This is a genomic window from aff. Roholtiella sp. LEGE 12411, from assembly GCF_015206995.1.
GTDB lineage: Bacteria > Cyanobacteriota > Cyanobacteriia > Cyanobacteriales > Nostocaceae > Komarekiella.
Genome location: NZ_JADEXR010000031.1, coordinates 1 through 52181, shown reverse-complemented (window position 1 = coordinate 52181; position 52181 = coordinate 1). Strand labels below are relative to the sequence as shown.

The window sequence follows — 52181 nt, the reverse complement described above, 5'->3', positions numbered from 1 at the left end:
GGACTGGGGACTGGGGACTGGGTATTGGGAAGAATTCAATCCCCAGTTCCCAATGCCTAATCTCTCTAAATGGGGGCGTGAGTTTTACACGATCTTTGGCGGTGAGTGGTTTTCCTAGATTAATTTGGACAGATGTGGGGCTGCGATTGTTGTCAGTGCTACTACTGATTGCGATAAATGCCTTTTTTGTGACAGCAGAGTTTTCGATGGTCAGTGTGCGGAGGTCGCGTATTCACCAGCTAGTTGAAGCTGGTGATATTCCAGCGATCGCTGTTGAAACACTGCAACGTAGTATCGATAGACTATTATCTACAACCCAATTAGGCATTACCCTCTCTAGTTTGGCGTTGGGATGGATTGGAGAAAGTACAATTGTGATGCTGGTGGATGCATGGCTAAAATCCTTGCCTTTACCCAGTAGAATGAATATCTTCATAGCTCATTCTTTATCAATTCCGATCGCCTTTTTTCTAATTGCCTATTTGCAAATTGTGTTAGGGGAACTGTGTCCCAAATCATTAGCTATGCTGTACTCGGAACAGCTGGCTCGGTTTTTAGGGCCTTCGGTAAAAGCGATCGTACGTTTTTTCAGACCCTTCATTTGGATTCTCAACCAATCAACCCGCTGTCTATTACGAATCTTTGGCATCCAATACACAGGTCAAAGCTGGAGGCCACCTGTTACTCCAGAGGAATTGCAACTGATTATCTCTACAGAACGCGAATCCACTGGTTTAGAGCTTTCAGAACGAGAACTGCTCAATAATGTCTTTGAGTTTAGCGATGTAACGGCGCAAGCTGTGATGATTCCACGCACCAGCATTGTAGCACTGCCAAAAGATGCTACTTTCCAGACATTACTCACGGAAATGGCTTCTACTGGCCACTCCCGCTATCCTGTGATTGGTGAATCTTTAGACAACATTCGTGGGATTGTCTACTTTAAAGATCTGGCAAAACCTCTGGCTGTAGGAAAGTTGTCTTTAGAGACACAGATCGAACCTTGGATGCGTCCCGCCCAGTTTGTCCCAGAACACACGTCCTTGAGTGAACTTTTGCCAATGATGCAGCAAGAGAAATCAGCTATGGTCATGGTAGTAAATGAATTTGGCGGTACTGTGGGACTGGTAACTATCAAAGATGTTATTGCTGAAATTATTGGTGACGCCAGCGAACCCGAAAGCAGCGATGATTTGCTGATCCAAATGTTAGATGAGCATAAATTTCTGGTGCAGGCACAGATCAACCTTGAAGACGTCAACGAAGTTTTGCATCTCAATTTGCCTTTAACAAGAGAATACCAAACACTTGGAGGGTTTTTGCTCTATCAGTTGCAGAAAATTCCTGCCAAAGGCGAAACCTTATTCTATGAAAATCTCGAATTCACTGTAGTCTCAGTTGTTGGGCCACGTCTGCACCAAATCCAACTGCGACGCTTGGAGGAGTGAGGAGTCAGGGGAGTGGGGAGTGGGGGAGTGGGAGCAGAGAATAATTAATGACCATTGACTCTTGACTTTTGACCCTTGACTTTTGACTTTGGACAAATGACTCAGCACTCAAGCATAGTGAAGCGGATCTTTTAATTCCAATTCGGCAAAAGCTGCTAGTCGTAACCGGCAAGAATCACAGACACCACAAGCGATATTACCACCGGCATAGCAAGACCAAGTTAACTCCCAGGGAACTCCCAATTGGTTGCCCAACTGGATAATTTCGGTTTTTTTCAAGTTTATTAGGGGTGCAACAATACTTATTGGTTGGCCCTCACGTCCTTGTTTGGTTCCTAGGCGAAAAACTTCCTGCATCGCCTGGATATAGTCGGGACGACAATCAGGGTATCCAGAGTAATCTAAGGCGTTGACACCGATATAGACACGTTCAGCAGCGATCGCTTCGGCGTAGCCAAGGGCAAAGCTTAAAAATATAGTATTACGAGCAGGGACATAGGTGACAGGAATATTTTGAGACATTTCATCTAAGGAACGCTCCTGGGGTAAATCAATGGCGTCGTCTGTAAGTGCTGAACCGCCCCATTGCCGTAAGTCAAAATTAACCACTTGGTGTTTTATGACCCCAGCTTTCTCACCGACGAGGAGGGCTGACTGTAATTCTCGCCGATGTCGCTGCTGGTAATCGAAGGAAATGGCATGACACTCACAGCCATCAGTCTTCGCTTTGTACAGAATTGTGGAAGAGTCTAATCCACCGGACAACAGAATTACAGCTTTCATCTCAGTTTTCCATTTTGGATTTTAAATCGTTCAATCACACTTCAATCAGAGGATGTTTGAATTTTTATTAGTTAAGTAAGGCAAACACCACCGTACTTAAATATATTCATGTCAGAGGAAACTATCTATACAAGTTACAAGTTTCTCTCAAAATGTGGTGCGATCGCTGGGTACTACAAATAATTATGCAAAAATCATTTTAGGAATTGATCGTGGTAATTCCTAATACATTCTTTCTGAATAAACCGATCTCAGTGTGATATTTTAGTCATTCTGTTATTTTACTCACAAAAAAGTTCTCCATTTTCAATAGTGTCAATTTGATATTAAGCTTGGTAGTTAATTGGCTAATTGACACCTCAAAAAAAGTTAAATTTAAGACTTTGGACTATCAAAACTTTAGATAATTTTTCCTGAGGTATTACGTAATTTTAAAAGTTAATAAACAGACATCTTGTTTTTGTGCTTTAGACAAAAAAATTGAGCAATATCGAACTGTTTATACAAAAGACAGCCAGATTACGGGAACTGATTGCAAACTTTGAAATTCTTCATAAACAGAGCCTCTATGTTACCATCTGGATGGTTTTAGACGGATCATAACTGGCCGTTCAGTATAAACGCCAACGACCGTAGCGTCTCTAAATTTGGTGGTTGAGGAGAGAATAATAGTGCAAGATAGCATGTCAGTGGCAGAACCGAATCCATATACACAGCGCAACCAGCCACGACCGATCCGCATAGGCGTGATTGGGGTGGGTAACATGGGACAACATCACGCTCGCGTGCTGAGTTCAATGAAAGATGTTGAACTGGTTGGAGTGGCAGATATTAACGTAGAGCGGGGGTTAGAAACCGCCAGTAAATACAAAGTGCGTTTTTTTGAAGACTACTGTGACTTGCTACCCCTTGTGGAAGCAGTTTGCGTGGCCGTTCCCACTCGCCTGCACTATGCTGTAGGCATTAACTGTCTTTTGGCGGGAATTCATGTTTTAGTTGAAAAACCGATCGCTGCAAGTATTTCTGAGGCAGAATCCCTGGTAAATGCCGCAGCTGAGTCTCAGTGTATCCTGCAAGTAGGTCATATTGAGCGCTTCAATCCAGCATTTCGGGAACTGAGCCAAGTGCTGAAAACTGAGGAACTGCTGGCGCTAGAAGCTCACCGCATGAGTCCTTACTCAGATCGGGCAAATGATGTGTCGGTTGTGCTGGATTTAATGATCCACGACATTGACCTACTTTTGGAATTAGCCGCCTCTCCTGTAGTAAAATTAACCGCTAGCGGTTCTCGTGCCTTGGACTCTGGTTATTTAGATTACGTCACTGCCACCTTGGGTTTTGCTAATGGCATTGTCGCTACTTTAACTGCCAGTAAAGTCACTCACCGAAAAATCCGTCGGATTGTCGCCCACTGTAAAAACTCATTCACTGAGGCAGATTTTCTCAAGAATGAAATTTTGATTCACCGACAAACGACAGCTAACACTCTGAATGACCACCGACAAGTACTTTATAGGCAAGATGGTGTGATTGAAAAAGTCTACACCAGTAATATTCAACCTCTAAGTGCAGAGTTAGAACATTTTGTCAACTGCGTACATGGCGGGAACCAACCTTCAGTGGGTGGCGAACAAGCTCTTAAAGCTTTGAGGTTGGCAAGTTTAATTGAGCAGATGGCTTTAGAAGATCGAGTTTGGAATCCATTAGACTGGCAATCGGAACAGAGAGTACAATCATTGACGCCGACAGTCTAAAAAAACAAAGGGCAGATGGGAAGATGGAGGAACAGTCGTTGTCTACTTTCCTCCCCCATATCCCCAATTTTAGAAGTAACCTGGAGTGTGTTTTCAAATTTTATTTAGATCCCCCCTAGCTCTTTTAATAAGTGGGCTAAGGGGGATCTCAACTTTTGAAATCAAAACTTCCTTTCCATTTCTTCCCCTGTGTCTGAGTTCAGTGCCAATTTTAGTGAAGCTAACTTAACACTTAAGCTCTAATTAAGAGCAGATAATTAACTTTTGCGAAAGTTAATACTAAATTGAGCAACAAAAATTAGTGCAATAATTTCAGGAATCGACTCGATGCTTGAATGGATAACCAATACTATCAACTACATGGGTTATTTGGGAATCGCTCTGCTGATGTTTGTAGAGAACCTCTTTCCCCCCATCCCTTCAGAATTGATTATGCCACTGGCAGGATTTACAGCACGAGCAACCCCGGACAAGCTTAATATTATTGGCGTATTTTTCGCGGGGCTAATAGGTTCTGTGCTGGGGGCACTAGTCTGGTACTATCCAGGTAAATTTTTGGGCGAAGAACGTTTGAAAACCTGGGCTGATAGGTACGGCAGATGGCTGGCTATATCGAGCAAAGATATTACCAAAGCGACACGCTGGTTTGATAGACAAGGTAACAAAGCAGTACTTATTGGTCGGCTTGTGCCGGGAGTTCGGACATTGATTTCTGTGCCAGCAGGCATCAGTAGTATGCACTTGCTCCCATTCCTATTTTACACAACCCTAGGTAGCGCTGCGTGGGTAGGTTTGTTAACATACTCAGGATATATACTGGGAAGTCAGTATGAGCTTGTGGACAAGTACCTTGCTCCGGTATCTAAAATCGTGTTTGGGGTCTTGGTATTGGCATTTGTTTTCTGGGTGCTCAAACGTAAGCGAAAAAGCACCCGGAGATAAAACACAATCGTTTTTAGTTTGGAAGCAGGGTTACATCTGCTAAAAATTCGCCTACACTATGCCAAATAATACTAAAAGCGCGATTGCTGAAATTAATTTTTGGCGTATTTCTAGCTACACTTGACGCAACCAAAAATTTCTGGTTGCTCGCATTTTTGTAAGATGAGCATGACAACTTTTTACAGTTAAGTTCAGATTAGGAGCTTTCATGACAGACCAACCTTCCGCCGCTACTCCAATGAATGCCGCTGCTATACCAATGAATAGAGTGTCGGCGTCAACTCCCATAAATGCTGTTAATACTCCCAAGCCAGGCGGCGGCATCGGTTCAGGGAAAACAATTCTCAGTGTTGATTTAGGCAGAACTTCCACAAAAACTTGTGTAAGCCGCGAACCCAATAGTGTGGTGTTTATACCTGCCAATGTCAAGCAAATGTCAATAGAACAGGTACGTGGGGGCGTTTTTGAAGCCAGAGCTACTGACCCTTTAATGGATTTGTGGTTGGAGTATCAAGGCAATGGATATGCTGTAGGTCAGCTAGCAGCAGATTTTGGAGCGAATCTAGGAGTCGGTCAGTCTAAGGTAGAGGCTGCACTGGTGAAAGTCTTGGCATGTGCCAGCTACTTCAAACTCAAAGATGAGATTTCTGTTGTACTTGGTCTGCCTTTCCTCTCCTTAGAGCAATTTGAAAAGGAAAAAGCACAGTTAATCAGCCAAGTAGGTGGCCCTCATGTGTTGAACTTCCGAGGCGAATCTGTATCGCTGAACGTCAATAAGGTATGGGTAATGCCAGAAGGCTACGGCAGTCTTTTGTGGTCTGAAGCTCAACCTAAAAAGAGCACTACGGTTCCCGATTTTACGAAAATCTCGGTGGCAATTGTTGATATTGGGCATCAAACCGTCGATCTTTTAATGGTAGATAACTTCCGCTTTGCGCGAGGTGCTTCTAAAAGTGAAGACTTCGGGATGAACAAGTTTTATGAACTGGTAGCTGCCGAGATCCAAGGAGCAGATAGTCAATCTCTGGCTTTGATTTCCGCTGTTAACAAACCCAAGGGTGAGCGTTTTTACCGTCCTAAAGGCGCTAGTAAGCCCGCCAACCTAGACGATTTTCTTCCTAACCTCACAGAGATGTTTTCTCGAGAAATCTGTAGTCGCGTGCTAGCCTGGTTGCCAGAACGCGTCACCGATGTGATTCTCACTGGAGGAGGAGGTGAGTTTTTCTGGGAAGATGTTCAACGTCTGCTCAAAGAGGCAAAAATTAGCGCACATTTAGCTGCACCTTCCCGCCAGGCGAATGCTTTGGGGCAGTATATTTATGGAGAGGCACAATTGTCCTCTAATCGCGCTGCTAGGGCCTAAAGCTGATGTTCCAATGGTCAAAAAAGGTAGTTAAATCCGTTACGTTCAACCCAGGGGTTGCTGATGAAAGCTTGTTGGCACAAGTAGAAAGCCATTTGGAAAAACAACCCGACAAGACTTTCAGTGACCTCTGCAAAGAAGCCTTATGGCAATCTTTATGTGTACCGGAATCTGTACGACCTGCTCCGAAAACCGCAGCAACAGCACCGATTGAACAACAAATCGGTGAGCTGCAACGTCAAGTGGCTGGCCTTGAGGAACGTTTTTTTGCCAAGGAATCCAATCGTTTGGAGGCGATGGAACGCCATATTATGCAACTTAGTCAGCAGCTTGCACAATTGGCGCTCATTGTCAACGATCCATCAGTCATTCAGTCCCCAAATCAATCAGTATCAGATGTATCAATAATAAATAATACTTCTTATACTGCTGCTACCCCTCCTCAAGAGGTTGACCCTGTTATTAGTCGCCTTAGCCAGTTTCTTGATGATTTTTAAGGAGTAATAAGGGTTTCGAGCATCTTTTGCTCAAGTCAACAATCCTTAATAGTAAACACTATTAAGGATTATTAATATTTACTATATAAATTATTTAGAGATGCAATGTTTGGCGACAAGCCGCTATGCATCTTATGTCTGATCAACTTATCTGCAAGAGCAATTCTACAAAGAAATTTTGGAATTATTGAAGTTTTTGCAGGTGTAGCGATCGCTTGCAATAGCAAATAATCATAGATTAAGCTACTGAAAAGACGGACTAAAGATTTACTTAATAAATAGTTTGTTAGTCTTTTTGTCAATACCTAAGTCCTATAACTTAACTTTTCAATCAAAGTAAAATAGTGCGGAATTCCCAACATAGCTATTTAAAAATAAACTTTTGTGTTGGATGAGGGATCATATTTATTCTAAGAATTATCTAGTTGCTATAATCCAAATTAATGACGAAGCTAGACAGTGAGAATCGTTGCTAATAAGCAATGTTGACACAGATTCAACAGTTCTTGTTGGCCGTTCAATTCAGTTGAATTCTGTACGAGCCTTGCGCTCTGTACTTACGAAAAGTATATAGGTGTGGAGTAAAATATCTACTTTTTTTTGCTAGGAACATCTACAAAATGGCTTGGCAACTACTACCTTATAACTGTCCGATAAATCCTGTCCATGCTGCTGTATTACTCACGAGTAAAGTATTCTTCTTCACTGGCTCAGGGAACGATCCCAGTAATGTAGCAAATTCCCCTCAAGGTTCCGCAGTTTGGGATGTGAATAATGGTACCTTCTCCCGACCTGAGATCCCCTTGGAAAAAGATGGCAGCGTCATTGATGTTTTCTGTGCAGGTCAATCATTCCGACCGAATGGCAGACTGTTTATAGCAGGGGGTACAAAGCAATATGACCCGTTCTTTGGGCAAACAGCTGCTTTTGTCTTCGATCCCCCCACTGAAAAATGGATCAGAGTGGCATCCATGAATCAAGGGCGCTGGTATCCAACTGTTTTGACTTTGGGTAGCGGTAAGATATTCGCCCTATCGGGTTCGACTGAAAATGGTGGTCTGAGCGTCACACCAGAAGTTTTTTCTGGTGGTAGCATTGGCTGGGAAATTTTTTCCCAACCGACTAGCTCCTTTTCTCTTTATGCCCACCTATTTCTACTTAGTACTGGGAAACTTTTTTATACGGGTGCCCAGCTAGGCGGCAATAACAGTGTCTCGCCACGTATCCTTACCTTACCCTCAAGTTTTAGTGTAGCGATCGCCGAACAAGCAGTATCTGGCTTGCAACAAGCTGATTTTGGCAACCAAGCAGCCAGCGTGTTGTTACCGCCAGCCCAAGACCAAAAAGTGATGATTATTGGTGGGGGTAATGGCGGTGGGATGGCAACCAACCGAGTCAATATTGTTGATCTCAAAGCGGCTAGTCCCACTTACACAGCGGCTGCGTCTCTCAATAGTGCCAGAATGCACCACAACGCAGTCTTATTGCCCGATCGCACAGTATTTGTTTGCAACGGCAGCGGCATGAACGAAGATGTCGCACAATCTACCGTTCCAGGGGAGATTTACAATCCAGCAACAAATACTTGGACAGTAGTAGAAACACCTGCGGTCAATGGTCGAGTATATCATTCTGTAGCGCTGCTATTACCAGATGGTAGAGTCGTCGCAGCTGGAGGAAATCCCAACCGCGGTTCTTATGAAGCCCGGCTAGAAATTTACAGCCCAGCGTATATGGCGCAACTGCGGCCTGTAATTCAAAGTGTCCCTCAATTTGCTAACTACAACAGAACGTTTGCAATTCAAACACCCCAAGCTGCCAACATCAAATGGGCACATTTAATTAATCCAATGGCGACTACTCATGGATTAGATACATCTCAACGATTAATAGACTTACCGATCACATCTAGAAATAGCACTTCTATCAACGTTGGGGTAACAAATAACCGCAATCTTGCACATCCTGGCTTCTATATGTTGTTCATTGTTGATAACAATAATGTGCCTTCTGTAGGGACTTGGATTCAAATTAGATAAAGCTTCGTTGTTAGTGGTTAGTCTTTTTTAGTGGTTGATTGTTGAGTGTTGTTTGTAAATAGCAACAACCAACAATCAACAACCAATAACCAACAAATTGGAAATTATGAGTGTAACACGCAGACAATTTGGTAAGTTGGCAATCGCTGGCACTGCGGCAACTGCACTAGGAGTATTGTCGACTAAAGGCATTGCCCAAACACCCAGTCAAGTTATTTTGGGTGTACATCCTGGTGCTTTACCCAGAATGGACAAGTCAACTGGTTTAACACAAACCAACGCTATTGATAATACTGAAGAATCAACAACCGCAACCATTGCTGCTAATACTGCAAATAGGAGCGCTGCAAACGGTAGTATACCTATTGTTGTAGAGTCCTATGATTTGGCGACTTCTCAGGTAAAAACAGTTTTGACAACCTCAGCTATTTTGCTGCCTGGGGAACAATTGAGCGGTTTTGCTACTTTAAAAGATGGCACCTTAATAGTAGCTGCAAGCGGTGGTGGTCTAAGTAAGAAAAACCAGGCAAATGCCAATATTCGCTTGATATTTTTGGGCAAGTCTATTAAGACTCTACCTCTGTCAGGTCTGAAAGATCGGCAAGAACTGTTGAGTTTAGCTCGTTCTCAGGATGACTCATTAATAGGTATAGTCAGTGGTGCCAATGGTGTACCCCCTTATAGCTTAGTAGCTGTAAACCCTAAAACAGGAGAGGTGACGGTAAAAAACCAGCTACCAGATCAAGAGCAATATAGCAATCTAACGGAGTGTACTGACGGAACTCTTTATGCGATCGCTACCGAACAATCAGGTATAACTAGTCTCTACCAGATTAAAGAAGGGCAAAAAACCCCATTGGAGTTAGAGGGGCAACCTTGGAATAGTGGTTTTATTGGTTTGGTGTGTTCTGCATCTAACCAATTGTTTGCCGTGGGTGCCCGTCGCTACGAATTTCCTAATTACATACACCTGATAGATGGTAAGACTGGGGAGTTAAAGAGACTAACTGCGTTTAACGTTTCCAAGATCGCAATTGCTTAACCCAAGTTGCTAGTTAGTATACGTGGGCGATCGCTTTGAGACAGTTAAACAATAAAACGCCCTCCCAGAAAAAAACTAGGAGGGCTACTATATGCTGCCATAGGTAACTTGTTGAAGGCGATTGGGCACAATGAAAAACTCCATGCACAAGGGCATGGGGCATGGGGCATGGGGCATGGGAAAGAAGCTACCAATGCCCTATGCCCAAAGCGGCGGGGCGCTATCTCTCTACATATACCTGGGGATGGAGTTTCCCGTCGCTTTCAATAAACTTGTATCTATGCAGGCGATCGCACCTATGATATATTGTACAAATTTGCTTATTTTTGTTTCAAAATAGCCTAATTTCATCCGTACATATTTTTACTATATCTTTTTTTTACATTGCATCCTGTATAAATGCTAAAATCTTCAAGTAGACAGTTAGGATACTTAGATGCCAGTTGTAGCTAACTCAATCAAGTTTGGTACAGACGGCTGGCGGGGCATTATTGGTGATGAATTCACCTTTGAACGCCTAGCCCTGGTCGCGCCAGTTGCTGCAAAAGTATTATTTAATACATATTATTCTGCGGTCGGTAGCCGGACGATTATTGTCGGTTATGACCGCCGATTTATGGCGGAAGACTTTGCTCGTGCTGTTGCCGATACTGTTAGCGCTGTCGGATTTGATGTTTTGCTCAGTGAAACCTTTGCTCCAACTCCAGCTTTTAGCTGGGCAGCAAAACAACTTAATGCTTTAGGGGCGTTAGTAATTACCGCGAGTCACAATCCAGGTACATATTTAGGTCTCAAAGTCAAGGGTTCTTTTGGTGGCTCTGTACCGCCAGAAGTCACAAAGGAGATAGAAGCGCTGTTGTCAGAGGGAGTACCACCAACAACTACCCCAGGCAAGCAAGAGAAATTCGATCCTTGGCCCAGCTATACCGAAGCATTAGAACGTAAAGTTGATATTGCCAAAATTCGGGAGGCGATCGCCTCTGGCAAACTAACTTTATTCGCTGATGTCATGCATGGCGCTGCTGCTGGCGGACTACCAAGATTACTGGGCGATCAAGTCAAAGAAATCAACAGCGAACGTGACCCCTTGTTTGGTGGTGGTGCGCCGGAACCCTTACCTAAATACCTTTCGCGTCTATTTGAAGTCATTAAAACTCATGGAGAAACGGATAAATCAGGTTTAACAGTGGGGTTGGTATTTGACGGGGACTGCGATCGCATCGCGGCTGTGGACAAAGAAGCCAACTTCTTGAGTTCCCAAGTGTTAATCCCAATATTAATCGACCACTTAACTTTACGACGCGGCTTCAAGGGTGAAATAGTTAAAACTGTCAGTGGTTCTGACTTGATGCCCCTTGTAGCAGCATTGCATAATTTGTCTGTATTTGAGACAGCAGTTGGTTATAAATATATTGCTGACCGAATGTTAACAGCCGAGGTATTACTCGGTGGCGAAGAATCGGGAGGAATTGGTTATGGTAGCCATATTCCCGAACGCGATGCACTGCTATCAGCATTGTACGTACTAGAAGCGATCGTCGAATCCGGGTTAGATTTAGGTGAGTATTATCGCCACTTGCAGGAACAAACAGGGTTTAGCTCAGCTTATGATCGCGTTGATTTGCCCTTAGCAAGTATGGAAGTGCGATCGCGTCTTTTGCAACAACTGCAAACCCAACCCTTAACAGAAATCGCTGGTAAAGCAGTGATTGATTGTCAAACAATTGACGGCTACAAGTATCGCCTAGCCGACAAAAGCTGGTTAATGATTCGCTTTAGCGGTACTGAACCAGTTTTACGCCTCTACTGTGAAGCCCCTACACTCGAACAAGTGCATCAAACTCTCGCTTGGGCGAAACACTGGGCAGAGTAAAATTGGTTATTAATCATTTGTCATTTGTCTAAAAATAATGACCAATGCCCAATGCCCAATGCCCAATGCCCAATGCCTAATGCCCCATGCCCAAATTACTCGTAGTAGCAACAGGAAACCCAGGTAAATTGCGGGAAATGCAAGCTTACCTGGAAAATTCTGGTTGGGAATTAACTCTCAAACCCGAAGAATTAGAAATTGAAGAGACAGGCGACACCTTTGCAGCAAATGCTTGTCTCAAAGCCTCCCAAATCGCACAAGCAACAGGACAGTGGGCGATCGCCGATGATTCTGGCTTGCAAGTAGATGCCCTCAATGGCGCACCAGGGGTATATTCTGCACGTTACGGCAAAACTGATGTAGAACGTATTGCTAGGCTATTGCGGGAATTAGGCGATGAAGTAAATCGCCAAGCTCAATTTGTTTGTGCAGTAGCGATCGCTCGTCCTGATGGTGCGATCGTATTACAAGCTGAAGGAGTTTGTCGTGGTGAAATTCTCCATGCACCGCGTGGTGATGGTGGTTTTGGCTATGACCCAATTTTTTACGTTCCAGATAAGCAATTAACCTTTGCTGAGATGACGCGAGAATTTAAGGGGTCAATTAGCCATCGCGGCAAGGCTTTTACAGCTTTACTTCCGCAATTAGAAAAGCTATCTGAGAATTAGTATTTTCAGTAGCCAAAAAATAAGTAGTCTAGTTTTTGCCGAAATAGCCCAACACAAGACCATGCTTGATTATTAGGCAAAACGTCAAACCCAAGTCTAGAAGCGATCGCCCCTTACCCACATCCTTTCAACTACTCTCCCACCAATAATCAAGGGTTGTTTCCCGAAAGACCATCTCGAAGTACAAGCCCAGTCCTTAAAACGCAACATCCGCAGCAATCTCCTGCCAGCGAGTAGCCAAATCCTCCGATGGAAGTGGACAGACTTCCATGGCTTGAATCAAGCCATGCTCAATGGTGAAACGGTGGCCCACGTGCTCATCGGCAAGAACTGCGTAAGCCTTGTCGCGCACGACCTGATGCACATCGACCAAAATGCGCCCGGCCTCCTCCGGGTGAAAGGCAACCGGCTCGACGTGTCCATTGATCTCGCTCCACTGCTCCGTCCAGTAAGCGCGGACTTCTTCAGGCCCACGGACAAAACCGCCTTTGAATGCCCTCGGCCAAACCACGTCGGGAGCCATGAGGGCGAGGGCGGCATCAATGTCACGCGCGTTGAAGGCTGCGTACGCTGCACGTAGCAGCTCGATTTCTGGTGCAGGTTGATCTGGCATAAGAGGTAGGTGAAGGAGATGGGACAGTACCTAACTATATTAGACGGAAACATTCTGCCTAAGACCTCACGGTGGTTGAATAGACAGAGACTTTCCGCCTAAGATCCCAATTCGGCGTTTAGGCAGAATCTTTCCGCATAGTACGCTGCTAGAGGTGTTTAGGCGGAAAGGTTCCTGCATAATTCATACCTGGATTCAGCAACGCCTCCTGTAATCAACCAAACTTTAGGAGCGACACGATTTCTGTCTGAGTTCATTTGTTTTCTCCAATACAAAAATGATGAGACGCGCCTCATATTTCTTAAGATAGGAGACAGCTATGCGACTGTCCAATATATATTTGACTAGGATTAATAGGTTAGACATATAAGTGTGATGGAACTACGGCATCTGCACTACTTCATCGCGGTGGCTGAGGAACTGCACTTTAGTAGAGCAGCAGAGCGGTTGTGTATTTCCCAGCCCCCACTTAGACAGCAGATTCGCAGTTTGGAAGATGAACTAGGAGTCAAATCATGATGATACGTGAGCAGTTAGGGAGCGTAATTCCTAATGATTTCAAATGAAACTACAACCAATTGAACATCAACACTTGAAAGAATGCGCGGACTTGTTTGTTTCAGTTTTTAGCAATCCTCCTTGGAATGAAAACTGGGAGATTGAATCAGCTTTGAACAGATTGGAAGATTTTTATAATATGCCAAGGTCACACAGTGTTGTTGCAATCTCAGAGGATAGAATTATCGGTTTTGCTATTGGTTATATTGAAAGATGGTATCAAGGTAAAAGCTTTTACCTGAGAGAAATGTGTATTGATTCCACTAAGCAGCGAAGCGGAATTGGTACGAAAATTATGGATGTACTTTCCCAAAATTTAGTGAGTCAAGGTGTCAATAATATCTATCTATTGACAGCGCAAGATAGTCCAGCCTCAGCATTCTATGAGAAGTGTGAGTTTTGTAATAACTCCAAAATAATTATGATGTCAAAAACAGTGCAATAGCCATTACCGCGCAAGAAGAGTTAACATTTCATTATGACAACTCAATTAAGAAACTCAGTTTTAACATTTCTTACTTTCAACTTTTCAAAAGCATTTTTTCACCTCTTCCACACAACAGCGATCGCCTAATTTGGCAACTCACCTCATAAAATCCTTAAGCAAGTGATCCCAGGCGCGATCGCCCAAGAAAGGGGAGCAAAATTAGTAGGTGAAAATAACCAATTACAAGAGAATAAAGTGCAAAAAAGTAAGAAACCTCGTTACAGTTTCTTACTTACTTTCGCTACTATATCCAACTTAATAGGAAGCGTTGCTGATTTAAGAAATAAAAAACTATCTAAAAGTTTAGCCTTTTCGATATATTTCATCCTACTATTCAGCAAGGCCCACCATACTGCCACTTAGTATTCAGTATTTAGCACTTAAACTGCTTCTGTGTTCTTTTCGCCAGTACGAATCCGAATCACTTGCTCAACAGGCGAGATGAAAATTTTACCATCGCCGATTTCGCCAGTCCGAGCAGCGGAGATGATCTTGTCTACCACCATATCAACCTGATTATCGTCAACTACAATTTCTACTTTGAGTTTTTGCAGAAACTCAACGGTGTACTCAGAACCACGATACCGTTCAGTTTGACCTTTCTGACGTCCAAAACCCCGGACTTCAGAAACAGTCATACCGACGATACCAGCATTGACTAAGGCAATTTTAACTTCATCAAGCTTAAAGGGGCGGATAATAGCTTCTACTTTTTTCATGTCTTAACTCCTGACTTCTACTAGCTTCGTTTATATATCTAACCAGATCCGCTGTCTGAAGCTGTAACTAGCAGCGCTTTTCCTAAAACATCTGTAATAATTGCCACTTTTTTGTTAATGTGGACGCCTCACCTGAGTGCTTCCGATATGAGAAACAGCAAAGATTGATTAATTGGATAATCCTTGAGGTTCTGACATGAGGAAGTTCAGTCAAATTAGCATTTTTTATGTGTGTTTTGTAACTTAAAAATAGATAATTTTCGCTACTGAGTAGATATGCTCAGACATTCATAGAGTAATTGGAGAGAAATTGCAAGATAGCCTGAAAGCTGACTGCTGCTGACTGTGGCAGTGTCAATTAACGATTTTGATGTTCAAACAGGGGACGTACCACCAAATACCCAGCGCCAAAAGCAGTAAGCATGATTAATATAATGGTGATAACTAACCACCAGCCACTGAGTTCTTTTATCTCAGGCTCAGCAATGGGATAGTAGCGTACTTGCTGTTCTTCTATAAAGACTGGTTCTGGTATTGGGAAACCCATTTCCATTACAGGCGCAGAGAAGTGTTTACGGCGGCTTTTTCCGGGAGGCACTTTAGACGCTGCGGGTTGACGTGGACGTGAAACCTGCTGACTTTGGCGTGCTTCGGTAACTGGCTTGGCTGCACTTTTCACAGCGCCAGCAGCATGGTTAGCTTGATGATAACTGGGCTGAGCACCGGAATCAACAAGCTTTTGCAAGTGTAAAAAAGACTGAACGACTTTGGTAATTTCTTGGCGAAGTAGTTGATTTTCCTGCGCTAATTGTTGATTTTGGGCGGTGAGTGCATTTAACCTTGCCTGTGTTGCTTGCAACTCAGTTGATAATTCTCGGTATACAGATAATGGTACAGAAGGAGGGTAGGCTTGAGTGGTCGGTATTGGTAAATGCCGGTGAACGGAACCTGTGGTTGCTCGCATCGGGGACTTGGTATTAAAAATCAAGGTTATTAGATCGTACAGAGATGCTAACAGACTATTAAGTTAGCTCCGAAACTATGCCCAAGAATAATAGAAAAATTCCCAGAGGGCAAAGATTTTTTTGAATATCGTCTGTAGTCGGTGAACAGGGAGCAATTTGAACACTGATAACTGACCAAGAGGTTAAGTTTGTAACAATGGGAAGAAGTGTCCCACAGGGCCTTGTCCTTTGCCAATGTCGAGGGCGTAAGTGAGTGCAGTTGTAACATACTCCTTTGCCTGTTTTACTGCTTCCCACAAGTTTTTTCCCATCGCCAGATTAGCAGCGATCGCAGCTGATAAGGTACAACCAGTACCGTGAGTATTTTTTGTCTCTACCAGTTTTGTTGTCAAAGTTTCGAGCTTTTGCCCATCAAACCAGATATCAACACCACGCAAATTCCCTTGCATCCCTCCACCCTTGACTAAAACAGCTTTTACCCCGAAATTTTGCTGAATGATTTGGGCCGCAGCTTGCATATCATCCAGCGAATGAATCTGTAAACCACTCAAAATTTGGGCTTCATAGCGATTTGGTGTGACAATAGCTGCTTTAGGAATCAAGGCATTACGAAGAATTTTCACAGCATCATCATCAATCAATTGTGCCCCCGTGCGTGATACCATAACTGGATCAACCACTAAATTATCGATTTGTAAAGCTTCTACCTGCTTGGCAACAGCAAAAATAATTTCCTGGTTAAGCAACATTCCGGTTTTTGCAGCTTGCACGCCAATATCCTCAACCACTGCCCGAATTTGCGCCACAACAGCCTCGATTGGCATAGCATCAACTCTTACTACCCCCAAGGTATTTTGTGCCGTAACGCAGGTTATAGCGCTAGTACCGTGAACACAATGAAAGGCAAAGGTGCGTAAATCAGCTTGAATTCCCGCACCACCACCACTATCAGAACCAGCAATAGTTAAAGCAACAGGCACTCTGGATATTGTTTGAGCGTTCATAAGTGAAAATTACTTGCCAGATTGTAGTTGCTTGATGATAGCTTCCAAAGGATTTGGTTCTGGGTTTTGCGGCTTTTCTTGCGCTACAACCGTCAAGTATGGTTGAATGGCTTCATCAACCCAGCCAGAGTAATATTTTATGCTGGTAGATTTGGGGGAAAGCTGAAGTAATTCTAAATCGCCACGCATAGCATTCCAATTGATAGGAACTTGTGGTGAGAGTTGACCAGAACCAATGCCTTGAGGGCCACCACCAACTAAATTAAGAGAAACTTCATCCAATCCTCGCACAAAGCGTTTTCCATTCCAATGCCATTCAAAACCAGGCCAATTAACGGCGGGTTTTCCTGGTGGCAAAGAGCGCTGAAACTCGTAAATACTTGCACCTTCATCCAGTTTCACTGTGAAGCCTTGAGGATATCGTACCTCATAGCGTCCCTTGCGAGTTTGTAAGTCAATAGGACTCCACCACAACACTTCTACATTTTCCTCACTGTTGCCAGATGATAAAGATGCAGTAGAAGTTTTATTACTCAACTTACTATAAAGCGGTAGTCCCTTGGATGGCAGTTTAGCCATTGCTGTAAATCGCCAACAAGACCAACTTTCAGGATTATCAGCAGCTTGCCATTTAACTTGACAAACACCGTTAGCGGTACTAACCCAAAGCTGATCGTTTTCCAACCTAAGCTTGTCAGGAATTGCACCAACCAATGGGCTGTTATGAACAGTGTAGGAAGTCAAAGAACCAGAATTTAGGTTTTTTGAATTGGGACGATAAGCAACTAAACCTTTAGCAGGAATGTAAATATTTCCTTCTCCACTAATATTAGTAGCCATCCAAAAAGTCGGACTATTTGCATCTCCAGTTATGGCTAAATCAGTAATTTGTGTAAACCCAAGTTTTTCTGGTTGAATGAGCGTAAAATTATCAGTTTGTGGGTCATAACTAACAATAGTCGCAATACCGTTATTACCTTCACCTTGCTCAAAAGCCACTGACCACCAAATGCGATTGTCATAAATTATAGATGCTGTAATTCGGGGAAAACCCAGTTGATTTCCCGTTGCCGAATATCCCGCTTTTACTGCTACGTCCTGCAAGTTTTTGAGAGTATATAGCGTTTGCTTAAGAGGCTTTTTACTATTAGAAGTAACTAGCTCAAAAACAACTTTGTCATCGGCTGGCTTTGGCTCAACTGTTCTTGATATATTGTTGTTTTCCTCCAAAGAGAACTTTGGCTCCCTAACAACTCGATACTGATAAGTTTTACCTTGAAAACCAAGATTTTTTAACTTAGGATTTACTAAATCTTGTGCAAATTCTACATAGTTGCTTTGTGGCTGTAATTCCTTGGGTAAACTTCCTGGTTGCACTGTCCAAGTGTTGTTACCTCGGCAGAAAACAAAATCCTGCTTTAAAGCCTGAAACTTTACTTTTTCAGCATCAGCTACAATATTGCGGATATGATAATTAAAGCTGTCATAAAAGCTTTCATTTTTATTGGAAACAGGTAAAGAGACGACTGTAGCCTTTGGACAGTTTGCCGCTTTAGGGTTGACATCATTAGTCGCCTGAGAGAAACTTTTAACGCTTGAGACACAGGCGTTAAGCATTAAAATAATACCGAACATTGGAATAATTCGTTTCATAGTAAATGTTACCCTTTAAAAAGAGCTAATCTTTTTTTAATTCACAAAAATAACTACAAAATCTATTGATAAAATTCCAAGGTTTCTATTTTTTTTGGAATAATTAATATACTAATACTAAAATTTTATAAATATGAAAAATAACATAGTTTTAATGATGCCACATCTATATTTTGGAGCAACACTTTGTGGCACGGAGATTTAAGCCGTAACTGGTGAAAAATTGCTGATTTTAGGCTATTATTTGCTGCTAGCCCAAGCCTTAAAATAGATTTTAAGCTTTGTAGAGACGCGAAATTTTACGTCTCTACATAACTAATGACTACTAACTACTGATTTTGTTGCGATCGCAACTCTTGTAATGCTCTGTGCAAATACTTGCTCCATTCTGCGGCCAAAGGGATTTCTGTAAACGGAACGCGCACCGAGTTAGCAGGTTCGGTAAGTACAAATTCTAACTCAATAGCCCGACCTTTTTCCGGCAGTGCTTCAATATCTACTGGTTTGTCATCTACCAAAAGACGGGTTTGCTGAACGTCAAGCAAAGAGAATGTTTCTAACTTAATTGGGCCTTTTGGTGTGGGTTTACCCCAAGTAATATTGTTACCTTTTTGACCCAATACGGCATAAATATCGTACTTAGCCCGCTCAAATTGCTCTGCCCAAGTGCGATAGGCTTCAACTTTTTGATACTCCTTCGAGCCTTGCCAAGCCAACCAGAAAAACATTGCTAACAGCGGCAACCACAAAAGACCTCGTTCCATCGTTTAAAAAAGTCCTGAGTCCTGAGTGAATATTGTAACTAAAGCGCAAAATACATCAAAAAGAAACAGAGATTAAGTTATGGTAGTGAACAAACTGGCAAAAAGCGGTAATTAGTTAATATGAGAAGACTTATATTATTGTGCTTGTTTGTCATTGGGTTGGGATCTGCTATATTTGGCTTCCTAAATTTTCAGGGACTGGCAGCTAAAGGCGCGTTTGAGACCATTTTGCTTGATTTTCGGGAAGATATTCCACCAGAGATAGTGCAGCAAAATCTCCAAGCGATCGCAAAACAATATAACGTTACACCCCAATTAGACAACAAGTTTTCGGCGAAGGATAATGTATATATTATCAAGGGCGATCGCCAGCGGCTTAAGGAACTGAAAAAATCCCAATTCGCTAAAACTACGGAATTCATCGAACCAAATTACATATACAAGATTCCAAATCCCGGTAAAACAGCTTGGCTGGGAGAATTTTTACGCCCCCAAGAAGACGAAGCAAGTCCCTCATTAACAGGCCCCAACGACCAATATTACAGCAAGCAATGGAACCTACACAAAATCGGCATTGAAGGCGCATGGAGTCAAACCAAAGGTAGCGGCATCACAGTTGCTGTAATTGACACCGGGATTACGCGTGTGCGGGACTTGTATGAGACAAAGTTCGTTAAAGGCTATGATTTTGTGAACGACCAAGAAGAAGCCAAAGACGATAACGGACACGGAACCCATGTTGCTGGTACTATAGCCCAAGCCACTAATAACAAATATGGCGTCGCTGGAATTGCCTACGAAGCCAATCTGATGCCATTAAAGGTACTCAGTTCCTATGGCGGTGGTACAGTTGCCGATATCGCCGAAGCGATTAAATTTGCTGCTGATCAAGGCGCAGATGTAATTAATATGAGCTTGGGTGGTGGTGGTGAAAGTCAGTTATTGAAGCAAGCGATCGAGTATGCTCATAGAAAAGGTGTAGCGATCGTTGCAGCAGCTGGGAATGAAAATGCCAATGGGTCAAGCTATCCAGCCCGCTATCCCCACGTCATCGGTGTTTCAGCATTTGGCCCAGATGGCGAAAGAGCACCCTATTCCAACTTTGGTGGAGGGGTAGACATCTCCGCTCCTGGTGGTAGCGATGCTGGTAAGATTCTGCAAGAAACTATCGACGAAAACGGCGAAGGGGTATTTCTTGGCTTGCAGGGTACAAGCATGGCTTCCCCACATGTTGCTGGTGTTACGGCATTAATCAAAGCCGCTGGAATCAAAGAACCAGATGAAATTTTAAAAGTTCTTAAGCAGTCAGCACGAGTTATCCAGGATGATGGTTTGAACTATTATGGCGCTGGGCAACTCAATGCCGAAGCAGCAGTCAAACTAGCCTTCGGGGGGCAAATCAGTTTTCAAGATTTCTTCCGATGGTTACGGGATAGCGGCTATCTTAACCCCGGCTTTTGGATTGATGGTGGTGCAGTAGCACTAATACCCAAGGTTTTAATGGTAGTTGGTTCCTATTTGCTGGCTTGGTTTTTACGGGTTTACTTCCCCTTCTCTTGGAGTTGGCCATTATCCAGTGGCTTAATTGCTGGCAGTTCTGGGTTATTTTTCCTCAAGGGAATCTATATCTTTGATCTTCCTCAGTGGCCTTTGCGAGTTTTAGGCAGTTCAATTCCCGAATTAGGCAATACGCTTCAGGGAACTGATGCTTTTAATCCTCTATTTGCTAGCGTGCTAATTCCCATTGTGTTAATGGCATTGCTGCTAGGGAATTCTAGTTGGAAATGGTTTGCGATTGGTTCAACCCTAGGTATAGCTGCATGTTTAACAATAAGTGCAGTTTACGACCCAGCAGTATGGGGATTAGGAAGTGGTAACATAGCACGCGTCTTTCTCATAGTCAATGCCCTACTCTGTTATGGACTTGCTCGTTTAGCATTGAAAAACAACGGAGAACCAGCATAAAAGAGGAGAGGGAGATGGGGAGACAAGAGGATATTGAACCTCCTCTCCCACTCCCCCACTCCCTCACTCCCTACTCAATACTAAGCATGGGCTAAACGCCCCGCTACTGCTAACAACACTCAGCACTCGATAAGAATATGAGCATTACAGTTACAGGAACAATTGAACGCCGTGATATTGGCATGGGCACATGGGCGTTAGTCACAGACGAGGGTGTTACCTACGAAATCCTCAAAGGTGTTGACAAAAACTTACTCAAAGCTGGACAAAAAGCAAAAGTTAAAGGACAAGTACGTGAAGATGTCATGACAATTGCCATGATTGGCCCTGTCCTAGAAGTCAAAACCTTTGAGGTGATTAGTTCTGACTAACTGTGGAATTCAGAACTTCTTGTAGACGACTTCTAAACTCCCCTTTGGGATGACCACCTTTTACCTCACCCACAATCTGAAATTCTGCTTCTGGAGAATCACAGATGATGTAAGTAGGCCATCCCATTTCAGATTTATCAGGATACTGAGTTAGTAAAATCTTGCGATACTTGCGGTAAGAAGCCGTATCCTGCATTTTCACATCGATAAACTGTAAACCTAATTCCTCAGCTACCTTTTTGTCATAAAATGACATTTTGTGGCAGATACCACATTCTTCTGAGGAGAACTTAATCACAGCTAAATTCATGGACTGGTGAATCTCTTGGCTTTAGGCAAAATATTTTAGCATAGATTATGAACCTCAGCATATTGCTGAAAGACTAAACAATGGAAGTTAAAGAATTTAACGTCAAAATATAGAAAAAAAATTAAGAATGTGATTAAATATCACAGCGATCATTTTTGGTTGACATCTCTGGCTCACAATATAAGGAAAGCGATTTAGGGAATGAGGGGGTAGGTTTCGCTCTTTGCACATAACAGCAAGACAATCAAAGTCTACTAGTAATGGCGATAAGAGTAGCAATAACAGACTAGTTACAGGGAAAATGCCGCACTCCACAGTATCGTCCCAGGGTATGCAAGCTAAAAAAACCCCCAATGGGTGTTAACCTACTAGGGGAGTGAGTTATCAGGGTGCATCTACCAATTAAATGTTCTCAGGTTGAACATCATCCTCCGGAGAAATTTTTAAAATAAAAAAACCCCCAATGGGTGTTAGCCTACCAGGGGAGTGAGTTATCAGGGTGCATCTACCAATTAAATGTTCTCAGGTTGAACATCATCCTCCGGAGAAATTTTTAAAATAAAAAAACCCCCAATGGGTGTTAGCCTACTAGGGGAGTTAGTTATCAGGGTGCATCTACCAATTAAATATTCTGGGGATAAGCACTACCTTCCGGATAAAAATATCACAATTAACTGTTGATTGTGATGCCAAACGGAAAAACCCCCAATGGGTGTTAGCCTACTAGGGGAGTTAGTTATCAGGGTGCATCTACCAGTTAAATATTCTAAGGATAAGCACTACCTTCCGGATAAAATTGTCACAATTAAGCCTTGATGGTGATCCTAACCAGAAAAACCCCCAGTGGGTGTTAGCCAGCTATGGGGGTGAATTAACAGGGTATATGTACGAATTAGATTTTCTAAAGTTAACTGCTATCCACCGGACAAATTTGGTTATATTTGATATCTGGCAACGTTTTTAATAAAATCTGAGAAACCGGATTTATGTATGAAAAATCTAGGTTTTCAGGTTTAGGAATTGTAAGAAACCCAGTTTTTGACTGGTGCAAGATGTGAACTAGATTGATTTTATTAATGTTTGCTCACCAAAAAAACTTCCAATGGGTGTTAGCCAACTAGAGGAGTGAGTTATCAGGTCAGGCACTGTTGTAAATTTAATCTTGTAGCTTCCTTATGGGCTACATTCTATTTCTATTTACCAGGTTGAGCCGAGGAATGCTATCTAGGGGGCTGATACCTCTTGTACGATAAATGTTTGGCATAACTTCCCAAATTGCACTTCTTCGCTTATGGCAAGGAACGAGGAAAAAGTCTATTGGGTAAGGATTTTACTCTTAAGTTTACACGAATAGATATCAGGGTATACCTACCAATTAAATAACCAGTAGGCTCTAGTAAAAAAATTGGTGTGTTGGGAGGTGTTGCTGCTTACTCAACATAAAAAACCCCCCAGTGGGTGTTAGCCAACCAGGGGAGCTAGTTATCAGGGTGCATCTACCAATTAAATGTTCTCAGGTTGAACATCATCCTCCGGAGAAATTGACTAAAAGATCGATTCGTTGTTGTGTGCAAAAAAACCTAGTGAATAGTAACTAGCATGGCTCAATTAAATGGACGCTCGTAGTAAGAAACGGTTTTAGGCTTTTGAAACCTTATACAGATACAGAGCGATAAATCCCTCACTACGAACAAAGGTTTTATCTGACATGTAATTACGTCCACTTACTTAACTGACTAGGGAAGTTGAAGATCAAGGTGCATCTACCAGTAAAGTATTCTAGGGTTAAGCACAATTTTCTGCTCAAGAATAACTGCATCAAAGGGTTGCTGTTGTTTGCCAAAATTAAAAAAACCCCCAGTGGGTGTTAGCCAACCAGGGGAGTTGAAGATCAAGGTGCATCTACCAATCAAGTGTTCTAGGCGTAAGCAATCCGATCCGGATAAAGTTGTAAAGGCAGAAAAGCAAAGCCGTTGAAATCAGAAACATTCAGTGGCGGGGTGCATCTAAAGTTATCAGAGGGAGTGAAAAATCGACTTGAAACTTTCGCGTTTCAAACCAGATTTAGGAGGCGAACAGAAGCTGTGACCCAGGAATTTCACATTTCCGTAACCCCAGTAGGGCAAAACGACTACTTGGTGCGGACGGAACAGGTCGCGCCTGGGGTGCCATTGGCTGAAGAATTGGTGACTTGGCCGGTAGCTGATTGGTTAGCAGCTGCTGGACATTTGATGAATGACCCTTTGAAGTCGGTATTACAGGGAGATGCGTTGATGCAGTCCGCCGAAGGCATCGCTAGAAACTCTGTAAACTTAGTGGCGTTGGGTCAACAATTTTATAATGCGCTGTTTCAAGGCACTCTCAGAGATAGTTGGATTACTGCCCAAGGTATTGCTCAGAACCACCAACAAGTATTACGCTTGCGTTTGGGATTAAAAGACACTAGGTTAGCTCGTCTGCCTTGGGAAGTGATGCACGCGGGCGATCGCCCTCTGGCTACTGGGCCTTATGTGGCTTTCTCGCGGTTTCAAAGTGGAATTTTAGGAGCATCTCGGTTGCGCTCAAGAAATATCCCGTCACCACTGGAAGAAGGTGGCGTGAAAGTGTTGATGGTAATTGCTTCCCCCACAGATCAAGTCCGTCTTGACTTGCTTAAGCAAGAAGCTGTCAAACTGCAAGCTGAACTTCACCGTCAAATACTGCGATCTGTTGAAAGTAACAATCATCTGCCAGAAATTGAACTTACTCTGTTAGACCAACCAGGGCGGGAAGAACTGACGCAGGCGCTTGAACAAGGAAGATACCATGTTCTGCACTACTCTGGTCATAGTAATTTAGGTTCCAATGGCGGAGAAATTTATCTTGTCAGTAAGAGAACTGGTTTGACGGAAACTTTGAGCGGGGATGATCTGGCTGGCTTGCTCGTCAACAATAATATCCAAATGGCAGTGTTTAACTCCTGCTTGGGGGCATATACAGCTACACACAATGCCTCTGGAGATACGGGCGAACGTAACCTCGCCGAAAGTTTGGTGAAACGAGGGCTGCGGAGTGTTTTGGCGATGTCAGAACGCATTCCCGATGAAGTGGCGGTGACGCTAACACAATTGTTTTACCGTAACTTGAGTCAGGGATATCCTGTGGATTTGTGCGTGAGTCGCGTACGCCAAGGATTGATTTCTGCCTATGGTTCTCACCAGATGTATTGGGCATTACCCATTTTGTATCTCCAGCCAGAATTTGATGGTTTTCTTAGCCCGGAAATTTATTTATCTGAGAGTCCAGAGTCATTAAGCCAGTATCATTCACCTCTAACGACAACTTCTAGTTCAATGTACTCTGCTGTGGTAGATGATACCGATGTGCCACTAGTAATCGAGGAAATGATTCCTTCTGGTTTAGCACGCGATTCTGAGATGGATTGGCTAGGTGAAGATACCTGGGGCGATCTCGTTGATGAAATTGAGTATGATGACCCCAGCTATGCAGAAGATTCTGCGATCGTTTCGGATTTGTTTCGCCAGCTAGATAACCAAAAAGCTGCACCTGAAAAAACTTCTATGAATGCAGAACTGGTGCAACAAATTCAAGAAAATAATCTTCAGGAAATGCGGGTTTCAGAAGAAATAACTTCCCAGGCTCAAGAAGCAAGATTATGGGGAGAAGACCCAGTTACAGAGATACCAACGACTGGGCATTTTGAAAGAGATTGGGAGAGTCCCCATCTTTTGCGTAGGCGTAGCCCGCCGCAGGCATCGCAGCAACCAATTTCAGGCAAACGTCGTACCCAACGCCGCAAGCTGTGGCCGATTGTTGGTATTGTGGGCGTGAGTGCGATCGCCACTATCATCGGTTTCAATTGGTTGAGACAACAACCTCAAGCAACTTTACCTGAGATCCCATCGATTCAGTCTCTACCCATTCAAAAACAGCCGATTATCGATTTAAATACAGCCCCAACTGGAATTGTCACCGCCACCGCCACTCAAAAACTGAGCCAGGGCGACTTACAAGCTGGGTTGTTAGCTGTAGAAGAATTACTTAATCGTGGCGCACTTGCTGGGGCTGAAGCTGCTCTGAAGCTGGTTCCCAATCAACAAATAGGTGATCCATCTGTCAACTTTTTTAAGGGGCGATTAGCGTGGCAGTTTATCCAAACTGGAGATAATAAATATAGTGTCGATGATGCCCGCCGTTACTGGGAAAATGCTGCAAAAGCTCAACCAGAATCGCTTTTATATAATAATGCTTTGGGATTTGCCTACTACGCAGAAGGCAATCTGAATCGAGCTAATGACTCTTGGTTCAAGGCTTTGAATTTAGCTCTCAAACAGCAGAACACTCCCTCTAACGCTGCTATATTATTCAAAGGAGCATTACCTCGGGATGCCTTAACTTCTTATGCTGGTTTAGCCATTGGGCTGTATAAATCTGCGCCTAATCAACCTGCTAATAAACAAGCACAGTATATTAATGAAGCGATAAAACAAAGCCAAATGGTGCTTAAGGATGATCCCATAAATTTTCAGATAAATAAACTGAGTAGCAATTGGTTATGGACAGAACAAGCAATTGCAGATTGGCGATCGCTTCTACAGGAAAAAGAGAAATAATGAAAAAGCTAATATCACATTCAGCATCATTTTTTTGTTTAGCAACGCGATTTTTGAAATTTTCAAGCTGATCAAGTTTGTAGTTTGTGCTTTAGCGCTAAAGCGCAAACTACGAACCTATCAAATCTAATTTGACTGACTAGTAGCAGGAGTTGGCATACGCATACTGACTTTCAACCGCTTAAACATTGCTTCCCGTGCTTGCATAGCCAAGGTATCATTTAACGGTCGCAGTGCGATCGCCTCCTGATACTTTAGTCGCAATGCTGTTTGAATTAACCAATCAGCGACAAAGGGATTTTTTGGTAACAAGGGCCCGTGAGAATAAGTAGCGATCGCATTCTGATAAAATGCTCCTTCTGTCCCATCTTCGCCATTATTGCCTAAGCCGTATACTACTCTTCCCAAAGCTTCCACCTTTCCTAGTTTGGTGCGTCCGCCATGATTTTCAAAACCAACTAAATAAGGTATGCTACCCGTCATTTCTCCTAAATCCTGCGCTAAACGTGTGGCTGTAACTTCAATTACTAAATTGCCAATACAGCGCTTAGTATTTTCACCAGGATGAATTGAAACTAAATCGAGTATCCCCAAACCTTCAATACGCTGTCCAAATGCTGGTTCATAATAATGTCCTAGTAATTGGGGTGAACCACAGGTGAACACTCCTGGTGTACCATTTTCAATTTGATCGCGCATGGCGTCAGCTTTTGCACCCTGCAAATCACGCATGACAATTTCCTGCTGGCGATCTTGTGCGCCACCGCCAACTATTACGTCTACAGTTTTAATATCTGCGGCTGTGGCGTTTTGATCTAGAGGTAATACTTTAACGGTGTATCCGCGCCACTGGGCACGACGTTCTATAGTAATAACATTGCCGCGATCGCCATAAGTACTCATTAAGGTTGGATACAGCCAACCGATTGTTAATTCTAACTGTTGAGAACTCATAACTCCTCACTCATAACTGATAACTCATAACTTTTTCTTTCTATGCTTCGATAATCCGGTGTGTATGGTAATCTACTCTCGGTTGCGTAATTCGCTGGTACAAAAAAGTGTGTCACCAACTAGTCAAACGAATAGGTATAAATCTTACCTTGATTATTCATGTAATTAGTTCATCTCGTCAAGAAATCTTGATGAAAAATAGAAATCAAGATTTGATGCTTAACCGTTTTAGCAATGCTTTTACCTTTGCTTGGGTCTATGTTACAGATTTAATTAACTACAAAAATAATTTGTTTCAGTATTTTATGTAACAGTTTTTTGGTAATAGTATTGAAATACTCTCAAAATACTAGTTGACCAATTTGAATAAATATTTCGTTATTAGTTCAAAGCTTCCTATTTAGCCGTAATATTACAGAGTTGTAAAGTTTATCTAATAACCTAATAAATTGCCGTATGGATTGTAAAACTGCTACTTTGGTCTACCAGACTGAGAATCATCTAGAAAAAATTCGTGAGATTTTTCCAGAGGCTTGGAAGTTTTTAGAGGAACAATCTTTTGCTTATGTTCAGGGGAAGGAAAACAAGTTTGACTTGGCAGTAAAAGATTTAATTGGTGAATCCAATTTCAAATATAGAATGGTTCACCGTGATGACAAAGATCAATTAACAAAAGACCTAGCCGATTTATTAGGTGATATTACATCGCGGTTACTTCTAGAAAAACATTTTTCTAAACTAGTTGGTCAGCAACTTTTCTTTAGCACTATTTGTTGTAATAGTCATATTACCGCTGACCACGAAATGAGTTTAGAAGAGGTTTTACCAATACAGCGTGCAGCAGTTAAATTGCAATAAGACTGGGGACTGGGAACCAAAAAAATAATTCTTTCCCAATGCCCAATGCCCAATGCCCAATCCCTAACTTAGAGAATTTTACGACCAGTTAGTACTTCTCGCACTTCTAGCATGGCTGAATAAGTAGGGAGAATGTGTAAAGTCTCATTCTCTGGTGTATGCTCTAATGCAGTAGCGATCGCCCGCTTTAAATTTTCTTCGACAATCAAATTTAAGTTACTCTGAGCGGACTTTTCACTATAGCGCAGACGTAGTGCCATATCATAGACGCGATCGCCACTCACTACTAAAGTCCCTCCCCGTTCTACTAATTTCTCTGTATCAACATCCCAAATCCAGGATACATCAGTACCATCGGGCGTGCGATCGTTCAACACTAGCAGCGTGGTTTTGTCAGTACTTTGAGTCACTACGCGAATTGTTTCATTGGTCCCGACGGGATTTTTGGATAATAGAATCCGTACCCGTTTACCGTTTATTACCAAATCTTCAGCACGACCAAAAGCAGCTTGGAAATTGTTAATAGTATCTCTAATTGTCCCTTCATCAACTCCTAACTCAATAGCCGCAGTAGCAGCAGCTAAAGTATTATATTTGTTGTACAAACCAACAAGAATCTGTTGCCATTCGCTGCTTTCTAGAGTCGGTTGACTTTTACTAAAGCCGCAGCTAGGACAGGTAAAATCTCCCAAGTGAGACAAGTAAACACCTTGATAATCTAGGGAGTGTCCACATCTAGGACAATAGATAGAATCAACGGCGTGAGGAATTGCTTCTAGATAGTGTTGTGGTTCATTCAAGCCAAAAAATAACACCCGTTGGGGTAACTGCTGACCGAAATAAGATAAAGTTGGGTCGTCAGCATTGGGAATTACCACTGTTTCTGCTGGTAAGGTGGAGATTACCTTTGTCCAACGCTTGCTGATTGTGTCTACTTCCCCGTATCTATCGAGTTGGTCGCGGAACAAATTTAAACAAAGGATAATTCGAGGTTGGAGTGGTGTCAATACCTTCGGTACAATATTTTCATCCACTTCCAAAATGGCATAATCAACATCTAGCGTACCCACTAAGTTGGTGTTCTCTATAAGTGCTGTCATCAAGCCATTTTCCAGATTTGCACCTGTAGAGTTATGAGCGATGCGGTAGCCTTTGCGTTCTAGGATTGTGCATAAAAGTAGCGCTGTGGTAGTTTTGCCATTAGTACCAGCAATCAAAATCACCCCGTTTTTTGCTTGCTGACTTAATAGTTGCAATAATCGGGGTTCGATACGACGAGCAATTGAGCCTGGTAATACACTAGCAGCACCTAGACGCAGCGTAGGCGCAGCCCGTCGAAGAAATCGCACTAAAAACGTCACGCTTTTTGCCACTGACACCGCTAAACCAAGTCGCAGTCTATCTATGAGTTGTATTTTTTTTCCCACATCCGTACCCTAATCTTCTGGCGATTACTAACTGATAGTCTTTAGTTTTAAATTTGATCCTGTGAGTTTAGCGAATCCTGGCTTAAAAAGCCAGCCATAATATCACTCTGCAAAGAATCTTGGACGGTAATATCAGCCGCTTGCAAGAGATAATCTCAGTAGGCGTTATCTTAAAAAATAGTGCGTGGGCGCAATTATATATCCAGCCCAGTTTGCCGAATTCAGCACAAACTTACGACAAATAGTAGCTTGCAAGGTTCTCTTTGATGAATAGCATAAAGTTTCTTTTTTTACATAACAAAATTACTGACTGGCAGCGGTTTGTGTCTAAATGCTTGCTGTTGCTCAGTTGCCTATTCATTATAGGTATACAACCTGCGTATGCTGGTATCGATAATGATTTGTATGACGGCAACATTTTTGTAGTTTATGCTGGCAATGGCTCACTAGTTCCTCCCAGACAAACCTTGGCACAGTCTTTAGCAGAACATAAACCCACAGTATTAGCGTTCTATGTGGATGACAGCAGCGATTGCAAAAGATACGCTATTTCCATTTCACGGATACAGGAATTCTATGGTCGAGTAGCAGAAATTATCCCGCTCAATGTAGATACTATCCCATTCAAAAAAACTTATGACCCTACAGAACCAGGATATTACTATTCAGGGGGTATTCCTCAAGTCGTAGTGTTTAATAAGTCAGGTGAGGTAGTTTTGAATAAGAAAGGTCAAGTGCCTTATGAAGAAATAGACGATAGCCTTCGGCAAGTGTTTGATTTATTACCTCGCACCGAAACAACGCAGTTAAAACGGCGTGCTTTCAACGAGTTCAGTAGTGAGTTAGCTAAATAACTTTTAGGGTAGGCTAAATTGGTCTGCCCTAATTTTTCGTGCTATCTGTTACTGCATTCGCCATTATGGCAAGGGATAATATTTAAATACCTGCCTGAAATATCTACCATCTGACAACAAGTTAGGAGTTAATCCCTAGTTCATAGTCTATAGCAAATAACTAATGACTGATGACTAATTACTAATGACTAATAGAGTATGTTCTGATGTCAAAGCTTTACACTACCGAGGAGCTAATCCAAATTCTGGCAGCTGAACGCCAAGCTTGCCTTAAAGGAAAACGCTTGAAATTAGAAGTCCCAATCTCTGGTAATCCCGTAATTGACCAATTTATCAGAACTGATGGGCTACAACAGTTTACTGCCTATCAAGATTTCAAAGCTGCCATTCACGAATACCAGAGAAAATATCAAGTTTCAGGTATCGTTTGGAAAGAGGTGAAAGTCAAAGGTAAAAACTTGCTGTATCCAGAAGTGGACACGGAATTAATTGCACTAACTAATGACTTAGAAATATTGAAATCTGCAAAAAATTCTATTTTAGAATTTTGGTATGAAGTTACTGAAGGGATGGAGTTATATTTGAGTTTTAATAATAGCAAACAATACCAACAAATTATCACAATTGATATAGATAGAATGGCTCAAAGAACAGAATGGGCAAGTTTATGGAAATGGGAAAACTCTAGCTTTTTGGAAATGATTTTGCAGTTAGGATGGGGCAAACCAGAAGAAGCTTATTATAAACGAGGAAGACCGCGATCGGGTAGTGAGTATATTCATGCGGTGAATCCTGGAAATCGCCCTATTGGTTGATTGATACCTTGTGTATCAATATTGAAGCTTACCAATGAAATGACGGACAAAATTACGACATCATATCGTTTACTTTCCTCATTCAAAAAGGCACTATATCTGTAACATAAATTGTTCCTGTACAGATAAGCAGTAAGATGAAAGTACGCGAAGTTATTAAGCGACTAGAAGCCGATGGTTGGTGTCTTGATAGAACGAAAGGTAGTCATAGGCAGTTCAAACATTTCGATAAACCCGGCGTGGTTACAGTTCCAGGTAAATTGTCTGATGATTTAGCACCTGGTACTTTAAGTAGTATTTGGAGACAAGCACAGTTGTAAGGAGAATAGTAATGCAGTACACAGTGGTGATTGAAAAGGCAGATGGCAATTACTCTGCTTATGTTCCTGATTTACCAGGTTGTGTGGCTACAGGTAAAACCATAGAAGAAGTCAAGCAGATGATTGCAGAAGCTATTGAATTTCATATAGAAGGGATGCTTGAAGATGGTTTGGCTATTCCCAAACCTACAAGCATCGCTCACGAAGTTGAAGTTTTAAAGTGAATTATTCGGCAGCGACTGGAAGTTGATGCTTGGTATTTTGATGAGCGATCGCTTATCCTACTAACTACACATTGCCATAAAAGGGGTTCAGAATTCGCCTCAGACAAAATCATTGTCTTAAGTTATCAAAAATTTGATTTCCGACCCCAATTAATAACGTATTTTAACTTAGTACTATTCCCCTCAAAACCCTATCTCGGTTGAACGTCACCCACAACTTGCGATCCTGATTCACCTAATACTTTGGAATAGAACATACCTGCCAATATTGCACCTAAAATTGGAGCTACCCAAAACATCCATAGTTGCCCAAACAATTCTACACCAGCGAAAAGTGCGGGGCCAGTACTACGAGCAGGATTAACCGATGTATTAGTTATCGGAATACTGATTAAGTGAATAAGTGTCAGTGCCAGACCAATGGCAATAGGTGCAAAACCTTTAGGAGCACGACCATCAGTTGCACCTAAAATCACAATTAAAAAAATGAAGGTAAGTACAACCTCTGTAACAAAACAGGCAGCGAGTGAATAACCACCGGGAGAATGTACACCAAAACCATTTGTCGCTAGTGGATTGGAACCAGAAAGTACAAATCCTGATTTACCACTAGCAATTAAATAAACTAGTCCTGCGGCTACTATTGCTCCTAATACCTGAGAAATGATATACGGAAGTAAATCAGAACTGGGAAAACGGTTTCCTGACCAAAGTCCAAATGATACAGCCGGGTTAAGATGACAACCTGAAATATGAGCAATTGCGTAGGCCATAGTGAGCACTGTTAAACCAAATGCTAAAGCAACACCTACAAAACCAATCCCCAGTTCATTAGCCTTTGCATCAGGAAATGCTGCTGCAAAAACCGCACTACCGCATCCACCGAGTACTAGCACAAATGTCCCAATGAATTCTGCAATGCATCGCGTAGAAAGTGGCATCGTCATCATATTGAGATTCTTCCTTAAATTGATTTAAGTCAAGTAAGCGATCGCCTCCTTCCCCATAGCCACCAACACTCAATTAACCGGGAACCATTACCGGATAAACAATCAATCAACCCATAAATAAACCCTCAAAAATGAGTTGGAGACTAAAGGTAGTGGGTTCTCTGCTTTATGTTCATTTGATGCTAGCTACGCTCAATTGGTAAAACTTCACTCGTAAGTTAGATGAAGTTGGTACTATTGCCTCAATAGTTTCACAAACCTAATCCCCTTTTCGTTAAAACGTAAAAGTAGTACGAAGTACACCTACAGTTGTTGTATCGTTTGTGCTATTACCCTCTGGGTTAAACAAAATAAACGCACCAGGGGTGATACTGATATAATCATTCAATTTAACGCGATAATAAGCCTCTAAATGGTAAGGAGTAGCTCGATTTTCACCAAGTTGAGCAGAACCACTAGCATCAGTACGGTAAAGTGGCTGACCAAAAATAATACCTGCATTGTTTCCTGACTTGAATAAATCTTTCAAGTGAACTCCCACCATCCAACTTGTAAAGGTAGTGGAAGCATCCACACTATTAGAAGAATCATCAACAAATTTGATTTTTGAAAAAACTCAAACTAAGCGTAATGCTAAAGTTTGCGATCGCAGACTTCGTAAATGCATCTCTATTTAGTGCTCAGTTTCTTTGTAAAATTACAACTTTAAATTCCAAGCGGCAAAAGCTAAAGCACCCCAACCTGCAAGGAAGGCTGCACCGCCTAATGGTGCGATCGCTCCCAAGGATTTAATACCACTTAAGCTAAGAACGTACAAGCTTCCTGAAAAAATAGCGATGCCAATAATAAACAGCCATCCACTGGCGATTAGGGTGGGTGGAGGTGACTCAATGCGACTAATTAGTAAGGCTACTAGCAAAAGTGCCAGAGCATGATACATTTGGTAGCGAGCGCCTGTTTCAAAAATTTCCAGCGAGCGCGCACTAATTTTTTCCCGTAAGGCATGAGAAGCAAAAGCACCAGCAGCAACAGACAAACCGCCTAAAACAGCAGCTACGCTCAAAAAAATCTGCGTCATTAAACCTAGCCGTAAATTGTTGTATTTGACAGAGATGAAGTAGAAATCCCTTGATTGAATTGAAAGTTAGATTTCAAAATGATATAATACAGCCCCTTCTTCACTCACCTTAAAATTAGCATTGAATTCTTTAGCTTTCTTATCTAGATATTGTCTGGCGTCGGCTGCTGGCAGTTGTGATTGCATGGCAAAGCCTAATACAGTCATACGCCCATTATTTTCTTCCAACATCTCATAAAAAACCGATTGCAGGCGATCGCTCGCTTGTTGATTCAGTGCCTTTTTCTGTTGCCGACTTTGACTGTACAATCCTAATGCTAACCATCCCCCCAATATTAAGGTAGGTACACCAAAAACAAGACCGCCAACGGCAGTATTATCATCTTCGTAAGTAGGATTTGGTGCTGGAAAATCATACTCATCTTTGGGATATACGCTTACGTTGTTTGTAGCATTTTTTTCTAGTACCGCGGAGACTGATAGCGTTACAAACATGAATCCGAGTGTGAGCAGCCAACCTGCGGCCAATTTTTCAGCAGTCTTCATATTTCCACTTCAGATTTTAACTTTGCTAGCGATTCTAACTTTACTTTCGCAAAGGTTCCAGTATCTTAATTTGGGATTTTTAGCTGTTATATCGTACTTTTTCGCCAACTCTAGCACCTTGAAGAAGCAGAGTTATTCAGCGCGTACAATATATCTCAGCAATCATGTAATATTTTAATATACTTATTCTCTGTAAAAACTCGGCGTTACACAATTTCAAGATAATGATTGTGAGGTAAACATCCTGCGCGTCACCAAAACGCAAGAACAGGGGAAATGACCATCTGAGCAAACCATCAACATCATTCCGCAAGTATACAAGATTAAAAACTCAACAATAGCAATTGAACTAGTCAACTACCATGAGTCATAATTTAGTTTGTGGGTAAAACGTATTATGATACCATTACCGTCTCAGAGAAATCCTTATATCATTGGTCGTCCTATTAGTGAACCGGAACTATTTTTTGGGCGACAGGAGGAATTATCGTTTATTGAAGAAAATCTGAAACGAGGCGAGAAAGTCATATTAGTACATGGTCAAAGACGTATTGGTAAGTCATCTCTTCTTCAAAATATTCCTAAATTCGTTCAACTAGATAAATTTGCTTTTGTGACCTTTGATTTAGAGCATTATAGACAAGAAAAGATTGAGTATCTGTTAGAAAGTTTAGCAGAAACTGTAATTGAGCAATTAGAAATCGCTCCAAACAAAGTAACAATACCAAGAGGACAACAAATACAAGAACAAAAAGATATTTTTTCTAATAAGTTTCTCAATCAAATTTATGAAAACTTAAAAGCTACTAATTTAGTATTGTTATTAGATGAATTTGATGCTTTTAATGATACAAATATAGGCGCAACATTAGAATCATTATTCAAGCAGCTAAAAAATACTGTTGCTCAAAACAAAAGATTATTCGTGATTATATTTGCTGGTAGAAAATCAGCAGATTTATCAAATTTAATAGAAATATTTCAGGATGTACCCATTGCAGAAGTTGGATTACTAGATGACGAAAGCATTAAGCAGTTGATTGTGAAACCTGCTGCGGCTTCTCTAAAGTACGAACCAAAAGCTATACAAGCAATTCTTGACTTATCCGCAGGACATCCATACTTTATTCAAGTTTTATGTTTTGCGATTTTTAGTAGAGCACGGGAACTTGAAAAATGGCAAGTAACTGAAGAAGATGTAGAAATTATTGTAGATAGGGCTATTGAAGTTGGAGAAGCTGGTTTTGCTTGGTACTGGGACGCTTTATCTGTACTAGAGAAAGTAGTGTTTTCTACAATAGCAGAGGCGCAAAAAATAGCTGCTAAAAAGAAAGATCAAGAGCTAAAGGAAAACCCATTATTGCTACTACAAGGCTCTGATGTGTTGTCAAGATATGTGTTGGAAAAACTAGCTGGAGAACTAACCTATAAGGGTTTTTTAAACGAGCAAGGCAATAGAGTAAGAATAGAATTAGTCCGGCGTTGGATACTGCAACGTCACCCGTTATGGGAAGAAATCAAAGAATTAGAGAAACTAAATCAGCAAGAGATTGATACTACCAACAAAACGCCTCATCAAATACCTCCAATTAGCAAAGAAGTCAGAAATGAACCATTAAATCCAAAGCAAAATACTCTAATTCAGAGCCAGGATTTGAATCATCAAGTCAGAAATGAACCACTAAATCCAAAGCAAAGTACTCTGATTCAGAGCCAGGATTTAAATTACCATCCTCCAAGTTTTAATCATGATGTATCCTCTGTCAAAACGGCAAAGAATAAAATTTATCTGACTAAACGTGAAATCTGGTTAGTGGCTGGAATTATTCTCTTAGGAGTAGCTGCGATCGCTTCTTTTATGATCATTATTTATTCTGCAAAGCAGAGCGATCGTCAAGAGCGATCGCAGAATTTAGAGTCAACTGTAATATCTAGCAATGTTGAGTCTTAAAATTTTCAAATCGCAGCAAAACTCTAGTATTTATCTTGCCGCGATTTTACACTCATTTACATGTAGCTTCTAGTAAACGGGAAAAATAGAAGCGAGTTTTAGTCATTGACTTTCTTTGGACTGCAAAACCGTTACTTTCTAGGATTTTCACCACATCAGCCTCACGGTGCAGATATGCACGAGTAGCTTTACTTGCTCCAGGAAAGAAACTACCAATTTTCTTGAGTATACTTAGAGCGAAAGTCTTTGGTGCAAAACTGAGAATTATCCGCGACTGCGCCAAAGAACAGAGGTGAGAAATCATCTCATCTGCTTTTTCTTGGGGATAGTGGATGAGAACATCCAAGCAAATAACAGTGTGGTAACTACCATTTAACGATTCCAAATCCTGCACGGCAAAGGTAGGATTTTCAGCGTTTTTCAAGGTTTCTAAAGCTCTATCCTTGGCTTCTGTCACCATTTTTTCAGAAATATCGCTAGCATAGACTTTAGCACCTTCTGCCGCCAAAGGGATGCTGAGGCTACCTACACCACACCCTGCATCACCGATTGATAGCTCTGCTAAATTATTATCAGCTTTCAACCAGCCAAGAACTGTATCCACAGTTTGCTGATGTCCATTACGAATGTCTAGTTGGACTTTGTTGACTTCGCCATCACCGTATATCCGCCTCCAACGGTCAAACCCTGTGGAGTTGAAATACTCGCGAACAATTGTTTTATCGTCGGCTGCGTTCATAAACTTTGATTTTTTAGGGTTCCCAATGATTAAAATTATCATTGATAGGAACCCACAAGAGCGCTCTTAAGGATTTTAAGAGTTGAGGGGGTTGTTAAAATCACCCAACTCTTAATAGAGTGAAGACAAATAAAGCTTATATACATTACGCTAATTAAGCATAATTGCCCATGACCACTTCTAAACGCCGCTACCACATTACTACTTTCGGTTGCCAGATGAATAAAGCTGACTCAGAGCGCATGGCTGGCGTTTTGGAAGACATGGGCTTTGAATGGTCAGAAGATCCAAATAATGCAGATTTGATTCTCTACAATACCTGCACAATTCGGGATAATGCCGAGCAAAAGGTCTATTCTTACCTAGGTAGACAAGCAAAGCGCAAGCACGAGCAAACCGATTTAACTCTTATTGTTGCTGGTTGCGTTGCCCAGCAGGAAGGTGAAACACTGTTGCGGCGAGTCCCAGAATTAGACTTAGTAATGGGGCCACAACACGCCAACCGTCTCAAAGATTTACTGGAGTCAGTGTTTGCTGGTAATCAAGTTGTGGCAACCGAGCAAGTTCACATCATCGAAGATATCACCAAACCACGACGGGATAGTAAAGTAACCGCTTGGGTAAATGTGATTTATGGTTGTAACGAGCGCTGCACTTACTGCGTAGTGCCTAATGTGCGTGGAGTAGAACAATCGCGCACACCAGAAGCCATTCGCGCCGAAATGGTAGAACTAGGACAGCAAGGTTACAAAGAAGTAACTCTACTTGGTCAAAATATTGACGCTTACGGTAGAGATTTACCCGGTGCCACAGCCGAAGGTAGACATCTGCACAATTTTACAGATTTACTTTATTATGTCCATGATGTACCAGGAATTGAACGGCTAAGATTCGCTACTAGTCACCCTCGTTATTTCACGGAGAGGCTAATTCGGGCTTGTGCCGAGTTGCCCAAGGTGTGCGAACACTTTCACATTCCCTTCCAATCTGGAGATAACGAACTTTTGAAAGCAATGGCCCGGGGTTATACCCATGAGAAGTATCGCCGGATCATCGATACTATTCGGCAGTATATGCCAGATGCGTCAATTAGTGCCGATGCGATCGCGGGTTTCCCTGGAGAAACAGAAGCACAGTTTGAAAATACCCTGAAATTGGTGGACGATATTGGCTTTGACATGTTGAATACCGCAGCATATTCGCCCCGTCCAGGTACACCCGCTGCTTTGTGGACAAATCAGTTGAGTGAAGAAGTAAAAAGCGATCGCTTACAAAGATTAAATCATCTAGTAAACGTCAAAGTAGCACAGCGATCGCAACGTTACTTTGGACGCATCGAAAAAGTCTTGGTAGAAGACCAAAACCCCAAAGATCCAACTCAGGTGATGGGACGCACAGGCGGTAATCGTCTGACCTTCTTCACTGGCGATATCAATGAGCTTAAAGGGCAATTAGTAAAGGTAAAAATTACCGAAGTTCGTCCTTTTAGTTTGACTGGTGAACCAGTTGAAGTACGCCAAGCCATACCAGTCTAATATTTAGACTACTAAGGGTGCATCATGGAGACAAACTATACATTCAAATTCAATTCTGACACTGCCTTATCAGCCCTGAAAGCTGGTTTATACGACCCGATTAACTTCTACGAGGCGCGTTTAGACCTGTTCAACCTCTCGGTAATGGCAGACTACGATCAGCTAATTTGCCTGCCCACACTAACTGCTATCGACAAATACTGGTATCAGATTGAAACAGCCCGAAAAGTACTTAGACAACTGGGTGGACGCGCATTACTAGCGGATGAAGTCGGATTGGGCAAAACCATTGAGGCGGGACTAATCATAGCCGAGTACTTAGCAAGGGGTATGGTACAGTCCATGCTGGTGTTAACTCCCGCATCCCTAGTTTCCCAGTGGCAATCAGAGTTAAGTGATAAATTTAATATTGCTACTATCACCACAGATAACCGTGACCCGCAACAACCGATAGACGAATTTTGGACGAATAATCCGCGAATTATCGCTTCATTAAACACGGCTAAGTCTGCTAAACATTATCCCCACGTCACTAGTCGCACTTGGGATTTGGTTGTTGTTGATGAAGCCCACCACCTGAAAAATCGCACTACCCTAAACTGGAAACTGGTCAATGCCCTCAATAAGCGGTTTATCCTCATGCTCACTGCTACGCCAGTGCAGAACTCCCTTATTGAACTGTTTAATCTGCTCACCCTCCTCAAACCAGGACTGCTACAAACAGAAGCCGCTTTTAAAAAAGAATATGTCGATTCCAAAAATGGACGAGTCCCGAAAAATCCCGAAAAGTTACGCTCTCTGATGCGGGAAGTCATGGTGCGAAATACCCGCGCCCTAGTAGATGTCAAACTGCCTAAACGCTTCGCCACCACAATTACCGTTACCCCAGCAGCAGGGGAGGAGAAACTTTACCAAGATTTGAGCGAGTATCTACGTTCTTCAGAAGATAAACTAGACAGACTCTCTCGCACCAATTTGCTGATGCGTGCTGGTTCATCCCCTGGTGCTTTGGCTGACTCCCTCAAGCAATTGACCAAACGCCTACCTGATGAAGAACTGAAGTCTTTAGCAAGACGAGCAGCCCAAGTCAAGCAGGTCGAAAAAGCAAAAGTATTGGTAGAAATGCTCTCAAAATCTTCCCAGAAAACCTTGGTCTTCACAACCCATAAAGCAACTAGCACTTATTTGGCTCAAACTCTGCAAGCTGCAAATATCCCCTTTGCAGAATTTACTGGTGGGATGTCCCTTAAACAGAAAGATGAGGCGATCGCTGCATTTCGAGATACAGTTTCTGTACTGCTGGCATCCGAAACAGGCGGAGAGGGACGTAACATCCAGTTTGCGAACGCGATCGTTAATTATGACCTGCCCTGGAACCCAATGAAAATAGAACAGCGCATTGGTCGTATTCACCGCATTGGACAAACCCAGGATGTTTTTATTTTTAACTTTTGTCTAAAAGGCAGTATCGAAGAGTATATTCTACGGATCTTGCATGACAAAATTAATATGTTTGAACTAGTGGTGGGAGAGATTGAAACAATTTTAGGGAACGTGGATGATGAATTTGACTTTAGTGAAATTGTTATGGATATCTGGCTCAAGCATCAGGTTAAACCAGAATTAGATACAGCCTTCGAGCAATTGGCAGATAATTTATTGAAAGCCAAAAACCAGTATCAGCAAATTCAGGAATTGGATGAACAGATTTTTGGCGAAGATTTTGAAGCTTGAGATATTGATTTGATGAAATATGTTATCAGACCCAATTATTGCTACCTTAGAAAAAATTGTTTCTCTCCATGACGGGATAGCAGAACCTGCTGGTGAACACATTTTAAATGTGTTGTTAACATCAAATATAGCATCGCTGCTTTCGCTCCCAGAAGAAGTTACTTTTACAACTATTGCTGATGTACCCCAAAGTGTTTTTGTCACCTATCATTCAGAAGTCTTAAATAAGCTATCTGAACTATTAGCTGTTAAAGGACTTATTAGTGCGTTGGGTGTTAAAATCGATGGACATCTTAAAAACACAGGCTTTGAGAAAATTTTATTGGAGAGACTCACACCTCAAAATGGCTTAATTCGTTTTTTAGATGCTAAACCAGAAATTACTCGTTACATCTTGTGTAATGTCGCTTACACAGCCAATGCTTCCGAAAAAAGGATTGGTTTAGTTTCGTTCATTATCAATGAAATAACAGGAGTAACACCAGTAGAAATTGGTGATGCTTTGTTTTGGGAGTCTGACCTAATGACTGTGGAGCATCAAGAGACACCATTGGCAATTCCAATTGAAGATTTGTTGAGGTTAATCGAACATCAAAGTGCAATATCAATTGGAAAATCTCTAGATAATTGGCAAGCTAAATTAACAAGAGCAAGAGCTAGGGATGAAGAAAGACTCAAGGATTATTACAACACAATTAGCTCGGAAATTCGCAACAAAATTGAGTCAAAACATTTGATTGGTGATGACAAAGACAAAGAATTAGCACGAATTGAAGCCACTAATAGAGAGTTAGAGAGAAAATTGCTGGACATCCAAGAGCGTTATGCAATGAGTGTAGAAGCTTCCTTGCACAGTGCAATGATTATCCATCTACCTACAGTACATATTCAGTGTGAGTTGCAACGAAAGAAAGCGAAACGGACTGTAACAGCAGTTTGGAATCCGTTCACTAAAATTCTTGAGCCGCTTCGCTGTGAATTATCAGGAGAACCTGTTTACAATTTCTATTTAGATGATCAATCAGCCAAAATTATCTCACCAACAGTTTGGAGCAAGTAATAGTAATTCTTCTATGTGGTGGCGACAAGGACAGCCAGGATAGAGACATAGAAAACGCTAAAGGATATTGGCAGGCTTATCAGGAGGAACAGGATAAGCAAGAAACTGAGAAACCATGACGAGGTTGTGTTCGAGCAGATGCTGAACCCGGAAATGGCAAAGGCTTACCTGGACGTTGCCCTTGAAGAGTACGAGCAGGATGGGGATATTGCGTTTTTTCTGGAAGCGCTGCGTGACGTGGTGGAAGCACGGGAGGGGATGACGCGCCTTGCGGAAAAAACGGGTTTGAACCGCCAGAATCTTTACCGAGTCTTGTCGCCAGAAGGCAACCCAGAACTGCGAACTATCAGCCTTATCCTGCACAATCTCGGCTATCGCCTGAGTGTGCAACCAATTCAGGCATCGTTAGGACACGATGACCCCTAGATGCGATGACAAACAATTTACCGATGAAATTGTCACACTTGCCCAACAGTTTGCCACTAGATGGTGCTGTCCGCATCGAGCTAGTAGAAGGAGTGCCGATATTTCGAGCTTCCAGTTTAGTACAGGGGCGAATTGAAGCATTATTAATTAAGCAAAAAGAATCTGCACTTACTTCACAGGAAGAAAAAGAATTAGATGAATATGAAGAATTAGACGATTATCTGAGTTTGGTGAATCGGATGATCAGAAATTCATCGCTAACTCAAAACCAAAGTGAATCATAGGGAATTAGAGATTTGTCTGCGAATCGTTACATTAGTCAAGCTACTCAAAATCAAGTACGACAACGAGCTAAGTTTATGTGCGAATATTGCCAAATAGTTGATTTTTTATCTTCTTAAGTACGGAACACATTCATGTAATGTGTGGGTAGCATAACTGTACCTAAACCAGTGCGCTGAAACATTCATCACATTCTCCAATTCCGCCGCAGCCCGCTTCACCACTCGGTCAATGTGTCTGAGGAAAATCTCTTGGAGCGATCGCGCCTTGTTAATAAACGCTTGTCATCAGCTTGAGCTTGAGTAACTTTCGCTTTGGCAGAGTGTGCTATATCATCTTTGATAGTATTGATTTTGCGTACAACTGTTTTTAAATTAATTCCAGCTTGCTGAAGTTTAATTTGAGACTTAAGCCGAACTCTGATCTTCTTGTCCTCTCATCTGTGTCAATGGAGATAGTAGTTAGCCTCTAGAGATATATCCAGTTTTTATGCAGTCCTTTTCATGTCATTCCATTGAAACTTGTACATACACCATGATCCCAGGTATTATCACAACCAGGTGTTGTGGATGATGACTTGATCTCCAATCTGTTTAACAAATTTGAAAGATTCTCAATATGGAGTTTTAAAAATGTACGACAAAGATGATATAAAGACAATGATTGATGGCATGAGTCTATCTGGTGTGTTAGAGATACTTTCTCAAGTTTGTTACGAGAAAGCTGAACATCTAAGAACCAATTGGCAAGACCCCGACACTGCTAGAGCCTGGGAAAAAGTTGCCAGAGCTGTAGGAAAAATTAAGATAAAGACTGACTTATATTAACTAGGTACTTAAATTTAAAACCCCCTATGTCATAGCTCATGGGGTTTTTTGGCATTTTGAGGTAACATATTATACTATTACCTCAATTATGCTGTTAACTTCTTCTCAAAAGCCCACAACACCAACGAAAAAGCATTTTAACAACTAACAAATATTACTCAAGAGATGAGACTAAGGTCATGGTAGCTTAATAATAAATATCCTCTAAGCAGCCAGTACTGAGCTAGCTGCCTAGTGGATTTCCTCCGTAATTGATTACGGCAACTAAGGAGGCGATATTATCATGGCAAATAACCCTGAAGATCTACATCCTCTAGATGTTACAACAGATTTTCAATCTCTAGATGGTATACAGATTCTTGTAGTAGATGATAACGCCGATAGTCTTTTTTTAACTACCTGTATTCTTGAAAGCTGCGGTAGTCGGGTAATCGCAGCGTCATCAGCTTTACAAGCTCTTGAGGCAATCAAACAATTCAAATTTGATATTTTCATTTTTGACATCGCTATGCCAGATATGGATGGATTTTCGTTAATGAGCAAAATTAGAAAGATGACGCTCTCAGAAAAACGAAAGATTCCAGCTATTGCTTTAACTGCTTTAGGTTCTGAAGAAGGTTGCAGCTTTGCTTTGACATCTGGTTTTCAAAGCTACGTGAATAAGCCTGTAGAACCTACTCTCTTAATAACAGAGATAAAAAAACTGTTGAACAATGGGAAACAATAAGAACGGTCACTCTTGCACTTGAGCGTATACTCTAGAGCGATCGCAATCTCTGCACTGATTCCAAATGATGGAGATTTACCTCACAGCTAGAGCCTAGTACCGCTTCTCTACCAGATGTGACGCACTCGGCATTATCGAAAACGTAGAAATCGGTCGTTGAGGGAAGGGGTTGGGGATAAGATGTAGGGAAAGTGGGGTTCATCTAAAATATCAAGCTCCTTAAATCTTAAGATTGAAGCGATCGCTCCAGAAATTTTGAGGCATTCTGAAGTATCTTAATCCTCAGCCATTAGTCGAAAATTCAGAAGCTCAACATCGATGTGCCAACTACTCGGAATGAACTGCAATGTTCCAACGGATATTTGCTTTTCTTTTGAAGGGTTCTCTGCACGGGGAGGGAAAACGGACGATCATAGCGATGGTTGGGGCATTGCTTTCTTTGAAGGAAAGGGATGCCGGATGTTTTTGGATGCCCAACCTTCTGTTGCTTCTCCGGTAGCAGAGTTCGTCCGAAGCTATCCCATCCATTCAACCCATGTAATTGCTCATATCCGCAAAGCTACTCAGGGTGAAGTTGCCCTACACAACTGTCATCCTTTTCGCAGAGAATTGTGGGGGAAGTATTGGGTGTTTGCCCACAATGGAAATTTGCCAGATTTTCAACCGGAAAATATGGGCTTTTATCAAGCCGTAGGTAACACCGATAGTGAAAAAGCATTCTGCTTGATATTGGAAACGTTGCGTCAACGCTTTCCTGAAGGTGAGCCTACGATCAAGGAACTGTACTTAGTCTTACGGGAAATTACTGGCTTAATTGCGTCAGCAGGCGTCTTTAACTACCTGTTGTCAGATGGAGAACACTTTTTTGCTCACTGTTCAACTAAGCTCAGCTACATTGTGCGTCAAGCACCCTTTGCCGCTGCTCACTTAATTGATCAAGACATGACCGTAGATTTTCGGGAGTTGACTACTGAGCGCGATCGCGTCGCCGTCATCGCCACTACTCCCCTCACCGACAACGAAGTTTGGACGCCAATCCCAGTGGGAGAATTGCTAGTATTTCAGGACGGTTTACCCTTAAAATTTGCATAAATTAAAAGGAGTCACCAGTCAGAAGAAATTTATCTATGGCGGTTCAGATAAGCCAATTAGCACCACCCATAACCTCTGTAGAGACGTTGCATTACAACGTCTCTACTATTTTGGTAAATATTGGGGAGATTGCCCCACAACTGTTCTGAATCAGTCATTTACCCAGTACATTCCTTGAGACATCCACCGCCTAATTGTGAGCACAATTTGTTACTTGAAACCTACGGCAGTTTTAATGCTCATTGAACTGGTAGAATCTCCATATTCCCTATCGAGAATATGCTGTTATCCTCTTGCCTTTGCGACTGGATACCTGCAATCATCTATTACCATAAACAGTATATAACTGTATTCCCATCAATAAGCTGTAGTTTTAGAGGAGGATATGAGATGACTTTGTGGCAGCGCCCACTGAAAAGATTACAAGCGATGGCTGAACAGAAAACACGGTTCAGACTGAATTCGCTCAAAGGCTTTGTATCGCTCTTTTTGGTAGGAGCCGTTTTGAGTGTGACACTCGCCGCCTGCTCTGGTGGAGATGTTAGCAATTCGACCACTGAAACTCCTGCTGCTAGTCCTGCTGTTGCTGCCAACAAGGATGTTGAGCTAACCCTAGTTTCCTTTGCAGTTACCAAAGCGGCTCACGAAGCGATCATTCCCAAATTTGTCGAGCAGTGGAAGAAAGAACATAACCAAACTGTTACCTTTAAGCAAAGCTATGGTGGGTCTGGTTCTCAAACTCGCGCTGTTATCGACGGTTTGGAAGCAGATATTGTCCATCTGGCCCTGGCTGGAGATACCCAAAAGATTGAGAAGGCTGGATTAATTCAACCAGGATGGGAAAAGGAAGTTCCCAATAATGGCATTATCTCCAAATCTGTGGCGGCACTCATAACTCGCCCAGGTAATCCTAAAGGGATCAAGACCTGGGGAGATTTGGCGAAAGGTGATGTAAAACTGATTACCGCTGACCCCAAAACATCAGGCATTGCTAGGTGGAATTTCTTAGCATTGTGGAATGCTGTGATTAAAACTGGTGGAGATGATGCTAAAGCGACAGAATTTGTAACTAAAGTTTACAATAATGTGCCAATCCTAACTAAGGATGCGCGAGAAGCCACGGACACATTTGCCAAGCAAGGTCAGGGAGATGCTTTGATCAATTACGAAAACGAAGTTATCTTGGCACAGCAAAAGGGCGAAAAGGTTGAGTATGTGGTTCCGCAAGTGAACATATCTATCGACAATCCCATTGCTGTGGTGGATCAAAACGTTGATAAGCACAATACCCGCGAAGTTGCTGAAGGTTTTGTCAAATTCCTCTATACTCCAGAAGCACAACAAGAGTTTGTCAAGTTGGGATTTCGACCTGTGAATGAGAAACTCAGCCAAACGAAAGAAGTTACAGACAAATTTCCCAAGGTAAAAACTCTGGGTACAGTTCAAGACTTCGGCGGTTGGGAAGCAATTGATCAGAAGTTCTTTGCAGATGGGGGTGTGTTTGATAAGATTCAAGCCCAAAGGAAACGGTAATTAGTCAATACTCAGTGGTGAGCCAGTGCAGTGCTTACCCTACCCACTGGCTCCTCCTAACTACTCAGGACTTACGCAAGTGTCATATTTTTAACGCCAGAGGTTGTCCAGAATCAAAGGTCAAAAGTCCAAAAAACCTTGATTCTTGACCCTTAACCCTTGACCCTTGACTCTTATACCAAAAGCCTTGTGTGCCAGTTGTGTAAGTCCTACTACTAACAAAAAACTTCTTTTGAATTTTAAATTTTGAATTATTGGCTATGACTCTATCTCCTCCGGTAGAAATTGACCGTAGAATTCCAGTCTGGAAGGCGTTTCTACATCAGTTGTTGCACCTTCCCTGGACTTGGCGAATTACCTTGGGATATTTGACAGTGATGTTGTTTATCCCCATAGCTGCGATGTTCTTAAAAGCAAGTACGGAACCTCCAGCTAGATTTTGGGCGATCGCAACCAGTGATATCGCGCTAGCAACATACAATGTTACTTTTGTCACCTCGGTACTAGCGGCTCTCATCAATGGAATCTTTGGTACTCTGATTGCTTGGGTTTTAGTTCGCTATGACTTTCCGTTAAAACGGGTGATTGATGCCACTGTGGATTTACCCTTTGCACTGCCAACTTCCGTGGCAGGGTTAACATTGGCAACAGTTTACAGTAATAATGGCTGGATTGGTTCGCTACTAGAACCTCTAGGAATTAAGGTATCTTTCACGCGTTTGGGCTTATGGGTAGCAATGGTATTTATTTCACTGCCTTTTGTGGTGAGAACTGTACAACCTGTGCTTCAGGAAATGGAGCATGAAATTGAAGAAGCCGCCTGGTGTTTGGGTGCTTCTCAATGGCAAACTTTCTGGAAAGTGATTTTACCACCCTTATTTCCCACGATTTTGACTGGTGTTGCCTTGGGTTTCTCTCGTGCAGTTGGGGAGTATGGTTCAACGGTGATTATCTCTTCCAATACGCCCTTCCAAGATTTGATCGCACCTGTGCTAATTTTCCAACGCTTGGAGCAGTATGACTATTCTGGTGCAACTGTCATTGGTGTAGTTTTACTAGCGATTTCGTTGGTGCTGTTACTAGCAATTAATTTCTTACAAGCGTGGGCGAGACGATATGACAGTAAATGAGCCAAGTTTTCACTCATCTGGGTCTAATACAGGTACAGTCAAGCCAAAACGGCAGAAGAGCTGGGTACCAACACTTTTGATTGGTATAGCAGTTGTCTATTTAGCCCTAGTTCAATACATCCCTGCACTCAACGTTTTTTTCCAAGCTTTCAGAAAGGGAGTTGGGCCATTTTTATCTAACCTGACACACCCCGCCTTTCTCCATGCAGCTGGGCTGACATTGTTGCTGGCTATCATTACTCTACCTATAAATACAGTATTTGGACTGTGTGCAGCTTGGGCGATCGCTCGCCATAAGTTTCCCGGACGCGCCGTAGTTCTGAGCATTATTGACCTACCCTTTTCGATATCGCCCGTAGTTGCAGGATTGATGATTGTACTCCTCTACGGGCGGAATGGTTGGTTTGGCCCTTGGCTCCAGGCACATGATATCAAGATTATCTTTGCCTTTCCAGGTATGGTTCTAGCTACGGCATTTGTTAGTATGCCCTTTGTCGCCAGGGAAGTAATTCCTGTCTTAGAAGAGTTCGGCAAGGATCAGGAAGAAGCTGCTAAGACCCTAGGTGCAAACGATTGGCAGATATTTTGGCGCGTCACCTTGCCCAGTATCCGTTGGGGTTTGCTCTACGGCTTAATTCTGACCAATGCCAGAGCAATGGGTGAATTTGGGGCGGTTTCGGTAGTATCTGGCAATATTGCTAATACAACCCAGAGCTTACCACTATTTGTAGAAGACGCTTACAAACAGTATGAAACTGAAGCTGCTTTCTCCGCAGCTGTACTGTTGGCTCTACTAGCAGTAGTGACTTTGGTGCTGAAGGAGATTTTAGAACGGAAAACCCGTATTAAAGATGTCGAATAAGGAATTGGGAAAAGGGTAAGGGGTAAGGGGAAAAGCAAAGAACTATTCCTTTGCCCTTTAACCTTTCCCCCTCTTAAACTATTCTCCAGTCCCCTTGAAAGTGATAATTATGGCTAGCGACAACAATACACTTACCAATAAAAGGATTCGAGTCAGGATTCCCAAGGACTATCACCAAGAACCTGTCATTTCTCGCCTGGTGTCTGATTATGGTCTGACTGTTAACATTACTGCGGCAATTCTGGGAGCTAATGCTGTTGGAGATGGTTGGTTTGACCTTGAACTGCAAGGAACAGATGTAAAAATCCAAAATGGATTGACATATCTTTATGACTTAAAACTTGAAGTCTGGGATGACACCAAAACAGACGATTGGTAAGTTTGTTTAGTTGATCAAAGTTTAAATTTCATAGTACCAAATGTCTTCTTCTCGTAGCACAATTCGATGCAGAGAGAGACGATCAATTAAGCCTTCCTGCTCAAACTGTCCCAGAATACGAGTGATTGTCACACGAGTTGACCCCAGCATTTCTGCAAGATCTTCATGAGTCAGACGCATATCTATTAAACGTCCTTTCTCAACTTCCGAACCGAATTTTTTGGATAACCATGCTAACAGCTTGATGAGCATAGTATCCACCTTTTTGTAACTACGAATAACCATCAATTCTTCAGCCTGCTGGATGTGGGCAAGTAGAATTTCTGTTATTTGCGGCCACTCCTCAAGAGGTAACATTGTTGCCTCTACTTTAGTCAGACATTCCATCTGATGGGGTTCTAATTTTGACAAAGCTTTCCCGACGATATCTCCAGGCCCCCACAATCCTAGTGCAACGGTTGTACCATCTTCTAGATAGGTAAAAGTCCGAACAAAACCCGCTTGAATCTTCCAAAGATTATTTTCATGCTCTGGCAAGAATGATCGGCGTGTAAATAGCTGCTTAGAATTTTTACTGCGCGGGTTAGCAAAGCTTGAGTATGAAGACACCATGATATCTAAATCTGTTTTCCGATAAACTAACCGTAGTATATATATATCAGCTTATGACAAACTATGATAGGACTTACGCAACTGGCACACAAGGCTTCTGGTATAAGAGTCAAGGGTCAAGGGTCAAGGGTCAAAAATCAAGGTTTTTTGGACTTTTGACCTTTGACTCTGGACAACCTCTGGCGTTAAAAATATGACACTTGCGTAAGTCCTGTATGAGTATTGCAATTAACAGGGCATTATATTTAAACTCCAGTTACTAACAAGAGTTGCGATGGCTACGCCCGCCGCAGGCATCGCAGCCCATACATACAGCAATTTTGAAAAATGCCTAAATTCCCGCACCATCAAGAAAATCTTCAATTATCCCATCAGAATTATTGCTCTTACCTTTGTCGGTTTGTCCGTTGCCAACTTTAATTGGAGACATTGGCGGAGATTCCAACTGCTCGAACTGTTTCTCTAGAGCTTTGACTCGTTCAAATAAAGCTCGAATCACTTCAGCTTCCACATCCCGGACTTTATCATGATCCAGAACGTTCCCACTCAAGTTGTTCTGACGAGTCACGCGTCCTGGAATCCCGACTACAGTGGTATTACTAGGCACATCTCGCAGCACTACCGAACCTGCTCCGATACGGACGCGATCGCCAATTTGAATATTGCCTAATACCTTCGCACCTGCTCCCACAACTACATGAGAGCCTAAAGTCGGATGGCGTTTGCCGCTTTCTTTACCAGTTCCACCAAGGGTGACACCTTGATAGATCAGAGCATAATCACCCACTATTGCTGTCTCACCTATCACTACTCCCATCCCGTGGTCAATAAACACTCCCTGACCAATTAACGCCCCAGGATGGATTTCAATTCCAGTTAAAAACCGACTAACGTGTGAAATAAACCGGGGTATAAAGGGGACTCCTATTTTATATAGCCAGTGTGCCGTTCGATGGCACAGTAGAGCTTGGAGTCCAGGATAACAGAACAATACTTCCAGCCAGTTACGGGCTGCGGGGTCACGCTCAAAAATGGTTCGCAAATCATTTAGTAACATACTCAGTTGAGATCATCATTAGGTAGGCGAAGCTCTGAAAAAACTTTAATAATTCCTACAAAAATTAGGCCATTATTGGGAATTTTGTAAGATAATCTACGGTAAGTCGATAGAGTTGTGGCTTTTTGGGTAGTGAAATGCTATCACATTTGACCTTATGAGAAAAATTAACTTTGCTACAAATACGATAAATCAATCGATTAACCGTAATATACTGAGTACAGACTTGAATAGCCAAAACTACACTCTTTTGGATCTGTCTTCCAAAGTTGAATACGCGTTACTGGCACTTTTAGAACTGGCAAGCCATCACGGAAAAAAAGTTCCTCTGACCATGAGCGAGATCACTGCTAAACAACCCATACCCGAACGCTATCTAGAACAAATTTTGACCAACCTCCGGCGTGCTGGTGTGGTGCAGAGTCAACGCGGCTCTAAAGGAGGTTTCGTTTTAGTTCGTGAGCCTTGGCAAATTACATTGCTGGAGATTGTCACTTTGGTCGAAGGTGAGCGCAAAGAGAAAGAAAGCTCCGAGCCTCCCACGCTTGAAAGGTGTCTGGTTTATGAAATTTGGGAGCAAGCCAATGCTGCTTCAGTTGAGGTTTTGAGACGCCATACACTGCAAGACTTGTGCCAGGAAAGAGAAGCTCGCGCCCAGCAAAATCCAATGTATTATATTTAGTCAACAAGGAGTACCGAATATGGGAATAGCGAAAGATATCACAGAATTAGTCGGACGGACTCCTTTAGTTCAATTAAACAAGATTCCCCAATCATCAGGAGCCGTGGCTCAGATTGTTGTGAAGCTAGAAAGCATGAACCCAGCGGCTTCTGTCAAAGACCGGATTGGCGTGAGCATGGTGGAAACAGCAGAGAAAGCGGGCTTGATTTACGCTGGAAAAACCACCTTAGTGGAGCCGACTTCTGGTAATACAGGAATTGCCCTGGCAATGGTGGCAGCCGCCAAGGGTTATCATCTTATTCTAACGATGCCTGACACGATGAGCCAAGAACGGCGAGCTATGCTCAGAGCTTATGGCGCTCAACTAGAGTTAACGCCAGGTGTGGAAGGGATGCGAGGGGCGATCGCTCGTGCAGAGGAAATTGTCGCTCAAACGCCCAATGCCTATATGTTGCAGCAGTTTCGCAACTCCGCCAACCCCAAAGTTCACGCCCAAACTACAGCAGAAGAAATCTGGAAAGACACCGAAGGAAAGGTAGATATCCTCGTGGCCGGAGTAGGTACTGGTGGGACTGTTACGGGAGTTGCAGAAGTTATAAAAGGGCGCAAACCTAGTTTTCAAGCGATCGCAGTTGAGCCAAGCAGCAGTCCAGTACTAGTTGGTGGTCAATCAGGGCCTCATAAAATTCAGGGTATCGGCGCGGGGTTTGTTCCAGCTATTTACCGTGCGGAACTGATAGATGAGGTCATTCAGGTGACGGATGAACAGGCGATCGCTTACAGTCGCCGATTAGCAAAAGAAGAAGGATTACTATCGGGCATTTCTTCTGGAGCTGCTTTATACGCTGCTATTCAAGTAGCACAGCGACCTGAAAATACAGGTCGCCTGATTGTGATGATACAGCCTAGTTTTGGCGAACGCTACCTCAGTACCTCACTGTTCAAAGACCCAGAAGAGAATGAGTGGTTAGGGACTTCCAGAAAATAAAATATAGAAAAGACTCCGTATGAGAATTATTATTATTCTCATACAGAGGGGGTGGAAGGGCTTCCACCCCCCTTCTAATAAGTAAGCATGAAAACTTCTACACTAAGA

The 52181-nt window shown here is 42.3% G+C and carries 54 protein-coding genes and 2 pseudogenes; 38 read left to right on the top strand and 18 right to left on the bottom strand.

From position 1 onward, the window contains the following. The first annotated feature begins 101 nt into the window (after nucleotides 1–101). Nucleotides 102–1448, top strand: a complete 1347-nt coding sequence (locus tag IQ246_RS09845; RefSeq protein ID WP_194002468.1) for a hemolysin family protein — start codon at nucleotides 102–104, stop codon at nucleotides 1446–1448. A gap of 108 nt (nucleotides 1449–1556) precedes the next feature. Here the strand turns inward: IQ246_RS09845 and queC are convergent, their stop codons facing one another. Beyond that, nucleotides 1557–2231 (bottom strand): 7-cyano-7-deazaguanine synthase QueC, encoded by a 675-nt coding sequence (gene queC / locus IQ246_RS09840; RefSeq protein ID WP_194002460.1) that lies wholly within the window; start codon nucleotides 2229–2231, stop codon nucleotides 1557–1559. A 671-nt stretch (nucleotides 2232–2902) separates the two neighbouring features. Between queC and IQ246_RS09835 the strand changes: the two genes are divergently transcribed. The 9 genes from IQ246_RS09835 to rdgB all read left to right on the top strand — a co-directional run bounded on the left by IQ246_RS09835 (nucleotide 2903) and on the right by rdgB (nucleotide 12409). After that, a complete protein-coding gene (locus IQ246_RS09835; protein ID WP_194002458.1) occupies nucleotides 2903–3985 on the top strand; it encodes a Gfo/Idh/MocA family protein in 1083 nt (360 codons plus the stop codon). Nucleotides 3986–4312: 327 nt separating this feature from the next. Further along, nucleotides 4313–4927, top strand: coding sequence for a DedA family protein (locus IQ246_RS09830; protein WP_194002456.1), 615 nt, complete (start codon nucleotides 4313–4315; stop codon nucleotides 4925–4927). 208 nt (nucleotides 4928–5135) lie between these two features. Beyond that, a complete protein-coding gene (locus tag IQ246_RS09825) occupies nucleotides 5136–6290 on the top strand; it encodes a ParM/StbA family protein (RefSeq protein ID WP_194002454.1) in 1155 nt (384 codons plus the stop codon). Between the two features lie 5 nt (nucleotides 6291–6295). Beyond that, on the top strand, nucleotides 6296–6787 hold the full coding sequence (locus tag IQ246_RS09820; RefSeq protein WP_194002452.1) for a plasmid segregation centromere-binding protein ParR: 492 nt from the start codon (nucleotides 6296–6298) through the stop codon (nucleotides 6785–6787). A 620-nt stretch (nucleotides 6788–7407) separates the two neighbouring features. Beyond that, entirely contained in the window at nucleotides 7408–8826 is a 1419-nt protein-coding gene (locus tag IQ246_RS09815) for a galactose oxidase-like domain-containing protein (RefSeq protein ID WP_194002450.1), read from the top strand. Between the two features lie 106 nt (nucleotides 8827–8932). Further along, entirely contained in the window at nucleotides 8933–9868 is a 936-nt protein-coding gene (locus tag IQ246_RS09810; protein WP_194002448.1) for a hypothetical protein, read from the top strand. 108 nt (nucleotides 9869–9976) lie between these two features. Next, nucleotides 9977–10138, top strand: coding sequence for a hypothetical protein (locus tag IQ246_RS09805; protein WP_194002446.1), 162 nt, complete (start codon nucleotides 9977–9979; stop codon nucleotides 10136–10138). A 166-nt stretch (nucleotides 10139–10304) separates the two neighbouring features. After that, entirely contained in the window at nucleotides 10305–11741 is a 1437-nt protein-coding gene (locus IQ246_RS09800; protein WP_194002444.1) for a phosphoglucomutase/phosphomannomutase family protein, read from the top strand. A gap of 86 nt (nucleotides 11742–11827) precedes the next feature. Further along, nucleotides 11828–12409: an RdgB/HAM1 family non-canonical purine NTP pyrophosphatase gene (gene rdgB / locus IQ246_RS09795; protein ID WP_194002442.1), complete on the top strand. Its 582-nt coding sequence runs from the start codon at nucleotides 11828–11830 to the stop codon at nucleotides 12407–12409. A 196-nt stretch (nucleotides 12410–12605) separates the two neighbouring features. Here rdgB and IQ246_RS09790 read toward each other — a convergent pair whose 3' ends face one another. Further along, the gene (locus IQ246_RS09790; protein WP_194002440.1) at nucleotides 12606–13022 is read right to left on the bottom strand and encodes a nuclear transport factor 2 family protein; all 417 of its coding nucleotides are present in this window, start codon (nucleotides 13020–13022) and stop codon (nucleotides 12606–12608) included. Nucleotides 13023–13397: 375 nt separating this feature from the next. Here IQ246_RS09790 and IQ246_RS09785 point away from each other — a divergent pair. Together IQ246_RS09785 and IQ246_RS09780 are read left to right on the top strand one after the other, a co-directional pair. Further along, nucleotides 13398–13532: pseudogene (locus IQ246_RS09785) on the top strand (LysR family transcriptional regulator); the annotation flags it as partial. Nucleotides 13533–13584: 52 nt separating this feature from the next. Next, nucleotides 13585–14025 carry a GNAT family N-acetyltransferase gene (locus IQ246_RS09780; RefSeq protein WP_194002438.1) on the top strand — a complete coding sequence of 147 codons (441 nt, stop codon included), beginning with the start codon at nucleotides 13585–13587 and terminating at the stop codon, nucleotides 14023–14025. Between the two features lie 422 nt (nucleotides 14026–14447). Here the strand turns inward: IQ246_RS09780 and IQ246_RS09775 are convergent, their stop codons facing one another. The 5 genes from IQ246_RS09775 to IQ246_RS09755 all read right to left on the bottom strand — a co-directional run bounded on the left by IQ246_RS09775 (nucleotide 14448) and on the right by IQ246_RS09755 (nucleotide 19172). Beyond that, entirely contained in the window at nucleotides 14448–14786 is a 339-nt protein-coding gene (locus IQ246_RS09775) for a P-II family nitrogen regulator (RefSeq protein WP_194002436.1), read from the bottom strand. Between the two features lie 358 nt (nucleotides 14787–15144). Continuing rightward, nucleotides 15145–15750, bottom strand: a complete 606-nt coding sequence (locus IQ246_RS09770) for a bZIP transcription factor (RefSeq protein WP_194002434.1) — start codon at nucleotides 15748–15750, stop codon at nucleotides 15145–15147. A gap of 183 nt (nucleotides 15751–15933) precedes the next feature. Further along, nucleotides 15934–16755 (bottom strand): bifunctional hydroxymethylpyrimidine kinase/phosphomethylpyrimidine kinase, encoded by an 822-nt coding sequence (thiD, locus tag IQ246_RS09765; protein WP_194002432.1) that lies wholly within the window; start codon nucleotides 16753–16755, stop codon nucleotides 15934–15936. A 9-nt stretch (nucleotides 16756–16764) separates the two neighbouring features. Continuing rightward, complete coding sequence (locus IQ246_RS09760; RefSeq protein ID WP_194002430.1) at nucleotides 16765–18408, bottom strand: hypothetical protein; 1644 nt, start codon at nucleotides 18406–18408, stop codon at nucleotides 16765–16767. A 329-nt stretch (nucleotides 18409–18737) separates the two neighbouring features. Continuing rightward, entirely contained in the window at nucleotides 18738–19172 is a 435-nt protein-coding gene (locus tag IQ246_RS09755) for a hypothetical protein (RefSeq protein WP_194002429.1), read from the bottom strand. Between the two features lie 120 nt (nucleotides 19173–19292). Here IQ246_RS09755 and IQ246_RS09750 point away from each other — a divergent pair, with 120 nt between their 5' ends. Together IQ246_RS09750 and IQ246_RS09745 are read left to right on the top strand one after the other, a co-directional pair. Continuing rightward, nucleotides 19293–21137, top strand: coding sequence for a S8 family peptidase (locus IQ246_RS09750; RefSeq protein WP_194002427.1), 1845 nt, complete (start codon nucleotides 19293–19295; stop codon nucleotides 21135–21137). Nucleotides 21138–21274: 137 nt separating this feature from the next. Beyond that, nucleotides 21275–21508, top strand: a complete 234-nt coding sequence (locus tag IQ246_RS09745; protein ID WP_194002424.1) for a hypothetical protein — start codon at nucleotides 21275–21277, stop codon at nucleotides 21506–21508. On the opposite strand, the gene IQ246_RS09740 is transcribed toward IQ246_RS09745, so the two are convergent. Next, nucleotides 21495–21818 (bottom strand): thioredoxin family protein, encoded by a 324-nt coding sequence (locus IQ246_RS09740; protein WP_194002421.1) that lies wholly within the window; start codon nucleotides 21816–21818, stop codon nucleotides 21495–21497. The genes IQ246_RS09745 and IQ246_RS09740 overlap by 14 nt on opposite strands. 796 nt (nucleotides 21819–22614) lie before the next feature. Here IQ246_RS09740 and IQ246_RS09735 point away from each other — a divergent pair. Beyond that, nucleotides 22615–22782, top strand: a complete 168-nt coding sequence (locus IQ246_RS09735; RefSeq protein ID WP_194002419.1) for a hypothetical protein — start codon at nucleotides 22615–22617, stop codon at nucleotides 22780–22782. A 1120-nt stretch (nucleotides 22783–23902) separates the two neighbouring features. Beyond that, on the top strand, nucleotides 23903–26431 hold the full coding sequence (gene hetF / locus IQ246_RS09730; RefSeq protein ID WP_194002417.1) for a cell division protein HetF: 2529 nt from the start codon (nucleotides 23903–23905) through the stop codon (nucleotides 26429–26431). Nucleotides 26432–26557: 126 nt separating this feature from the next. Here the strand turns inward: hetF and IQ246_RS09725 are convergent, their stop codons facing one another. Then, on the bottom strand, nucleotides 26558–27385 hold the full coding sequence (locus IQ246_RS09725) for a type 1 glutamine amidotransferase (RefSeq protein WP_194002416.1): 828 nt from the start codon (nucleotides 27383–27385) through the stop codon (nucleotides 26558–26560). A 107-nt stretch (nucleotides 27386–27492) separates the two neighbouring features. Between IQ246_RS09725 and IQ246_RS09720 the strand changes: the two genes are divergently transcribed. After that, nucleotides 27493–27696 (top strand): hypothetical protein, encoded by a 204-nt coding sequence (locus IQ246_RS09720; protein WP_194002414.1) that lies wholly within the window; start codon nucleotides 27493–27495, stop codon nucleotides 27694–27696. A gap of 145 nt (nucleotides 27697–27841) precedes the next feature. Next, complete coding sequence (locus tag IQ246_RS09715) at nucleotides 27842–28243, top strand: hypothetical protein (protein WP_194002412.1); 402 nt, start codon at nucleotides 27842–27844, stop codon at nucleotides 28241–28243. 68 nt (nucleotides 28244–28311) lie between these two features. On the opposite strand, the gene IQ246_RS09710 is transcribed toward IQ246_RS09715, so the two are convergent. After that, entirely contained in the window at nucleotides 28312–29670 is a 1359-nt protein-coding gene (locus IQ246_RS09710; protein ID WP_194002410.1) for a Mur ligase family protein, read from the bottom strand. Between the two features lie 266 nt (nucleotides 29671–29936). Between IQ246_RS09710 and IQ246_RS09705 the strand changes: the two genes are divergently transcribed. The 4 genes from IQ246_RS09705 (at nucleotide 29937) to IQ246_RS09690 (ending at nucleotide 31883) form a co-directional block, all read left to right on the top strand. After that, nucleotides 29937–30524: a thylakoid membrane photosystem I accumulation factor gene (locus IQ246_RS09705; protein WP_194002408.1), complete on the top strand. Its 588-nt coding sequence runs from the start codon at nucleotides 29937–29939 to the stop codon at nucleotides 30522–30524. A 206-nt stretch (nucleotides 30525–30730) separates the two neighbouring features. Next, complete coding sequence (locus IQ246_RS09700; RefSeq protein ID WP_194002406.1) at nucleotides 30731–31339, top strand: hypothetical protein; 609 nt, start codon at nucleotides 30731–30733, stop codon at nucleotides 31337–31339. A gap of 137 nt (nucleotides 31340–31476) precedes the next feature. Next, a complete protein-coding gene (locus IQ246_RS09695) occupies nucleotides 31477–31659 on the top strand; it encodes a type II toxin-antitoxin system HicA family toxin (RefSeq protein WP_194002404.1) in 183 nt (60 codons plus the stop codon). 11 nt (nucleotides 31660–31670) lie between these two features. Further along, nucleotides 31671–31883 carry a type II toxin-antitoxin system HicB family antitoxin gene (locus IQ246_RS09690; RefSeq protein WP_194002402.1) on the top strand — a complete coding sequence of 71 codons (213 nt, stop codon included), beginning with the start codon at nucleotides 31671–31673 and terminating at the stop codon, nucleotides 31881–31883. A 191-nt stretch (nucleotides 31884–32074) separates the two neighbouring features. Here IQ246_RS09690 and aqpZ read toward each other — a convergent pair whose 3' ends face one another. From aqpZ to IQ246_RS09670, 4 genes and pseudogenes are all read right to left on the bottom strand, one after another. Further along, on the bottom strand, nucleotides 32075–32824 hold the full coding sequence (gene aqpZ, locus IQ246_RS09685) for an aquaporin Z (protein ID WP_194002466.1): 750 nt from the start codon (nucleotides 32822–32824) through the stop codon (nucleotides 32075–32077). Nucleotides 32825–33107: 283 nt separating this feature from the next. Then, nucleotides 33108–33431: pseudogene (locus IQ246_RS09680) on the bottom strand (carbohydrate porin); the annotation flags it as partial. Nucleotides 33432–33530: 99 nt separating this feature from the next. Beyond that, nucleotides 33531–33911 (bottom strand): DUF423 domain-containing protein, encoded by a 381-nt coding sequence (locus IQ246_RS09675; RefSeq protein WP_194002400.1) that lies wholly within the window; start codon nucleotides 33909–33911, stop codon nucleotides 33531–33533. Nucleotides 33912–33977: 66 nt separating this feature from the next. Continuing rightward, nucleotides 33978–34457 carry a hypothetical protein gene (locus tag IQ246_RS09670; RefSeq protein WP_194002398.1) on the bottom strand — a complete coding sequence of 160 codons (480 nt, stop codon included), beginning with the start codon at nucleotides 34455–34457 and terminating at the stop codon, nucleotides 33978–33980. A gap of 397 nt (nucleotides 34458–34854) precedes the next feature. Here IQ246_RS09670 and IQ246_RS09665 point away from each other — a divergent pair, with 397 nt between their 5' ends. Continuing rightward, nucleotides 34855–36408: an ATP-binding protein gene (locus IQ246_RS09665; RefSeq protein WP_194002396.1), complete on the top strand. Its 1554-nt coding sequence runs from the start codon at nucleotides 34855–34857 to the stop codon at nucleotides 36406–36408. A gap of 52 nt (nucleotides 36409–36460) precedes the next feature. Here IQ246_RS09665 and bchM read toward each other — a convergent pair whose 3' ends face one another. Beyond that, on the bottom strand, nucleotides 36461–37147 hold the full coding sequence (bchM, locus tag IQ246_RS09660) for a magnesium protoporphyrin IX methyltransferase (protein ID WP_194002394.1): 687 nt from the start codon (nucleotides 37145–37147) through the stop codon (nucleotides 36461–36463). A 170-nt stretch (nucleotides 37148–37317) separates the two neighbouring features. On the opposite strand from bchM, the gene miaB reads away from it, so the two are divergent. The 7 genes from miaB to IQ246_RS09625 all read left to right on the top strand — a co-directional run bounded on the left by miaB (nucleotide 37318) and on the right by IQ246_RS09625 (nucleotide 43738). Beyond that, on the top strand, nucleotides 37318–38682 hold the full coding sequence (miaB, locus tag IQ246_RS09655; protein ID WP_194002392.1) for a tRNA (N6-isopentenyl adenosine(37)-C2)-methylthiotransferase MiaB: 1365 nt from the start codon (nucleotides 37318–37320) through the stop codon (nucleotides 38680–38682). Nucleotides 38683–38706: 24 nt separating this feature from the next. Further along, nucleotides 38707–40416, top strand: coding sequence for a DEAD/DEAH box helicase (locus IQ246_RS09650; protein ID WP_194002390.1), 1710 nt, complete (start codon nucleotides 38707–38709; stop codon nucleotides 40414–40416). A 19-nt stretch (nucleotides 40417–40435) separates the two neighbouring features. After that, nucleotides 40436–41476 carry a hypothetical protein gene (locus IQ246_RS09645; RefSeq protein ID WP_194002388.1) on the top strand — a complete coding sequence of 347 codons (1041 nt, stop codon included), beginning with the start codon at nucleotides 40436–40438 and terminating at the stop codon, nucleotides 41474–41476. A 138-nt stretch (nucleotides 41477–41614) separates the two neighbouring features. Continuing rightward, nucleotides 41615–41902: an addiction module antidote protein gene (locus IQ246_RS09640; RefSeq protein WP_208492097.1), complete on the top strand. Its 288-nt coding sequence runs from the start codon at nucleotides 41615–41617 to the stop codon at nucleotides 41900–41902. Nucleotides 41903–41907: 5 nt separating this feature from the next. Beyond that, complete coding sequence (locus IQ246_RS09635; RefSeq protein WP_194002386.1) at nucleotides 41908–42186, top strand: hypothetical protein; 279 nt, start codon at nucleotides 41908–41910, stop codon at nucleotides 42184–42186. 630 nt (nucleotides 42187–42816) lie between these two features. Beyond that, nucleotides 42817–43011 (top strand): hypothetical protein, encoded by a 195-nt coding sequence (locus tag IQ246_RS09630; protein WP_162397429.1) that lies wholly within the window; start codon nucleotides 42817–42819, stop codon nucleotides 43009–43011. Nucleotides 43012–43294: 283 nt separating this feature from the next. Further along, nucleotides 43295–43738: a response regulator gene (locus IQ246_RS09625; RefSeq protein ID WP_194002384.1), complete on the top strand. Its 444-nt coding sequence runs from the start codon at nucleotides 43295–43297 to the stop codon at nucleotides 43736–43738. 31 nt (nucleotides 43739–43769) lie between these two features. Here the strand turns inward: IQ246_RS09625 and IQ246_RS09620 are convergent, their stop codons facing one another. Next, nucleotides 43770–43940, bottom strand: coding sequence for a hypothetical protein (locus IQ246_RS09620; RefSeq protein ID WP_194002382.1), 171 nt, complete (start codon nucleotides 43938–43940; stop codon nucleotides 43770–43772). Nucleotides 43941–44056: 116 nt separating this feature from the next. On the opposite strand from IQ246_RS09620, the gene IQ246_RS09615 reads away from it, so the two are divergent. From IQ246_RS09615 to IQ246_RS09590, 6 genes are all read left to right on the top strand, one after another. Next, complete coding sequence (locus IQ246_RS09615) at nucleotides 44057–44830, top strand: class II glutamine amidotransferase (protein ID WP_194002380.1); 774 nt, start codon at nucleotides 44057–44059, stop codon at nucleotides 44828–44830. After that, on the top strand, nucleotides 44823–45008 hold the full coding sequence (locus IQ246_RS09610; protein WP_194002378.1) for a hypothetical protein: 186 nt from the start codon (nucleotides 44823–44825) through the stop codon (nucleotides 45006–45008). The genes IQ246_RS09615 and IQ246_RS09610 overlap by 8 nt, the downstream gene beginning before the upstream one ends. Nucleotides 45009–45220: 212 nt before the next feature. After that, a complete protein-coding gene (locus tag IQ246_RS09605; protein ID WP_194002376.1) occupies nucleotides 45221–46363 on the top strand; it encodes a sulfate ABC transporter substrate-binding protein in 1143 nt (380 codons plus the stop codon). A 260-nt stretch (nucleotides 46364–46623) separates the two neighbouring features. Then, nucleotides 46624–47493 carry a sulfate ABC transporter permease subunit CysT gene (gene cysT, locus IQ246_RS09600; RefSeq protein WP_194002374.1) on the top strand — a complete coding sequence of 290 codons (870 nt, stop codon included), beginning with the start codon at nucleotides 46624–46626 and terminating at the stop codon, nucleotides 47491–47493. Then, complete coding sequence (gene cysW, locus IQ246_RS09595; RefSeq protein WP_194002372.1) at nucleotides 47480–48355, top strand: sulfate ABC transporter permease subunit CysW; 876 nt, start codon at nucleotides 47480–47482, stop codon at nucleotides 48353–48355. The genes cysT and cysW overlap by 14 nt, the downstream gene beginning before the upstream one ends. 109 nt (nucleotides 48356–48464) lie before the next feature. Then, nucleotides 48465–48734, top strand: a complete 270-nt coding sequence (locus IQ246_RS09590) for an NIL domain-containing protein (RefSeq protein ID WP_194002370.1) — start codon at nucleotides 48465–48467, stop codon at nucleotides 48732–48734. Between the two features lie 21 nt (nucleotides 48735–48755). On the opposite strand, the gene IQ246_RS09585 is transcribed toward IQ246_RS09590, so the two are convergent. Continuing rightward, entirely contained in the window at nucleotides 48756–49346 is a 591-nt protein-coding gene (locus IQ246_RS09585) for a Crp/Fnr family transcriptional regulator (RefSeq protein WP_194002368.1), read from the bottom strand. Nucleotides 49347–49677: 331 nt separating this feature from the next. Then, on the bottom strand, nucleotides 49678–50403 hold the full coding sequence (cysE, locus tag IQ246_RS09580; RefSeq protein ID WP_194002366.1) for a serine O-acetyltransferase: 726 nt from the start codon (nucleotides 50401–50403) through the stop codon (nucleotides 49678–49680). A 157-nt stretch (nucleotides 50404–50560) separates the two neighbouring features. On the opposite strand from cysE, the gene IQ246_RS09575 reads away from it, so the two are divergent. Together IQ246_RS09575 and cysK are read left to right on the top strand one after the other, a co-directional pair. Continuing rightward, nucleotides 50561–51085, top strand: coding sequence for an Rrf2 family transcriptional regulator (locus tag IQ246_RS09575; protein ID WP_208492096.1), 525 nt, complete (start codon nucleotides 50561–50563; stop codon nucleotides 51083–51085). A gap of 19 nt (nucleotides 51086–51104) precedes the next feature. Then, nucleotides 51105–52073 (top strand): cysteine synthase A, encoded by a 969-nt coding sequence (gene cysK, locus IQ246_RS09570; protein ID WP_194002364.1) that lies wholly within the window; start codon nucleotides 51105–51107, stop codon nucleotides 52071–52073. The last annotated feature ends 108 nt before the right edge of the window (nucleotides 52074–52181 follow it).

Excerpts from the sequence above, each read along its gene's own strand:
- cysE (WP_194002366.1), bottom strand. The coding sequence starts at position 50,403 with ATGTTACTAAATGATTTGCGAACCATTTTTGAGCGTGACCCCGCAGCC.
- bchM (WP_194002394.1), bottom strand. The coding sequence starts at position 37,147 with ATGAACGCAGCCGACGATAAAACAATTGTTCGCGAGTATTTCAACTCC.
- queC (WP_194002460.1), bottom strand. The coding sequence starts at position 2,231 with ATGAAAGCTGTAATTCTGTTGTCCGGTGGATTAGACTCTTCCACAATT.
- IQ246_RS09635 (WP_194002386.1), top strand. The coding sequence starts at position 41,908 with ATGACAAACAATTTACCGATGAAATTGTCACACTTGCCCAACAGTTTG.
- IQ246_RS09665 (WP_194002396.1), top strand. The coding sequence starts at position 34,855 with ATGATACCATTACCGTCTCAGAGAAATCCTTATATCATTGGTCGTCCT.
- IQ246_RS09590 (WP_194002370.1), top strand. The coding sequence starts at position 48,465 with ATGGCTAGCGACAACAATACACTTACCAATAAAAGGATTCGAGTCAGG.
- IQ246_RS09695 (WP_194002404.1), top strand. The coding sequence starts at position 31,477 with ATGAAAGTACGCGAAGTTATTAAGCGACTAGAAGCCGATGGTTGGTGT.
- IQ246_RS09630 (WP_162397429.1), top strand. The coding sequence starts at position 42,817 with ATGTACGACAAAGATGATATAAAGACAATGATTGATGGCATGAGTCTA.
- IQ246_RS09810 (WP_194002448.1), top strand. The coding sequence starts at position 8,933 with ATGAGTGTAACACGCAGACAATTTGGTAAGTTGGCAATCGCTGGCACT.
- IQ246_RS09625 (WP_194002384.1), top strand. The coding sequence starts at position 43,295 with ATGGCAAATAACCCTGAAGATCTACATCCTCTAGATGTTACAACAGAT.
- aqpZ (WP_194002466.1), bottom strand. The coding sequence starts at position 32,824 with ATGCCACTTTCTACGCGATGCATTGCAGAATTCATTGGGACATTTGTG.
- IQ246_RS09585 (WP_194002368.1), bottom strand. The coding sequence starts at position 49,346 with ATGGTGTCTTCATACTCAAGCTTTGCTAACCCGCGCAGTAAAAATTCT.
- IQ246_RS09820 (WP_194002452.1), top strand. The coding sequence starts at position 6,296 with ATGTTCCAATGGTCAAAAAAGGTAGTTAAATCCGTTACGTTCAACCCA.
- IQ246_RS09830 (WP_194002456.1), top strand. The coding sequence starts at position 4,313 with ATGCTTGAATGGATAACCAATACTATCAACTACATGGGTTATTTGGGA.
- IQ246_RS09705 (WP_194002408.1), top strand. The coding sequence starts at position 29,937 with ATGAATAGCATAAAGTTTCTTTTTTTACATAACAAAATTACTGACTGG.
- IQ246_RS09740 (WP_194002421.1), bottom strand. The coding sequence starts at position 21,818 with ATGAATTTAGCTGTGATTAAGTTCTCCTCAGAAGAATGTGGTATCTGC.
- IQ246_RS09715 (WP_194002412.1), top strand. The coding sequence starts at position 27,842 with ATGGATTGTAAAACTGCTACTTTGGTCTACCAGACTGAGAATCATCTA.
- IQ246_RS09640 (WP_208492097.1), top strand. The coding sequence starts at position 41,615 with ATGCTGAACCCGGAAATGGCAAAGGCTTACCTGGACGTTGCCCTTGAA.
- cysK (WP_194002364.1), top strand. The coding sequence starts at position 51,105 with ATGGGAATAGCGAAAGATATCACAGAATTAGTCGGACGGACTCCTTTA.
- IQ246_RS09780 (WP_194002438.1), top strand. The coding sequence starts at position 13,585 with ATGAAACTACAACCAATTGAACATCAACACTTGAAAGAATGCGCGGAC.
- IQ246_RS09770 (WP_194002434.1), bottom strand. The coding sequence starts at position 15,750 with ATGCGAGCAACCACAGGTTCCGTTCACCGGCATTTACCAATACCGACC.
- IQ246_RS09825 (WP_194002454.1), top strand. The coding sequence starts at position 5,136 with ATGACAGACCAACCTTCCGCCGCTACTCCAATGAATGCCGCTGCTATA.
- IQ246_RS09700 (WP_194002406.1), top strand. The coding sequence starts at position 30,731 with ATGTCAAAGCTTTACACTACCGAGGAGCTAATCCAAATTCTGGCAGCT.
- IQ246_RS09650 (WP_194002390.1), top strand. The coding sequence starts at position 38,707 with ATGGAGACAAACTATACATTCAAATTCAATTCTGACACTGCCTTATCA.
- IQ246_RS09615 (WP_194002380.1), top strand. The coding sequence starts at position 44,057 with ATGTGCCAACTACTCGGAATGAACTGCAATGTTCCAACGGATATTTGC.
- IQ246_RS09755 (WP_194002429.1), bottom strand. The coding sequence starts at position 19,172 with ATGGAACGAGGTCTTTTGTGGTTGCCGCTGTTAGCAATGTTTTTCTGG.
- IQ246_RS09645 (WP_194002388.1), top strand. The coding sequence starts at position 40,436 with ATGTTATCAGACCCAATTATTGCTACCTTAGAAAAAATTGTTTCTCTC.
- rdgB (WP_194002442.1), top strand. The coding sequence starts at position 11,828 with ATGCCCAAATTACTCGTAGTAGCAACAGGAAACCCAGGTAAATTGCGG.
- miaB (WP_194002392.1), top strand. The coding sequence starts at position 37,318 with ATGACCACTTCTAAACGCCGCTACCACATTACTACTTTCGGTTGCCAG.
- cysT (WP_194002374.1), top strand. The coding sequence starts at position 46,624 with ATGACTCTATCTCCTCCGGTAGAAATTGACCGTAGAATTCCAGTCTGG.
- IQ246_RS09815 (WP_194002450.1), top strand. The coding sequence starts at position 7,408 with ATGGCTTGGCAACTACTACCTTATAACTGTCCGATAAATCCTGTCCAT.
- IQ246_RS09745 (WP_194002424.1), top strand. The coding sequence starts at position 21,275 with ATGAGCATTACAGTTACAGGAACAATTGAACGCCGTGATATTGGCATG.
- IQ246_RS09620 (WP_194002382.1), bottom strand. The coding sequence starts at position 43,940 with ATGAACCCCACTTTCCCTACATCTTATCCCCAACCCCTTCCCTCAACG.
- IQ246_RS09690 (WP_194002402.1), top strand. The coding sequence starts at position 31,671 with ATGCAGTACACAGTGGTGATTGAAAAGGCAGATGGCAATTACTCTGCT.
- cysW (WP_194002372.1), top strand. The coding sequence starts at position 47,480 with ATGACAGTAAATGAGCCAAGTTTTCACTCATCTGGGTCTAATACAGGT.
- IQ246_RS09725 (WP_194002416.1), bottom strand. The coding sequence starts at position 27,385 with ATGAGTTCTCAACAGTTAGAATTAACAATCGGTTGGCTGTATCCAACC.
- IQ246_RS09605 (WP_194002376.1), top strand. The coding sequence starts at position 45,221 with ATGACTTTGTGGCAGCGCCCACTGAAAAGATTACAAGCGATGGCTGAA.
- thiD (WP_194002432.1), bottom strand. The coding sequence starts at position 16,755 with ATGAACGCTCAAACAATATCCAGAGTGCCTGTTGCTTTAACTATTGCT.
- IQ246_RS09790 (WP_194002440.1), bottom strand. The coding sequence starts at position 13,022 with ATGCCAGATCAACCTGCACCAGAAATCGAGCTGCTACGTGCAGCGTAC.
- IQ246_RS09750 (WP_194002427.1), top strand. The coding sequence starts at position 19,293 with ATGAGAAGACTTATATTATTGTGCTTGTTTGTCATTGGGTTGGGATCT.
- IQ246_RS09760 (WP_194002430.1), bottom strand. The coding sequence starts at position 18,408 with ATGAAACGAATTATTCCAATGTTCGGTATTATTTTAATGCTTAACGCC.
- IQ246_RS09675 (WP_194002400.1), bottom strand. The coding sequence starts at position 33,911 with ATGACGCAGATTTTTTTGAGCGTAGCTGCTGTTTTAGGCGGTTTGTCT.
- IQ246_RS09775 (WP_194002436.1), bottom strand. The coding sequence starts at position 14,786 with ATGAAAAAAGTAGAAGCTATTATCCGCCCCTTTAAGCTTGATGAAGTT.
- IQ246_RS09575 (WP_208492096.1), top strand. The coding sequence starts at position 50,561 with ATGAGAAAAATTAACTTTGCTACAAATACGATAAATCAATCGATTAAC.
- IQ246_RS09800 (WP_194002444.1), top strand. The coding sequence starts at position 10,305 with ATGCCAGTTGTAGCTAACTCAATCAAGTTTGGTACAGACGGCTGGCGG.
- IQ246_RS09670 (WP_194002398.1), bottom strand. The coding sequence starts at position 34,457 with ATGAAGACTGCTGAAAAATTGGCCGCAGGTTGGCTGCTCACACTCGGA.